Source organism: Frankia nepalensis (genome assembly GCF_016786325.1).
GTDB classification, from domain to species: Bacteria; Actinomycetota; Actinomycetes; order Frankiales; family Frankiaceae; genus Pseudofrankia; species Pseudofrankia nepalensis.
Map to the genome: position 1 here is coordinate 1 of NZ_JADWYU010000089.1, position 57,671 is coordinate 57,671.

The 57,671-nt window shown below is 72.2% G+C and carries 45 protein-coding genes and 2 pseudogenes (1 of these 47 running past the window's edge); 21 read left to right on the forward strand and 26 right to left on the reverse strand.

The window, feature by feature from the left end; genetic code table 11:
- Positions 1–142: pseudogene (locus tag I6A81_RS46090) on the forward strand (enoyl-CoA hydratase/isomerase family protein); the annotation flags it as partial.
- 70 nt (positions 143–212) lie between these two features.
- Positions 213–1,127 carry an enoyl-CoA hydratase/isomerase family protein gene (locus I6A81_RS05960; RefSeq protein WP_203001241.1) on the forward strand — a complete coding sequence of 305 codons (915 nt, stop codon included), beginning with the start codon at positions 213–215 and terminating at the stop codon, positions 1,125–1,127.
- A 111-nt stretch (positions 1,128–1,238) separates the two neighbouring features.
- Here the strand turns inward: I6A81_RS05960 and I6A81_RS05965 are convergent, their stop codons facing one another.
- Positions 1,239–2,075: a metallophosphoesterase family protein gene (locus I6A81_RS05965; protein WP_203001243.1), complete on the reverse strand. Its 837-nt coding sequence runs from the start codon at positions 2,073–2,075 to the stop codon at positions 1,239–1,241.
- Between the two features lie 140 nt (positions 2,076–2,215).
- Complete coding sequence (locus I6A81_RS05970) at positions 2,216–4,246, reverse strand: WD40 repeat domain-containing serine/threonine protein kinase (protein WP_203001245.1); 2,031 nt, start codon at positions 4,244–4,246, stop codon at positions 2,216–2,218.
- A 508-nt stretch (positions 4,247–4,754) separates the two neighbouring features.
- Between I6A81_RS05970 and I6A81_RS05975 the strand changes: the two genes are divergently transcribed.
- Positions 4,755–5,351: a DUF4333 domain-containing protein gene (locus I6A81_RS05975; RefSeq protein ID WP_203001247.1), complete on the forward strand. Its 597-nt coding sequence runs from the start codon at positions 4,755–4,757 to the stop codon at positions 5,349–5,351.
- Between the two features lie 330 nt (positions 5,352–5,681).
- On the opposite strand, the pseudogene I6A81_RS45445 reads toward I6A81_RS05975, so the two are convergent.
- A pseudogene (locus tag I6A81_RS45445) lies at positions 5,682–5,959 on the reverse strand (helix-turn-helix transcriptional regulator); the annotation flags it as partial.
- Between the two features lie 88 nt (positions 5,960–6,047).
- On the opposite strand from I6A81_RS45445, the gene I6A81_RS05985 reads away from it, so the two are divergent.
- Positions 6,048–7,181: an epoxide hydrolase family protein gene (locus tag I6A81_RS05985; protein WP_203001249.1), complete on the forward strand. Its 1,134-nt coding sequence runs from the start codon at positions 6,048–6,050 to the stop codon at positions 7,179–7,181.
- Between the two features lie 385 nt (positions 7,182–7,566).
- Positions 7,567–8,361, forward strand: coding sequence for a VOC family protein (locus I6A81_RS05990; protein ID WP_203001251.1), 795 nt, complete (start codon positions 7,567–7,569; stop codon positions 8,359–8,361).
- 784 nt (positions 8,362–9,145) lie between these two features.
- Here the strand turns inward: I6A81_RS05990 and I6A81_RS05995 are convergent.
- Positions 9,146–9,964 (reverse strand): enoyl-CoA hydratase, encoded by an 819-nt coding sequence (locus I6A81_RS05995; protein ID WP_203001253.1) that lies wholly within the window; start codon positions 9,962–9,964, stop codon positions 9,146–9,148.
- Between the two features lie 283 nt (positions 9,965–10,247).
- Positions 10,248–11,186: an acyl-CoA thioesterase gene (locus I6A81_RS06000; protein WP_238428529.1), complete on the reverse strand. Its 939-nt coding sequence runs from the start codon at positions 11,184–11,186 to the stop codon at positions 10,248–10,250.
- 553 nt (positions 11,187–11,739) lie between these two features.
- Here I6A81_RS06000 and I6A81_RS06005 point away from each other — a divergent pair.
- Complete coding sequence (locus I6A81_RS06005) at positions 11,740–14,457, forward strand: FHA domain-containing protein (protein WP_203001257.1); 2,718 nt, start codon at positions 11,740–11,742, stop codon at positions 14,455–14,457.
- 118 nt (positions 14,458–14,575) lie between these two features.
- Here the strand turns inward: I6A81_RS06005 and I6A81_RS06010 are convergent, their stop codons facing one another.
- The 7 genes from I6A81_RS06010 to I6A81_RS06040 form a co-directional block, all read right to left on the reverse strand.
- Positions 14,576–15,796 carry a CaiB/BaiF CoA transferase family protein gene (locus I6A81_RS06010; protein ID WP_203001259.1) on the reverse strand — a complete coding sequence of 407 codons (1,221 nt, stop codon included), beginning with the start codon at positions 15,794–15,796 and terminating at the stop codon, positions 14,576–14,578.
- A gap of 242 nt (positions 15,797–16,038) precedes the next feature.
- Positions 16,039–17,946: a TolB family protein gene (locus I6A81_RS06015; RefSeq protein WP_203001261.1), complete on the reverse strand. Its 1,908-nt coding sequence runs from the start codon at positions 17,944–17,946 to the stop codon at positions 16,039–16,041.
- A gap of 575 nt (positions 17,947–18,521) precedes the next feature.
- The gene (locus tag I6A81_RS06020) at positions 18,522–19,004 is read right to left on the reverse strand and encodes an SRPBCC family protein (RefSeq protein ID WP_203001263.1); all 483 of its coding nucleotides are present in this window, start codon (positions 19,002–19,004) and stop codon (positions 18,522–18,524) included.
- 77 nt (positions 19,005–19,081) lie between these two features.
- Positions 19,082–20,452: a flavin monoamine oxidase family protein gene (locus tag I6A81_RS06025; protein WP_407661253.1), complete on the reverse strand. Its 1,371-nt coding sequence runs from the start codon at positions 20,450–20,452 to the stop codon at positions 19,082–19,084.
- Positions 20,453–20,454: 2 nt separating this feature from the next.
- Positions 20,455–21,459, reverse strand: a complete 1,005-nt coding sequence (locus tag I6A81_RS06030; protein WP_203001267.1) for a carbohydrate kinase family protein — start codon at positions 21,457–21,459, stop codon at positions 20,455–20,457.
- Entirely contained in the window at positions 21,443–22,132 is a 690-nt protein-coding gene (locus I6A81_RS06035; protein WP_203001315.1) for a class II aldolase/adducin family protein, read from the reverse strand. The genes I6A81_RS06030 and I6A81_RS06035 overlap by 17 nt, the downstream gene beginning before the upstream one ends.
- A 29-nt stretch (positions 22,133–22,161) precedes the next feature.
- Entirely contained in the window at positions 22,162–24,444 is a 2,283-nt protein-coding gene (locus I6A81_RS06040; RefSeq protein ID WP_203001269.1) for an MFS transporter, read from the reverse strand.
- A gap of 286 nt (positions 24,445–24,730) precedes the next feature.
- Here I6A81_RS06040 and I6A81_RS06045 point away from each other — a divergent pair, with 286 nt between their 5' ends.
- Entirely contained in the window at positions 24,731–25,483 is a 753-nt protein-coding gene (locus I6A81_RS06045; protein ID WP_203001271.1) for a TetR/AcrR family transcriptional regulator, read from the forward strand.
- Positions 25,484–25,507: 24 nt separating this feature from the next.
- Here the strand turns inward: I6A81_RS06045 and I6A81_RS06050 are convergent, their stop codons facing one another.
- Positions 25,508–26,479 (reverse strand): AraC family transcriptional regulator, encoded by a 972-nt coding sequence (locus I6A81_RS06050; protein WP_203001273.1) that lies wholly within the window; start codon positions 26,477–26,479, stop codon positions 25,508–25,510.
- Between the two features lie 87 nt (positions 26,480–26,566).
- On the opposite strand from I6A81_RS06050, the gene I6A81_RS06055 reads away from it, so the two are divergent.
- The 3 genes from I6A81_RS06055 (at position 26,567) to I6A81_RS06065 (ending at position 29,263) form a co-directional block, all read left to right on the forward strand.
- Complete coding sequence (locus I6A81_RS06055; protein ID WP_203001275.1) at positions 26,567–27,532, forward strand: SDR family NAD(P)-dependent oxidoreductase; 966 nt, start codon at positions 26,567–26,569, stop codon at positions 27,530–27,532.
- Entirely contained in the window at positions 27,529–28,017 is a 489-nt protein-coding gene (locus I6A81_RS06060; protein ID WP_203001276.1) for a VOC family protein, read from the forward strand. Before I6A81_RS06055 ends, I6A81_RS06060 begins: the two co-directional genes overlap by 4 nt.
- Positions 28,018–28,423: 406 nt before the next feature.
- Positions 28,424–29,263, forward strand: a complete 840-nt coding sequence (locus I6A81_RS06065) for an IS5 family transposase (RefSeq protein WP_203001277.1) — start codon at positions 28,424–28,426, stop codon at positions 29,261–29,263.
- 188 nt (positions 29,264–29,451) lie between these two features.
- On the opposite strand, the gene I6A81_RS06070 is transcribed toward I6A81_RS06065, so the two are convergent.
- Positions 29,452–29,919 carry a hypothetical protein gene (locus I6A81_RS06070; RefSeq protein WP_203001278.1) on the reverse strand — a complete coding sequence of 156 codons (468 nt, stop codon included), beginning with the start codon at positions 29,917–29,919 and terminating at the stop codon, positions 29,452–29,454.
- A 788-nt stretch (positions 29,920–30,707) separates the two neighbouring features.
- On the reverse strand, positions 30,708–31,235 hold the full coding sequence (locus I6A81_RS06075; RefSeq protein WP_203001279.1) for a hypothetical protein: 528 nt from the start codon (positions 31,233–31,235) through the stop codon (positions 30,708–30,710).
- Positions 31,236–31,837: 602 nt separating this feature from the next.
- Here I6A81_RS06075 and I6A81_RS06080 point away from each other — a divergent pair.
- Positions 31,838–32,248 (forward strand): hypothetical protein, encoded by a 411-nt coding sequence (locus I6A81_RS06080; protein WP_203001280.1) that lies wholly within the window; start codon positions 31,838–31,840, stop codon positions 32,246–32,248.
- Between the two features lie 126 nt (positions 32,249–32,374).
- Here the strand turns inward: I6A81_RS06080 and I6A81_RS06085 are convergent, their stop codons facing one another.
- The 3 genes from I6A81_RS06085 to I6A81_RS06095 form a co-directional block, all read right to left on the reverse strand.
- Positions 32,375–32,812: a hypothetical protein gene (locus tag I6A81_RS06085; protein WP_203001281.1), complete on the reverse strand. Its 438-nt coding sequence runs from the start codon at positions 32,810–32,812 to the stop codon at positions 32,375–32,377.
- A gap of 702 nt (positions 32,813–33,514) precedes the next feature.
- Positions 33,515–34,057, reverse strand: coding sequence for a hypothetical protein (locus tag I6A81_RS06090; protein WP_203001283.1), 543 nt, complete (start codon positions 34,055–34,057; stop codon positions 33,515–33,517).
- Positions 34,058–34,425: 368 nt separating this feature from the next.
- Complete coding sequence (locus I6A81_RS06095) at positions 34,426–34,914, reverse strand: gamma-glutamylcyclotransferase family protein (RefSeq protein WP_203001285.1); 489 nt, start codon at positions 34,912–34,914, stop codon at positions 34,426–34,428.
- A 310-nt stretch (positions 34,915–35,224) separates the two neighbouring features.
- Here I6A81_RS06095 and I6A81_RS06100 point away from each other — a divergent pair, with 310 nt between their 5' ends.
- Together I6A81_RS06100 and I6A81_RS06105 are read left to right on the forward strand one after the other, a co-directional pair.
- On the forward strand, positions 35,225–36,535 hold the full coding sequence (locus I6A81_RS06100) for a sensor histidine kinase (RefSeq protein WP_203010121.1): 1,311 nt from the start codon (positions 35,225–35,227) through the stop codon (positions 36,533–36,535).
- Positions 36,532–37,215, forward strand: a complete 684-nt coding sequence (locus tag I6A81_RS06105; RefSeq protein WP_203001289.1) for a response regulator — start codon at positions 36,532–36,534, stop codon at positions 37,213–37,215. Before I6A81_RS06100 ends, I6A81_RS06105 begins: the two co-directional genes overlap by 4 nt.
- A gap of 28 nt (positions 37,216–37,243) precedes the next feature.
- Here the strand turns inward: I6A81_RS06105 and I6A81_RS06110 are convergent, their stop codons facing one another.
- Together I6A81_RS06110 and I6A81_RS06115 are read right to left on the reverse strand one after the other, a co-directional pair.
- Entirely contained in the window at positions 37,244–38,833 is a 1,590-nt protein-coding gene (locus I6A81_RS06110; protein ID WP_238428530.1) for an alpha/beta hydrolase domain-containing protein, read from the reverse strand.
- A gap of 63 nt (positions 38,834–38,896) precedes the next feature.
- Positions 38,897–39,949 (reverse strand): TIGR03617 family F420-dependent LLM class oxidoreductase, encoded by a 1,053-nt coding sequence (locus I6A81_RS06115; protein ID WP_203001291.1) that lies wholly within the window; start codon positions 39,947–39,949, stop codon positions 38,897–38,899.
- A 247-nt stretch (positions 39,950–40,196) separates the two neighbouring features.
- On the opposite strand from I6A81_RS06115, the gene I6A81_RS06120 reads away from it, so the two are divergent.
- Entirely contained in the window at positions 40,197–41,681 is a 1,485-nt protein-coding gene (locus tag I6A81_RS06120; protein ID WP_203001293.1) for an aldehyde dehydrogenase, read from the forward strand.
- A 362-nt stretch (positions 41,682–42,043) separates the two neighbouring features.
- The gene (locus I6A81_RS06125; RefSeq protein WP_203001319.1) at positions 42,044–42,814 is read left to right on the forward strand and encodes a TetR/AcrR family transcriptional regulator; all 771 of its coding nucleotides are present in this window, start codon (positions 42,044–42,046) and stop codon (positions 42,812–42,814) included.
- A 12-nt stretch (positions 42,815–42,826) separates the two neighbouring features.
- On the opposite strand, the gene I6A81_RS06130 is transcribed toward I6A81_RS06125, so the two are convergent.
- From I6A81_RS06130 to I6A81_RS06155, 6 genes are all read right to left on the reverse strand, one after another.
- Positions 42,827–43,498, reverse strand: a complete 672-nt coding sequence (locus I6A81_RS06130; RefSeq protein ID WP_203001295.1) for a TetR/AcrR family transcriptional regulator — start codon at positions 43,496–43,498, stop codon at positions 42,827–42,829.
- A 104-nt stretch (positions 43,499–43,602) separates the two neighbouring features.
- A complete protein-coding gene (locus I6A81_RS06135; protein WP_203001297.1) occupies positions 43,603–44,004 on the reverse strand; it encodes a nuclear transport factor 2 family protein in 402 nt (133 codons plus the stop codon).
- Between the two features lie 100 nt (positions 44,005–44,104).
- The gene (locus I6A81_RS06140; protein WP_203001299.1) at positions 44,105–45,334 is read right to left on the reverse strand and encodes a cytochrome P450; all 1,230 of its coding nucleotides are present in this window, start codon (positions 45,332–45,334) and stop codon (positions 44,105–44,107) included.
- Positions 45,335–45,488: 154 nt separating this feature from the next.
- Positions 45,489–46,787, reverse strand: coding sequence for an acyl-CoA dehydrogenase family protein (locus I6A81_RS06145; RefSeq protein ID WP_203001301.1), 1,299 nt, complete (start codon positions 46,785–46,787; stop codon positions 45,489–45,491).
- Positions 46,784–47,935: an acyl-CoA dehydrogenase family protein gene (locus I6A81_RS06150; RefSeq protein WP_203001303.1), complete on the reverse strand. Its 1,152-nt coding sequence runs from the start codon at positions 47,933–47,935 to the stop codon at positions 46,784–46,786. The genes I6A81_RS06145 and I6A81_RS06150 overlap by 4 nt, the downstream gene beginning before the upstream one ends.
- Positions 47,936–47,981: 46 nt before the next feature.
- A complete protein-coding gene (locus tag I6A81_RS06155; protein ID WP_238428532.1) occupies positions 47,982–49,208 on the reverse strand; it encodes an amidohydrolase family protein in 1,227 nt (408 codons plus the stop codon).
- Positions 49,209–49,517: 309 nt separating this feature from the next.
- On the opposite strand from I6A81_RS06155, the gene I6A81_RS06160 reads away from it, so the two are divergent.
- From I6A81_RS06160 to I6A81_RS06185, 6 genes are all read left to right on the forward strand, one after another.
- On the forward strand, positions 49,518–50,351 hold the full coding sequence (locus I6A81_RS06160; RefSeq protein WP_203001305.1) for an SDR family oxidoreductase: 834 nt from the start codon (positions 49,518–49,520) through the stop codon (positions 50,349–50,351).
- Between the two features lie 550 nt (positions 50,352–50,901).
- The gene (locus I6A81_RS06165) at positions 50,902–52,818 is read left to right on the forward strand and encodes a PhoX family protein (protein ID WP_307874494.1); all 1,917 of its coding nucleotides are present in this window, start codon (positions 50,902–50,904) and stop codon (positions 52,816–52,818) included.
- A gap of 188 nt (positions 52,819–53,006) precedes the next feature.
- The gene (locus I6A81_RS06170; RefSeq protein WP_203001307.1) at positions 53,007–54,389 is read left to right on the forward strand and encodes a hypothetical protein; all 1,383 of its coding nucleotides are present in this window, start codon (positions 53,007–53,009) and stop codon (positions 54,387–54,389) included.
- Positions 54,386–55,444, forward strand: coding sequence for a transporter substrate-binding domain-containing protein (locus I6A81_RS06175; protein WP_203001309.1), 1,059 nt, complete (start codon positions 54,386–54,388; stop codon positions 55,442–55,444). Before I6A81_RS06170 ends, I6A81_RS06175 begins: the two co-directional genes overlap by 4 nt.
- A 9-nt stretch (positions 55,445–55,453) precedes the next feature.
- Complete coding sequence (locus I6A81_RS06180; protein ID WP_203001311.1) at positions 55,454–56,785, forward strand: hypothetical protein; 1,332 nt, start codon at positions 55,454–55,456, stop codon at positions 56,783–56,785.
- On the forward strand, positions 56,782–57,671 hold the start of the coding sequence (locus I6A81_RS06185) for a serine/threonine-protein kinase (RefSeq protein WP_203001313.1). The gene runs 1,477 nt beyond the window's last position; only the first 890 of its 2,367 coding nucleotides appear in the window; it begins with the start codon at positions 56,782–56,784; its stop codon lies off the right edge, out of view. Before I6A81_RS06180 ends, I6A81_RS06185 begins: the two co-directional genes overlap by 4 nt.

The window sequence follows — 57,671 nt, forward strand, 5'->3', positions numbered from 1 at the left end:
ACTCAGCTACCTCTTCCACGCCTACGGCACCAACCTCAGCTTCGAAGACGGCGAGTACAACTTCGTCAAGACCCGCGCCCAACACGGCGTCAAGCGGGCGTTCGAGCTGCGCGACCTGCACTTCGAGATCCCCGAGCCGTGACCGGCGGCCGGCCCGCCCCCGCGCGGGCCGCCCTCCGGTCCCGGCCCAGCAGCAGAAAGTAAACATCTAGATGTCTACGAGCGAGGCGGCCGATACCGCGACCACCGCGGAGCCGGCAACGGCAGAGCAGGCGGCAGCAGAGCCGGCCACGGCGGCGGGGCCCGTCGAGATCACCGTGCGCGACGGCGTGCTGCGGATCCTCCTCAACCAGCCGGCGCGCCGCAACGCGCTCGACATGGCCGCCGTCGGCGTCCTCGTCGACGCCCTCGACGCCGCCTCCACCGACGACACGCTGCGGGCGGTCGTGCTCGAGGGCGCGGGCGGCCACTTCTGCTCGGGCGCCAACTGGGTGTCGTCGAACACGGGCGCCAAGGACGACGGCGCGAACGGCGCCGAGGCGCCGAAGCCCAGGACCAAGCCGCGGCCCGGCAGCGTGCAGCGGCGCACGCCCGTCCAGGCACACCGCCTCGTCCAACTCCTCATGGAGATCCAGCTGCCGGTGGTCTGCGTCGTGCGCGGCTGGGCCGCCGGGCTCGGCTTCCAGCTCGCGCTGGCCGCCGACGTCACGGTCGCCGCCGACGACGCGCGCTTCTGGGAGCCGTTCCTCGAACGCGGCTTCACCCCCGACAGCGGCGCCACCTGGCTGCTCCCCCGCCTCGTCGGCATCGCCCGCGCCCGCGACCTGCTGCTGCTCGGGCGCAAGCTCACCGGCGCCGAGGCCGCCGCCTGGGGACTGATCCACGCCAGCGCCCCCGCCGAGGAACTGGACGCCCTGGCCGCCGGGATCATCGAACAGCTCGCCACCGGCCCGACCGTCGCCATCGGCCTCGCCAAGCGGAGCATCAACCGCAACCTGGAGAACAGCTTCGCCCAGGCCCTGGAGAACGAGGCCCTGGCCCTGGAGCTCAGCTCCCGCACCGCCGACTTCCGTGAGGGCCTCGCCGCCTTCACCACCCGCCGCCCGCCCAGCTACACGGGCCGCTAGGCTCCCTCGCGGATCTTCGAGGGCCCCGGCCCGTCACCGCCCGAGGACCCCGGCCTGTCACCGCCGATCCCAGAAAGCTCCATGAAAACGCCCTGACCGTCTTCGTGGCCGTCAGCCGACGCGGACCGCTTCTGGAAGCTGGTAGACGGCGAACGGGGCTTTGATGACCGGCGCCGCGACGTTGCGGACCGCGGTGCCGGCGGGCGTCTCGCCCACCTCGGTCCCGTAGTGCGCGTGGCCGTGCAGGGCCAGCGCGACCCGGCGACGCCCGCCTGGGGCCAGCTCGCGCGTAGGGTCGCCCCCCGGCCGTTCGCCGGGCGTCCTGGTTCCCTGGGCGCCCGCTGGCCGGGGCGCCGCCCCGAACGCCTGCTCGCCGTCGATCGCCGCGCCGAGCAGGTAGCTGCCCAGGAACGGGTACAGCTCCAGCGGCTCACCCACGAGGGTTTCCCGGGTCGGCGCGTAGTGCAGGAGCGCCACCCGCAGGTCACTGTCGAGTTGACTCAGCGCATCTCGCAAGACCTGCGCCGTCGTCACCGCGTGCTCCGCGAACGCCTTCATCTCCCGCTCACCGTGCACGGCGGCCGTACAGCCGGCGAAACCGCCGCCGAATCCCTTCACGCCGGCGATCCCGACCTGTCCCGCGGCGGTGTCGACGACCGTCGACGTCCCTTCCAGCACGGTCACGCCCGCATCGGTCAACATCTCGCTGAACGCCGCCTCATGGCCGCGGTCGTAGTCGTGGTTACCGAGAACAGCGACCACTGGCAGGTCCAGCCCACCGAACAGCTCGCAGACCTCCTCGGCAGAACTGGTACCGCCATCCTCGGTCAGGTCGCCAGCGAGCAGAAGAACGTCGGCGACGTCAACCACGCGCTCATATACCGGCCGAAGGCGGGCCGCGGCCCCGGCGGTGACGTGCAAATCTCCGACTGCCGCGATTCGGACCATGGCCCGATCATCCCTGAATCTCGCCCACCGAGCGTCAGGTCGAGCGATCCTGCCCTGAGTGTCCTGGCAGCCCCCGGCGGCAGCCGGCCGGCGGAGGCCCGCTCAGCCCAGGCCCCACGACTCAGCCCAGGCCCCACAGCTCAGCCCAGGTCCCACAGCCGCACCGTGCGGTCGGCGCTGGCGCTGACCAGGGTGTCGCCGTCCGGCGAGAACGCCACCGAGCTCACGTGGTCGGTGTGGCCGGTCAGCTCGCCCATCGGCCGGGGCCTGGCCGGGTCGGCCACGTCCCACAGCCGCACCGAGTGATCGTCGCTGGCGCTGGCCAGTGTGTGGTTGTCCGGGGAGAACGCCAGCGAGACCACGACGTTGGTGTGACCGATCAGCTCACCGCGCTTGACGGGAGCGGACGGGTTGGTGATATCCCACAACTGCACCTTGTCGTCGTCACCGGCGCCCGCCAGGATTCGGCCATTCGGCGAGATCGCCACCGCGTACACCCAGCCGATGCGGCTGGTCAGCGGCTCACCCAGCGGCCGGATGTCCGTCCGGTCGGAAATGTCCCACAGCTGCACCGCCTGGTTGTAGCCGCTCGCCAGGATGTCGTCGTGCGGGGAGAAGGCCACCGACGCCGTCCAGCCGGGTTCGCTGGCCAGCAGGTGGGGGGCCGTCCGGTCGGTGACATCCCACAGCACCATCGCGTCTTCGCCACCGGCGCTGGCCAGCAGTTTCCCATCCGGGGAGTACGCCACGGCGTACATGGGGTCGGAATCACCGGTTAGCGACTCACCCAATGGGCGGAGCCTGGTCCGGTCGGTCACGTTCCACAACTGCACCGTCTTCCCACCGGCACTCGCCAGGGTGCGACTGTCCGGCGAGAACGCCACCTCCTCCACCTGGCCGACGGAGGCAGCCGGCTGTTCGGCGAGCCGGGTGGGCCTGGCCAGGTCGGTCACATCCCACAGGCGTATCGTGCCGGCGCCGTCGGCGCCGGCCAGGGTGTGCCCGTCCGGGGAGAAGGCCACCGACCACATGGCCGCCGGCACGGTCAGCGGAGAACCCAACAGGTGGGGGGTGGAATCCCCACCGCGGGTGGAGATGACGGCCACGACGGTGCCGGTCACGGCGAGCAGGACCGCCACGGCGGCGGAGACCAGGCGCCGGCGCCGCGGCCGGGGGCGCCCACGGTCGGACTCGTCAGGCCTCCCGCCGCCGGCCCCGGTTCGGGGCTGGTCCCCTGTCGAGAAGGTAGGACGCACGCCGCTGGCCGTGGCCGGCCAGGTAGAGACCAACGGCTGGTCGGCGGCCGCGCGGATCTCGTCGTCAAGCCGCAGCCGGATGCCGGCCCGGGCGGTCCAGCCGGGGCCGAACACCTGGGCCGCGGCACGGGCCAGGTCCAGGGCGAACACGTGGGCGGACGGCTGGCGAGCGGCCGGATCCTTGGCGAGGCTACGCATCACCACGTCGGCCAGCGGGGCGGGCACCCCGGCCGGCGGTGGCGGGACCACATGCAGATGATGATGAGCGAGCGCCGGGGCGGACAGCCCTGGACCGAACGGCGGCCTCCCGGCGAGCAGCTCGTACAGCATTATCCCCACGGCGTACAGGTCCGTGGCCGGACTCAGCCAGCCAGCGGCCAACTGTTCGGGGGCCATGTATCGCGGGGTGCCGACAACCGCGCTCGCGGCCGCCGCCGCCCCTTCCACGAGTTTCGCGATCCCGAAGTCCGCGACTTTCAGCAGCCCGGCGCCGTCGAACAGCATGTTGTCCGGTTTGATGTCGCGGTGCAGGACGCCCTGGGCATGGGCACAGCCCAGCGCGGCGGCCACCGCCAGCCCGACCGCGCATGCCCCCTCCGGGGACAGGCTCGCCCGGCGGCGGGTCAGCGTTCCGCCGCCCAGCAGCTCCATCACGATCAACTGCAGGTCTTCGACCACTACGGCGTCATAGACGCGGACGATGTGGGGATGGTCCAGGGCGGCGAGCAGCCGCGCCTCGCCGAGGCTGGTCGTCGCGGTCTCGTCCAGCTGGGCGAACAGAACCTTGATGGCCACGTCGCGGTGCAGCTCCCGGTGCCGGCCAGCCAGCACCACCCCGAACGCACCCCGGCCCAGCTGGGCGCCCAGCTCGTAACCGGGCAGCGCCGCGGCCACCCGCGCCTCGTCGAAAATCACGAGGTGAAAGCTGGTGCGCGCTGGCGACGGCGACCACCGTTCAGCATCCCGATTCCCCCCAGTTTGCGCCTAATCCGGGATTCTAGCGGCGCACGGCGCGACCGAGCTCACCCTCCCGCCGCCACATCCGGCAGAGACCGCCTCGTCTCCCTCGACCGCGCCGGAGGGGAACCGGCCCGGTCAGACCCGCCGCGATCTGGCCGAATCTCGGCGGTGCGTCCTATCGCCCGTCGAGGAGTCTGACGACGTGTTCGGCGGCCCCACGGGCCGAGGCGGGGTTCTGCCCAGCGACGAGGCGGCCGTCGACCGCCCGACTCACCGTCGGTCAGCTTCCGACCTGCGCGGATGTGTGTAGATTGGCCGAGATAGTCAGATTCTCTGGCCTGGCACGGTCCGCGCCACGGGGTCGCACGTTCCGTCGATGGTCACCATCATCTCGATGGTCTTCCGCGCGGTATGCGTCGGGCGCGAGTCGCCGTTGCCTAGCCGTTGGGGGAGGGAACCAGGCATGTCGTCCACCATCGATGTGACCGGTGAACGCCGGCATACGGCGCTCGACGCCGGCTGTCACCCGGCGCGCGGCGACCACCGGCGGCCATCGCCAGGGCGGACGCGGCGGGTCGGCGCGGCGGTCGCCGCGACGGCGGTGAGCGTCGTGATCGCGGTGAGCGGATGCTCGGCCGACGACGATGCCAACGAGCCCGCGGCTCAGGTGAGCCAGACGGCCGCCGGCACGACGCCCGCGGACGGTAGCGCCACGCCCGGGCCGGGTGCCGCGAGCGGCGGCCCGGCGCCGGCGACGGAATACACCAGCCCGGAGCCGGTGGCCGAAGGCACCGGCTCGGAACCGGTAACCGGAAACGGCGGCCCGACGACGGTGAGCGAAAGCGACCTCGAGAATCGGATCGTGGAGGAGTTCACCCGCAAGAGCGGCGAGCAGTTCTCCGCCGACTGCCCCGGCGACCTCGCCGCCGAGGTCGGCGCCGAGATGCGCTGCAACGCGTCGATCCGGGCGACCGGAAATTCCTACGACGTTGATGTGACCGTGGTCAGCGTGGCCGACGGCGCCGCCACCTTCAACATGTCGGCCACGCCCATCGGTTAGCCGGGCAGCCGGTCGGTAATCGCATCAGCCACCCAAATGCGGTCGCGATGCCCTTCGGTCGGGACCTGGTCGGCGCGCACAGGCCGGCCAGGTCCGCCCGAGCGCGAGCCGGCGCGCAGGACGACGCCACCCCCGTCGTTCGTCCCGTCCTCCGTCGTCACCATCGGCATCGGCCTCGACGCCTATTCCGGCGAACTGTGGATCGGTGAGGGTACGACTGGCGCGCGGACTTCGAGGTTCCTTGGACCGTCATTGAGATCGCGCTAGGCAGGCTTCGAGGGAACGCACGGCTGGAGCTACAGCGCCTGGTCGCGAAGGCGGACGAGCGCCAGCAGGCGCGGACGCGGTGCGCAGGCCCACGGCGACGGCGACCGCCTCCTCGTCGTCCAGCAACAGCGGCGGCATGGCCGCGCCCGCGGCAAGCCGGTAGCCGCCCGCCGCGCCCATCGTCGCCCGCGGCAGATATCCCAGTTCGCGCAGGCGATCGATATCGCGGCGGACGGTCCGAGGGCTGACCCCGAGACGCTCGGCCGTTCAGCCCCAGGCCAGTCGCGGCGAGCTTGCGGCAGGGACAGCAGACCGAGCAACCGTGCGGACCTGTCACTCATGGCCCCAGCATGCCTGGCCATATAGGACAGAAACCGACCTAGATGACCCCTACCGTCGATCCTGTCATCGCGACGAATCGGGAGAGACATGAGCACCGAGATCCGCCCATTCCAGATGGAGATCGCCGCTGCCGACCTGGACGACCTGAACGACCGGCTGGACCGCGCCAGGTGGCCCCGGCAGCTGCCCGGCGAGGGATGGAGCCTCGGCGTCCCCGTCGCCTACCTCCAAGAACTTGCCGGCTACTGGCGCAATATGTACGACTGGCGCCGACACGAGGCGCGATTGAACGCGTTTCCGCAGTTCATGACCGAGATCGACGGCCAGGACATCCATTTCCTGCACGTCCGCTCGGTCGAGCCCGGCGCTCTGCCGCTCATCCTCGTGCACGGCTGGCCGAACTCGTTCGTGGAGTTCGGCGATCTCATCGGCCGTCTCACCAGTCCTCGCGCGCATGGAGGTGACCCTGCCGAGGCATTTCACGTCGTCGTGCCGTCCGTGCCGGGCTTCGGGTTCTCCGCGCCGCCGGGTGGGACCGGATGGACCGCGGCGCGTGTGGCGCGGATCGGGGCGAAGCTGATGCGCCGACTCGGCTACGAGCGGTACGGCGCGCAGGGCGGCGATTTCGGAGCCTACGTCGCCCCGGAGATGGCCAAGGTGGCGCCGGACCATGTTGTGGGCGTCTACGTCGTTGGCGGTCTCGGCTTCCCCATCGAGAAGGATCTTCCGGAGATGACCGAAGCTGAGCGGGCGGCCTATACCCGGCTGATGGAACAGGACTGGATGAACGGTGTCGACCATCACGCGTTGTTGCGCGCGGCGCCGCAGACCTTCACGTACGGATGGCACGACTCACCAGTCGCGGCACTGGCCTGGATGACCCAGAAGTTCCACGAGTTCAACGCCTCAGGCCGGCCGCTGGAGCAGGTGATCGATCGGGACCTGTTCCTGACCAACGTGAGTCTCTACTGGTTCACCGGAACGTTCGGAACGTCGGCCTGGCCGTACTACGACAGCACCGGCTTCGGCTGGCCGGAAGGACAGACCGCCGCGCCGACCGGCGTCTACAGCGGACCGCCAGGCATCCGCCGGCTCGCCGAACGCCACAACATCATCCTTCACTGGCCGGAGAACAATCCGGCCGGCCACCACTTCATCGCCATGGACCAACCGGATCATCTCGCCGCTGACATCCGCGCGTTCTTCGCCAAGGTCCGCTGACCGCCACAGGCCGGCCGCGCCGCCTCGCCAACAGCGAAGGTGGCCAGCTGTCCGCGGCGAACCTCGTCGACGGAGTACAGCAGCGTTCGTCTGCGAGATTGCAACAAACGCAGCCCTCTCGCCTGGTCAAGGGCTACATTTGTGACTTCGTGCAGACGGCTGTGACCTGTGGGTTCACCACCGTCGGACGTTCAGTCGAGTCGACGCGTGGATCGCGGACCGCGCAGCACACTGCAGGTGGAGCCGCTCAGGGGCACGGCCACGAACGCTGAGAAGCCGCCTGGCGCCCTGATCACCGGCCACCCGGACGCCCGCCCGCATCGCGGCCCACGATCGGCGTGCTGGACACTTGTTCCCGCGGTTGGGGCGGACGGGAAGGCGTGGCATGAGTGGCGCGACGGCATCCGGGGCGGGAAGCCCGGTCGGTTTTCTGTGGATTCCGGCGGTCGACCTGTCCGCCGCCGCCGCGTTCTACCGGGACGTGTTCGGCTGGGAGGTCGACGAGCCTGGCCAGGGCGCGAGCGCGGTCGGCTTCCGCGCGCCGGGTCTCATCGGCCAGCTGACCACTGAGCTACCGGTCGGACCCGGCGGGCCGTTGCTGTGGCTCATGGCCGACGACCTCTATAGGGCGCTGCGCCTGGTCGAGCTGCGTGGCGGCCGGGTACTCGGGCAGCCGCGGCGGCAGGGCGGCGTCCGCTACCTCGTCCAGGTCAGTGACCCGGCCGGCAACCGGCTGGGCATCGCGGTGCCGGCCGGGTCGCCGCGGCCGCAGCCGCTGGTCGTCGCGCGTGACGTCGAGGCGTCCAGCCGCTGGTACCAGGAGTTGCTCGGACTGCGCTCCGACCACGGCGGCAAGGACTATGAGCGGCTCGTCACGGCCGACGGCATCCTCGTCCTGCAACTGCACCGCTGGGACGTCGACCACGGCCACGGCCAGCTCGCCGAGCCGGACCAGCCGTTCGGCAACGGCGCGGTGCTGTGGTTCGGTGACGTCGCCGACTTCGAGGGCGCCGTCGAACGGGCCGGGCGGCTCGGCGCGGCGGTGGTGCACCCGCCCATGCGCAACCCGCTCAGCGGCGAGGGCAACGGCCCGGCGCACCGCGAGATCTGGCTGAAGGATCCGGACGGCTACACCGTCGTGATCGCCAGCCCGGACGGCGAGGACCACGAGCCGAGCTGAGTGCCCATGCCGCCCCCGCATCGCCGCGCCCGCACCCGCGCCCGCACCCGCACCCGCACCCGCACCTTCGTAACCCCGCGTCGCCAGGGCTGCGCAACGCCAAACTCCTGGCCAGCGTCGCTGGATCTCAGATCGAGCAATCCGCCAGTCAGTGAACGGGCAGGTTGTCCGATCCCGGATGCTTGACATCTCGATCCCACCCGATGCTTGACAGCGGTCGTCAGTTGACCCGAGCGGGTGACGGCTTGTGCGCTCGTCTGCCGAACTGCAAGAAATGCGACCCTCAAGGGTGGATCAGACGATGGTGGCTGGCGCGGATCAGGGTTGCTTTTAAGGATGGTCAGGGGCCCTGGCAAGCCCGCCGGTCCCGCGGCCGGCCCACCGGCTCGCGGATCCGGGTGCGGCGAGCGTCGTGCCTGCCCGGCCCGCCGCTGTCGGTACCGCCCGGCGAGCCCTGCCGGCGAAACGATCTCCGCGTTCCGCTGCGCGCGGCACACCGACCCGAAGGGCACGGCCACCCTCGGGATGCGCCTGGCGGCCGCGGCGGTGACGACATCCGTTCCCGGTCTGATCTCCACCGGCGGCGCCCCGGGCGGCCCGCGGAGCGACCCGCCGGGGGCAGCGACCGGCCAGCGGCAGCGCTGACCGGCCCGATGATCGCGCGGAGCCGGCAGCGCGGAGCCAGCGTGATGGCCACGGCCGGACGAACCCGTCAGGGGACGCCGGCCCGCCGGCTCCCGCGAACACGCGACCGTCGGCCCGGCTCAGCGCCGCGCAGGTTCGGCTACTTCTTGATGGCGGTCTTCATGTCGTCGAGGAGGGTGAGGATGGGCAGGCCGGACTCGGACAGGGCGTGGCCGTGGCCGGTCTGGTGGATGTCGAAGACCGACTGGATGGCCGCGTAGAAACCCTGGACGTCGAGGGTCTGGTTGACCGCGCGCTTGGCCTGGCGCAGCGCGAACGGGTGCATCTGGGCGATCTGGGTGGCGAGCTCGCGCACAGCCGGGCGCAGCTCGTCGAGCGGGACGACCCGGTTGACCATGCCGACCTGCGCGGCCTCCTCAGCGGTCATCGCGCGACCGGTGAACAGGATCTCCTTGGCCTTGCGGGGGCCCATCTCCCAGGTGTGGCCGTGGTACTCGACACCCCCGATGCCCATCATCACCACCGGGTCGGAGAACTTCGCGTTGTCGGCCGCGACGATCAGGTCGCACGGCCAGGCCAGCAGCAGGCCACCGGAGATGCACACACCCTGCACGGCCGCGATCGACGGCTTGGGGATGTTGCGCCAGCGCAGCGTGTACTCCAGGAACCGCTTCGCCTCGGTCTCGTAGATCCCACCGAGGGTCCACTTCGGCCCCGCGCCGTTTCCGTTGCTGGCGGCCCGCGGGCCGACGCCCTTGATGTCGTGGCCGGCGGAGAAGTGCTTGCCGTTGGCCCGCAGGATGATGACCCGGACCTCCGGGTCGTCCGCGGCCCGCCGCCAGGCCTCGTCCAGGTCGTCGAGCAGTGCGGAGGTCTGGGCGTTGGCCGCCTCCGGCCGGTTGAGCGTGATCGTCGCGATCCGCTCGCTGACCTCGTACCCGATGAAGCTTGTGATCACAAAGATCTCCTCGAACCGTGCGGGGCCGCGCCGACCGCGTCCGATCCGGCGCCCCGCCAGGCGACTGCCTGACGCGCCGCCGGGCCGGGCGGCTCATGACGGCCGAGATATCTAGATGTTAATAACCAGGCTGGCCGGGGGCCAGCCCTCCGGGGGCGGCATCGTCCGCGGCATGGTCATCGGCGATTCAGTCGTCGATGACTCGATCATCGACGGCGACGGCGCCTTCGCCCGGCCGCCCGCGCCTTGCGCGCCGACCCGGGCCGAGCGGCACCGCCAGGGCTCAGTCGCGGCGGAACCACAGCGCGGCCGTCTGGCTTCCGACCCCGGCGAGCGAGCCGTCCGGGGACCAGAGCCGCACCGAGCCGTAGCCGTAGCCGCCGGACGCCTGCTCGGGGGTGCCGTCGACGAGTACCCATTCGCTGTCGGGCGCCGAGCCGACCCGGATCGTGTTGTCGAGGCTCGACCCGGAACCGCGCTGCCCGAGAGCGGCCATCACCATCGTCGGCACGGAGTCCGCCACCATCGGAAGAATCGCGGGACGGGTCGCCGGACGTCCGGGAAAACGCATCCAGAAACGCAGCCGCGGCCCCTTGCTGAACTCGCGCATCTCCACCATACCGAAGAACCCGGGCGCGACACCCGGCGGAATGGGCAGCACGCTCGGCCGGCATTCCTCGGGCGCCGGCACGACGGGCATGCCCGGCACGGTCCCGTCCGGGATCGCGGGATTCACGTCGCCGGACGCCCCCAGCCCGGCGAGCACGACCCGGCCGTCGACCGAGCCGGTGACCCGGACCTGCGACGTGCGCCGGCCCGCCGCCAGCACCTCGGCGACCAGGTCCAGGCGCTCGCCGCGCCTCGGCGAGCCCACGAACTGCGCGGTCGCCCAGCGCAGCGACCGCCCGGTCGCCGCCTCGACGAGCGCCCCGACCAGCGAGAGCCCGGTGCCGCCGTACATGCGTTGCAACTGGGTGAGATGGCGCTCCGCCATCACGACGCTGGCCCGCGTCACCGCGGGCCCGGGGCCCGCCTCCTCGGCGTCGCCCACCTCGAGGCCGAGCCACCGCTGGTCGGCAAGGCGCTGCCCGGCCTCGTCCTGATCGGTGCCGTCCGGCTCCGTGCCGCCCAGCCTCGCGCCCGCCGGCGCGGGATCGGTCACCGCCGGCTCGGCGCGCCCGGCCATCTCGGCGCGCCCGGGATCCACAGTCACCTCGGACATGGGGCCCGACGTTAGCATTTAATATCCAGACGTTTTGGTTATTGTGACCCGGTCGTCATCCGCCCGCGCGGCCGCCGGGCTGTTCAGCGTCGGGTCACGGGGTAGGCCGAGGACGCGCTCGGCGATCTGGTTACGGACGATCGCCGAGGTGCCACCCGCGACGGTCCGGTGCCGCCAGGCGAGCACGGTGCGACCGGCGTCGGCGCCGAGGCCCCCGACGCGGACCATCTGGGGGCCGGGGAGCTCGGGCGCGCACGCCCGCTCCTCCGCTCCCCCCACTCCCCCACGCGTCCGTGAGGGCCGCGCGCCCCGTTTCCGGACACCGGCGGGCGCGCGGGGCGTGTAACCGGCGTGTCGCACGTATGACAGGTCAGGGAAAACCCTGAAAGGGATGGTGTTCGCCCTCGCGACGCGCCAGCATAGGGGCCAGATCGGCGCGGGCCGACGGTGGGAAAGCGGGGGGAACCAGCGATGCCGAACAATTGTGGATTGCCCGTCGGCGGGAGCCGCCGGGCGCCAGGACGGCGTACCCGCTTCTCGGCCTCCTGAATCCATGAGCCTGACCATCAACGTCGGCGGGCGCTCCGTCGAGGTCCCCGCCGGACGGCCGTTCGTCGTCGGCCGCGCGGTGGCGTGCGACCTGGTCATTCCCGACGGCCGGGTGTCGCGACGGCACCTGCTGGTCGAGCCGGTCGAGGACGGCTGGGCCGTCGTCGACATCAGCAGCAACGGGACCTGGACCGCGGGCCGGCGGATGCACCGGGTGCGGGTCCGTCAGGAGACACGCCTCCAGCTCGGCGCGGTGGATGGCCCCGAGGTCGTGGTGGCCCTGACACCGGGGGCACCGACCACACCGACGGACCTGGGCGTGGTCGACCGGCCGGCGCAGGCGGCGCCCGCCGCCCGGGCGGGTGGCCCGTCGCCGCAGCGCGTCTCCGACAGCCCCGCGCCCGGCGCGCCACCGCACGGGTCGCCTGCCAGCCCGGCGGCACCGGGCCGGCAGGCCGCTCCCGCCGGCCGGCCCCAGCAGGACCCCGACGACCGGCCGAGCTGGCACTTCGACAACCCGGCCGGCCCGCCGACCGGCGGCCACCACGAGCGGCCCACGATGATCCCGGGCGGCCGGGAGCCCACGGGCCCGATGCTGCCGCCCGGCGAGCGGGAACAGCGGGCGGGCCAGCGTGACCCGGTCCGCACCCACCCGCTGAAGATGGGCCGGATGTCGATCGGGCGGGCACGCTCGAACGACATCGTCGTGGGTGACCTGCTGGCGTCCCGGGAGCACGCGGAGCTGCTCCTCGGCCGCGGCGGCGCCGAGATCGTCGACCTGGGGTCCCCGAACGGCACGTTCCTCAACGGCCAGCGCATCGACCGGGCCGTCCTCAACCCCGGCGACGTGATCGCGATCGGTCACCACGTCTTCAACGTGACCGAGCAGGCCCTCGTCGAGCGGGTGGACACCGGGGACGTCTCGTTCGAGGTGGACGGGCTGTCCGTGGACATCGGCACCGCCCGGCTGCTGCACGACGTGACGTTCTCGCTGCCGGGGCGGGCACTGCTGGCGGTGATCGGCCCGAGCGGCGCCGGCAAGTCGACGCTGCTCGGGGCGCTCACCGGCTTCCGGCCGGCGAACATCGGGACCGTGCGCTATGCCGGCCGGGACCTGTACGCGGAGTACGACGAGCTGCGCCGCCGGATCGGCTATGTGCCGCAGGACGACATCCTGCACACCGCGCTCACCGTCCGCCAGGCGCTCGAGTACGGCTCCAAGCTGCGCTTCCCGGCCGAGACGACCCTCGAGGAGCGGCGCAACCGCGTCAACGAGGTGCTCGTCGAGCTGAGCCTGACCAACCGGCCCGGCACCGGCGGCCGGCCGAACGGCCGGGCCATGGCCGCTGGCGCGGACTCGAACGAGCTGCGGTTCGTCGACGAGGACGAGGAGCCGGGCGCGCCGAGCGGCGGCGACCTGTCCGACCGGCAGGTGGCCCGGCTGTCCGGCGGGCAGCGCAAGCGCACCAGCGTCGCCCTCGAGCTGCTCACCCAGCCGACGCTGCTCTACCTGGACGAGCCGACCTCCGGCCTCGACCCGGGCCTGGACAAGGAGGTCATGGAGTCGCTGCGGCGGCTCGCCGACGGCGGCCGGACCGTCATCGTCGTCACCCACAGCGTCGCCCAGCTCAACCTGTGCGACTACCTGCTGGTGCTCGCCAAGGGCGGGCATGTGGCCTATTTCGGCCCGCCGCAGCACGCGCTGGAGTTCTTCGACGAGGCCGACTGGGCCGACGCCTTCCGCGTCCTGCAGACGACGAAGGGCGCGAAGAGGCTCGCCAGCCGGTTCCGGAGCTCGCCGTACTTCATCAAGGGCTCGGCGCCGATGGCGCGGCCGCAGCCGGCGCCGCTGGCCAGGATCCGGCAGCAGTCGGTGCTGTCGCAGCTGGTCACCCTGAGCCGCCGCTACCTGCGGGTCATCGTCTCCGACAAGTCCTATCTGCGGCTGCTCATCGCCTACCCGTTCGTGCTCGGGCTTATCCCGCTGACGATCAAGACGTCCGACAAGTTCAACCTGCCGCCGAACGGGCAGCCGAACCTGGACGCGTCGCGCGCGCTGCTCGTGGTGATCCTCATGGCCTGCTTCATGGGGATGTCCAACGCGGTGCGCGAGCTGGTCAAGGAACGGGAGATCTACCGCCGCGAACGCTCGATCGGCCTGTCCGTCATCGCCTACGTCGGCTCGAAGGTCGTCGTCCTGTCGCTGATCACCGCGCTGCAGGGCGCGGTCCTGGCGACCATCGGCCTGTGGGGCCGCTGGCCACCCGACGGGGTGCTGTTCGGCGCGCCCCTGGAGATGGTGCTCGCGGTGGCAGCGACGGCGGTCGCCGCCGCGATGGTGGGTCTGATCGTCTCCTCGGTGGTCGACAACGCCGACAAGACCATGCCGCCGCTGGTCGTGCTGACGGTCGCGAACCTGGTGTTCACCGGCGCACTGATGCCGATTGCCGGGGAGAAGGGGCTCGAACAGCTCGCCTGGCTGTTCCCCGGCCGGTGGGGCTACGCCTCGGCGGCGGCGGTCGGCGACATCAACGTGATCCAGATGAACGGCAGTCAGGCCAACCCGAAGTTCCCGCCCGACCCGATGTGGGAGCACACCGCGAGCGCCTACGCCGGCGGCCTCATCGGGTTGGCGGTCATCGCCACGGTCAGCCTGATCGCGACGGCCCTGCTGCTGCGCCGGCTGGACCCGCGGGCCAGCCGCGGCCGGCGCAAGGGCTGAGCGGCCGAGCCGCCGAGCGGCCGAGCGGCTGAGCGGCTGAGCGGCTGAACCGTCGAAGAGGACCGCGCGGCTACCCGACCACGCCGCCTTACGACCGCACGGCCGTACGACCGCGCCGTTACAGGACCGCGCCGCGCTCCTTCAGGTCGGTGATCTCCGGCCAGGTCAGGCCCAGCTCCAGCAGGACGTCCTCGGTGTGCTCGCCGTGCTCGGGCGCCCGGGCCGGCCGGCTCGGCCGGCCGTCGAACTGGGCCGGCGCGGTGACCATCGGCAGGCCGAACCCGGCGCCCATCTCGACGTCGGCGACGTAGCCGTTGGCGACGACCTGCGGGTCGTCGTGCGCCTCACGCGGCGTCTGCACCGGCGCCCACTCGCCCGCGAACGACGCCAGGGCTTCACTCCACCGCGCGAGCGTCCGGGTGGCGAAGACGGCGTCGAGCGCGTCGACGCAGGCCGCCGCGTTGCGGCGGCGGGCGTCCAGGTCCACGAACCGCGGGTCCTCGGCGAGCTCGGGACACCCGAGGGCGACGCACAGGTCGGGCCAGTACCGGTCCGGGGAGAGCATCATCAGCGCGACGAACCGGTCGTCGGCCGTCCGGTAGGTGAGCATCAGCGGGTTCCACGCCGCGTGCCGGTCGGTCCGGGCACCTGTGTGGCCCTCGGCGTCCAGCCGGGCGTTGACGACGTCCGGCTGCACCTGCCACAGCCCCGCCGCCAGCAGCGACGAGTCGATGACCGACGGCTCGCCCGTGGCCGCGCGCCGGTAGAGCGCCGTGCTGACCGCGCCGGCCAGGGCCAGGCCCGCGACGACGTCGCCGAAGGCGGGCCGTGGCGGCCCCGGCCACTGCCCCGCCGGCGTGTGCAGGTGCTGCATCCCGCTGCGCGCCCAGTAGGCGCCCGTGTCGTAGCCACCGCGGTTCGCGTCCGGCCCGCGGGCGCCGAACGCGGTGCCGCGGACGTAGATCACCGACGGCGCGTCGACGCGCACGTCGGCGACGTCGATCCGTAGCTTGCGGCGCGCGTCCGCCCGCAGGCTCGTCACGAACACGTCCGCGGCCCCCAGCAGCCGCCCGAGCAGCGCGCGCCCGTCCGGGTGCGCGAGGTCGATCCCGACCGACCGCTTCCCCCGGTTCGCGGACTGGAAGAACGGGTCGACCCCCCGGTAGACGTTGTGCAGCCCCACCGTCGTCAGCGCCCGGTAGGGGTCCCCGGTCACCGGATGCTCGACCTTGACCACCGTCGCGCCCCACTCGGCGAGCACGGCGCTCGCCATCGGCACGAACACGTGCGTGGCCACCTCCACCACCCGCACCCCGGCCAACGGCCCGGCCTCGGCCACGCCCACCCCCTCGTCCGCTCGTCCCGCCAGCCCGCCGGCCGCCCCGCCGCCGTGGGCGACACCCGTTCCTCAGATAAGTGACCGCTCATTAAATATCATCGACAGCACATCATTCAAGATCGTTTGATGCGTCGGCCGGCGCGTCAACGGCGTGGACAACGGCGTGCGTCGCCGGACGACGAAACGCCCGGCCACGGTCCAGCGGACCGGGCCGGGCGCCCTCGCGGGATGTTCGTGCCGGGCTACGTGCCGTTCGCCGGCTGCTTGTACTCCTTGCCGTTGATCGTGGTCGTCAGGGTGCCCGTGGCGTCGAAGATGTTGGTCATGACGTCGATGGTGAGGTGGAAGCCGTCGGGGCTGGTCTTCTTGGTGGCGGTCACCCCGCCACCGGTCCCGGTGAGGTCCGAGAACCAGTCGACCGTCGTCACCGTCAGGCTCGGGTTCCTGGCCGAGACCTTCTCGGTGCCGTCGATGACGTAGGTGCCGTCGTCGGTGAAGCCGTCGTAGGTGACGGCGATGGTCCCGATGGCGAACCCGTCCTCGGTGTAGGTGATCTCGACCGTGGCCGTGCCGCCCTTGGCTCCGGGCAGGGTGTAGGTGCCGGCGGGCGGATGCGGCCGGTCCGGCGGCGGGGTGCCGGGCACGTACTTCACGCCCCACGGGACCTCGTCCGAGATCGGCGCGACCTTGGGCGCCGGCGCCGGCTCACGACTGGTGAGCTTGGCGATCATCATCCGGACGCCGCGGCCACCCGGCTCCGTCGACTCCTCACAGGGCAGCGGGTTGGCGCCCCCGCACGCGGGCGGGAGGGCGAGCCGCTGCCAGTAGACGACCGCGGTCCCGTCAGGCGACCACTTCGGGTCGGCCATGCCGTTCCAGTTCGGGTCGTTGACGGCGCCGGGGCCGCCGTCGCCCGAGGCGTTGAGCCGCTGGCCGGAGTAGTCGCCGCAGTCGCCGTACCGGTCGATGAGAATCGGCTGGAAGAACCGCCGCTGGCCGTTGTTCCGGGTCGACGAGGTCACACTGGTCGTGATCAGGTCGGTGACCGGTGGGATGCCCCGCATGGCCGCGAGGAACATCTGCCGGTCACTGCCGCGGGTGTCCATCGCGACGGTCCAGTCGCCGTCCGGGGACAGGTCGATCGGGTCGACGTACTCCGGGTGCGCGGTGAGGCGGCGGACCTCGCCGGTCGTGAGGTCGGCCGCGAAGACGTCGATGTTCGACGACTCGGTCGGGCTCCCGATGTAGGTGACCTCCTTGCCGTCCTTCGAGAAGCCGCGCAGCTCGCCGACGGCGAGGGCGCCGGGGTTGACGCGCAGCTGGCCCGGGTTGGCCGGGTCGACCTCGACCGGCTGGGTGTCTTCGGGGTCGAACAGCCGGGTGACGTCGACCACGTCGTAGCGCGGCCCACGCGACTCGCCCGTCGTCGGCGCCGGGTTGAAGCTGAGCCGGCCCAGGTAGGCGAACTGGCCCAGCTTGCCGCCCGTGAGCGTGAAGCTGTTGAACCCGAGGTGGACGTCGTCGGGGTGGATCCGCAGCTCCCGCAGGTTCCCGCCCTTGCCCGAGTCGTCGGGGGTGTTCTGCCAACGGATCGGGTAGACGTGCGTCTGGTCCGGGGTGCAGGCGGCGTCCGCGATCGGGTGGGTCCCGCAGTCGACGATGTTGGTACCCACCAGCACCCGCTTGCCGTCGTTGAACGGCTGCGGGTAGTCCATCGGCTCGTTGCGGCCGGCCGCGTTCTGGTCCGGCACGCCGCAGGTGACGCACTTCCACGCGTCGCCGTTCGGGAACGTGGTGCCGTCCGTCTTCACGACGATCAGCTGACGGCCCGTGTAGCCGCTTCCCGGGTCGGGCGCGGCCGGGGCGCCCACGAACGTGACGACCGCGGTGACGGACGTGCCGTCCGGCAGGAAGCCGCCGGACTGCATGCTGGCGTCCCTGCCCACGCATCCGGTACCGCGGGGGTTGAGCTCCTTCGTGCACGCACCCGGGTCCTCGCTGGGCGCCACCGGCGGCAGCGGCAGCTCGCTGACCTCGACCGGCTCCGGCTCCGGCGGCGCGGGGACGCCCCCGGCCGCCGCCGACGCGGGCGCGTTCGGCGCGTCGTCGCCCGAATTGGAACATCCCACCAGGGCAAGGACGAGCGCCACCGCCAGCCCGGCGAATAACCAGCGCCCGCGGCGCGGTGCACCCTTTTCACCACGGTTTTCGGGGCGCCCGCGTTTCTTTCCCAGCTTCTCCGGTGGCAGTTTTTTCGACAGCACGTTTCTCGGTCTCACCCTTCCAGGCGGCAGGTCGCCGACGTGGCGAAATGCATGCAAGAACCCTGTCGACCGGCCGGTGCGCGGTCAATCAGCCATGTGCAGTATTCAGGTGGGCGGCCGTACTGCGAGGGCAGTAGTCCGGGGCCGGTGGTGACGGGCGCGACCCGCCGCCGCATCAGTACGAGCATGTCTCGCTGATACGTAGTAGCCCGGGTTCTCAGGGCGATGCCCTGGCCGAGGGCCCCGCCGAAGGCGGTGACAGGCCATGCGCGCCGGGGCGAGGCAAGGCAAGCCGACGTGCGGGAGCCTGTTCTGAGTGACACGGCCGCGCCGACTGCTCGCCCGCCGGGCGATGGCCGGCGCCGACTCGCCGACCGGCCGGCCATGGCCCGGCCCACGGCCATACCTTCAGCCAACCGTTGCGCCGGTCTCCGGCGCGATGCCCGCCGGCGTCGCCGTCCTCAGGCGGTTTCCGCCGGGCCCTCGGCGACGATCAGGTCCTCCAGGTTGCGCATCGAGGCCTGGAACGACCGGCGCAGGCCGGGGCGCTGGAGCCGGTCGATCAGCCGCCCGACCGGGCCGAGGCCCGGCCGGTAGCGGACCGTGTAGGTGAACCTCGTCCCCTCGCCGCCGTCGACCTGGACCGGCTCGAGCTCGAACACGTTGGTCATGTCGTGCATCGGGGCGAAACCGGTCCCGGTGTCGACCCGCCGGCGCGGCGGGTCGATCCGCTCGACGGTCCAGGTGGACCTGGTAGTCAGCGGCCCGACGGTCCGGTTGCGTTCCGAGTAGGTCCGGCCGACGGTCGCCGCGCCGTGGTGGTCGGTGACCTCGAGCACGCCGACGACCCATTCCGCGTACCGGTCGGTCGCGTCGATCACCTCCCACACCCGGGCGACGGGCACGGCGAGCACGGCGGTCTCGCTGACCTCGGTGAGTGGCACCTGGTCCTCCCCTGTTTTCTCGGCGTCCGGTCCGGCCGCCCCAGCCCTCGCGCCGTCAGCCCGCGGTCGGCCGGCGGTCAGTCGGCGGCGGCCAGGACCGCGCGCGCGGTGTCCCGTCCCGAGCGCACCGCGCCGTCCATGTAGCCGTTCCAGTAGTCGGCGTGCTCGGCCCCGGCGAAGTGGACCCGGCCGAACGGCCGGTCGCGCCACGGCCCCAGCGCGGTCAGCACGCCCGGCGCGGCGGCGGCGGTCGGGCCGCCCAGCGTCCACGGCTCGGCCGTCCAGTCCTGCTCGAAGTACTCCCGGGGCCGCAGGGCACGGCGCCCGGCGACCTGGGCGAAGGCGCGCAGCACGGCGCCCCGGCGGTGCCGGGCCGGGCGGCCGGCCCAGGCCCGCCACTGCCGGCCGCCGAGGAAGCCCATCAGCACCCCTGGGCCGTCGCCGGGGGGCGAGTTGTCGAACATCGAGCAGACCGTCGACCCGGCGCGGAAGACGCCCTGCCCGTTCAGGCCGTCCGCCCGCCAGAACGGCTCGTCGTAGACGGCCTCGCACTTCGCCAGCGCCCCGAAGGCGAGCCGGCCGAACAGCGCCTCCTGCTGGGGCGGCAGCCGGGGCGACCAGCTGACCCGGGCGGCGAGCACCGGCGGCACGGCGAGCACCACGTGCCTCGCCGTCCAGGCGCCGGCGTCGGACCGGACGGTCACCGACCGGCCGTCCTGCTCGACGGCGCGGACCGGCGCGCCGAGCACCACCCGCCCGTCGAGCCGCCGCGCCAGCCGCACGGCGAGCAGCTGCGAGCCGCCGTGGAAGCGGAGCTCCTGGGCGCCGCCGGCGACGGCGATCCCCCGGTCGATCGTGCCCGGGGTGTGCTCGTCCCCCATGCCGGCGATGTAGTGCAGGCTGAACAGCAGCGACGCCTCGGCCGCCGTCGCGCCGTAGGCGGAGCCCAGGAAGACGTCGACCAGGTCGAGGCCGCCGGTGCCGGCCGTGACGCGCCGCAGCCAGGTGGCGAAGGTCGTCCCGTCCCAGCGCCGCGCGTGCCGCGCCGTCCACGGCTCCTCGAGGGGGATCGTCCGGGCGAGCCGGTTCATCCGGGCCATCGCGAGCCCCAGGCCGGGCAGCGCCAGCGGGTCCGGCGGGATGTCGCCGCCGAACCGCCGGGCCCGGCCGCCGTGGACGTAGACGCTGTCGCCCGCCGCGTAGGTCGGGAACGTCGCGACCCCGAGCTCGGCGGCGAGGCCGAGCACCTGGTTCTGGGTCGGCCCGACGAACTGCCCGCCGGCCTCGGCCACCAGCCCGTCGCCGAGGTCGTGGTTGACGAGCCGCCCGCCGACCCGGTCTCGGGCCTCGAGCACGACGACGTCGCGGCCGGCGGTGACCAGCGCGTCCGCCGCGGTCAGGCCGGCGAGCCCGGCGCCGACCACGACGACGTCGGCCGCCCGCGACACGCTCACGGCCGGCCCGGCGCCGGCCCGGTCGGCACGGGCGCGAGCGCCACGGTGGGCGCGGTCGCGGCGAACTCCAGGACGGCGGCCAGGTCGAACTCGCCGTGGTCGGTGCCGAGTCCGCCCGCGGTGAACGCGGCGCTGGCGCAGCCGATCACGGCCGCCTGCCGCGGTGGCCGGCCGAGCGCGAGGGCCCGCAGGAAGCCGGCGGAGAACGAGTCACCGCACCCGGAGGTGTCGACCACCTCGACCGCGAACGCCGGGACGTGGTCCACGCTGTCGGCGGTCACCACCGTCGCGCCGGCGGCGCCCGCGGTGGCGACCACGCAGCCGGCGCCCCGGGCCAGCAGCGCCCGGCAGGCGTCGACGAGGGTGGCCTCGCCGGTCCAGCCGAGCACCTGTTCGTCGTTGGGCAGCAGGTAGTCGACGTGCGGCAGCGCGTCGGCGATCCACTCGAGCATGCCGGGATCGGCGGGCGCGATCGAGTCGAGCGAGGTCGTCACGCCGTGCTCCCGGGCGAAGGCGAGGATCCGCCCGGCCGCCTCGCCTCCCATGAACTCCGGCCCGCCCAGGTGCAGGTGGGTCGCGGCGGCGATGGCGTCCCACGGAGCGTCGTCCGGCCCGTACGTGCCGTTGGCGCCGATCACGTGGAACGCGGGCCGCGAGCCGTCGGGGCGGATCGGCAGCACGCTGGCGGAGGTCTGCGCGCCGGCACGCCGCACGATCAGCGAGGTGTCCACCCCGCCGCGGCCGAGCAGGGCGAGCAGTTGGTCGCCGATCGCGTCCGTGCCGACGGCGCCGGCGCCGCGGACGGTCGCGCCCAGCTTGGCGAGCACCAGCGCGGTCCCTCCGGCGGGGCCGGCCGCCGACACGCGGATCTGCTCGACGAGCTGCCCGTCCTGCCCGGCGGGGATCTCCTCGACCGGGCGCACCAGCGTGTCGAGCACGTGCGCGCCGAGCGCCACGACGGTCATGGCCGCCTCGCCGGTCGGGTCAGTCGTCGACGTCATGGCGCGCTGGCTCCTCGGGGGTCGCGGGATGGGTACTGCCGTAGGCGCGGCGGGTGGCGGCGGCCACGACCGCCTGCTGGGCCTCGGCGTCCAGCGCCCTCGGGGTGCCGATGGACGCCGCTCGCCAGTAGAGCTCGCAGGCCCATTCGAGCAGCTCGGTCTGCTCGACGGCGCCGCCCAGGGAGCCGGCGTGGGTGAGCGCGCCGTGGTTGGCCATCAGCGCCGCCGCCCGGCCGTCGAGCGCCGCCAGGACCGCCTCGGCCAGCTCCGGCGTGCCGAACGTGGCGTAGGGCGCGACCCGGACGGTGCCGCCGAGCAGCAGCATCTGGTAGTGCACGCACGGCAGCTCGTCGACGACCAGCCCGACGGCGGTGGCCATCGGCGCGTGGGTGTGCACGACCGCGCCCGCGCCGTACCGGCGGTAGACGCCCAGGTGCAGGCCGAGCTCGGAGGTCGGCGCGAGGGTGCCGCCGACCACCCGCCCGTCGAGGTCGACCACGCTGACCTGGTCGGCCGTCAGCTCCTCGAACCGGGCGCCGGTCGCCGTCACCGCGACCAGCTCCCCCACCCGGACGCTGACGTTGCCCGCCGTGCCGAGGACCAGGCGACGGGCCGCGAGCAGCCGGCAGGCTTGCGCGACCTCGGCGCGCGCCGCCTCGAGCGCCGGCGGCATCGCCGGGTCCGGCCGCTGCCGCGACACGGCTACCGCTCCGCCCGCGGCGGTGGCGCGGCGGGCGGCGGGTCTCCGGAGGGCTCGGCGGCGGACGGCTCGTCGGCCGGCGGTTCCTGGACTGGCGGTTCCTGGACGACCGGGGCCTGGGCCGCCGGGACCCGCACCGCTGGAGCCAGGACCGTCGGGACCGCCGTGGGCGTGGGCGGGGCGGCGGCGATCTGGGCGATCGCGGCGTCGACCGCCGCCCGGTGCTCGGCGGCGACGCGGCGCGCGGTGCGCGGTCGCCACGCCCCGGCCATCAGGAAGATCATCGGGATGAACACGACCTCGCCCGCGACCGCGATCCAGAAGTAGGTCTGCCACTGCCCTGGCGAGTCGTCGACGGCCTTCGCCACCTCCGGGCCGCTGGCCTCCAGGTAGCGCAGGACCCCCTGTACGACCGGGTCCTGCAGCGGGGTGCCGTACTCGTCGAGGAACGCGAGGTCGGCCTCGGGCACCTCCGACAGCGCCGTCAGGTCGTCGGCGGCGCGCAGCACCGCCTCGCCGTCGGTGAGCAGGAAGGCCAGGTCGTCGGCGGGCATCGCCAGCAGGGCGTCGAGGCGGGCCGGTGCCTGTCCCGCGGGGATGCCCAGGCCCGCGGCGATCTGCTCGGTGGCCTCGGCGCGCGCCGCCGGGTCGCCCGGCGCGGCCGCCAGCGCGGCCCGGGTGTCCGGGTTCAGCGTTCGCGCCGTCGCGGTCGCCTCGGCGTTGGCCTCGCCGAGCAGCACGGCGCGGATCACCTCGTCGACGGTGCGCCCGGACAGCTCGCTGACCGCGGTGGCCTGCACCGTCAGGTCGTCCGGGCGCGCGGTGAGCGCCTCCTGGGTGGCGGGGCTGAGCGTGGCCGCGGTGGCGAGCTCCGCCTCGTAGCGCGTCGCCAGCGACTGGACCCTGGTGACGATCTCGGGGTCGGCGGCGACGGCCTTCACGACGGCGTTCTGCCTGGCGTCCAGCCGCGGGTCGGCCCCGTCCACGATCGCCTGCACCGTGGGGCCGTCCTGCACGAGCGGGGTCACGGTGGTCACGACGTACGGGAGCAGGAACGTCGAGAGGGTCACGACGACCCGGATCGTCAGTCCCCACAGGGCGAGGCCGGTGGCGGTGAGCGCCGGGTTGCGGCGCTCGACCGTCTCCGTGAAGCCGGCCATCCAGGGCGCGAACGCGAGGCCCAGCGACAGCGCCAGCGGGACGAGGATCGCGACGAACGTGTAGTAGCTGGTGTCCGGTTGCCCGGTCCGGTCGATCAGCAGAAGCGTGCTGACGATCGCGCCGACGGCCCCGACGAGCATGAACGGCTTGCGGACACCGAGCCGGTCCGAGAACAGGCCGATGAGGATCAGCGCGGCGGTCTGGGCGCCCCACATCCAGTTCCCGAGCGCGTTGGCCTGCGAGGTGCTGAAGCCGAAGACGGTCTGGAAGAAGATCGGGAAGAAGCCGACCGCGACGAAGTAAATGAAGAGGAAGAGGCTGATCGCGACGGCGGACCCGACGATGTCCAGGCGCAGCATCTGGCGGAACGGCCGGCGCAGCGCCGCGTCGACGTCGAGCCCTCGCGCCCTGGCCTCGACGAGGGCACGGTCGCGCTCGCTGACCATCACCTGGTCGCGCAGCGCCGGCGCCAGCTCACGCAGGAACAGCAGCGCGACGACGAACACGCCGAGGCCCGCGAGGCCGGCGATCAGGTACTGGTCCTGCCAGTTCTCGATGTCGTCGGCGGTGTTGCTCACCACGGCGCTGGTGACCAGGCTGCCGGCGACCGGGCCCACCGTCCAGAACCCCATCGCGGTGGCGCGCCCGACCTGAGGGCTGAAGTCGCGGACGAGCGCCGCGGTCGCGACGAGCACGGTGCCCTCGAACGCGCCGAGCAGGGTGTAGCAGACCCCGACCGCCCAGGCGGACTCGGCGACGGGGAAACCGAGCACGCAGACCAGGGCGCACAGCAGCACGCCCACGGTCACGACGTTCGCCCGCCCGTAGCGGTCGCAGACCCCGGCGGCGAGCGAGGTGAGCGCGCTCGCCAGCGCGGACACCACGTTGATGTTGACGAAGAACCGGAACGACATGCCGGTGCTCTGGAGCACCTGCTCGCTGACTCCGCTGATCAGGTAGTACTGGTAGTAGAACAAGATCGTCGTGAGCACGGCGATCGACAGGTAGGCCACGCGCGCCCGGGGACCGGGCAGATGGGCCAGCTCTCGCCGCCACAGGCGGCTGACCCCGGGCGACAGTCCCTCGGAGCGCGGTGACTGGTCCGCGTGCGTGGCTGTGCTCATCGCGCGTCCTGTCGCTGGTGGGTGTCCCGGGCGTGGCCCCGCCCGCATGATCCGCCGACAGTAACGTGAAACTGATTCATCTTCAAGTATGGTGATCGAAGCGGCCGGAGAAGCCCGAGAGCCGTGGCGCCCCGTCCGCGCCCCTCGGCCCTCGGCCCTCGGCCTTCAGCCCTCGGCCCCGGCGCGGTTTCGGGCACAGTGGCGTCACGGCCGTGACGAGGCGGACGGCGACGCGACGGGGGCCACCTGGTCGCGGCGCCGGATGCCGACAGGATGCGAGGTGGCGATGACGGCACCGAACGGCGCGGCGATGGCGCGGCTCACCGCGCTACGCACGACGCCACGGCAGGAACGGGGCCGGGCGAAGCTCGCCCGGATCATCGCCGCCGCCGACCAGATCATGGCGGCCGAGGGCGCGGACGCGGTGACGACGACGCGCCTCGCGGCCGACGCGGGAGTCTCCGTCGGCACCGTCTACCGCTACCTGCCGCACCGGGGCGCCGTCATCGAGGCGCTCGCCCAGCACTATCTCGGCCTGCTCGAGGAGCAGCTCGAGTCGCTGATCGACGCCTTCGAGGCCGGCGCGTGGGGGCAGGACGATCTGGCCGGCGACGCCGTGGACGCCTTCGCCGAGTTCTACCGGACCCACCCCGGGTTCCGTGCGCTGTGGTTCGGCCGGCACCTGACGGCCGAGACCCGGGAACTCGACCGCGCCCACAAGCACACCATGGCCAGCCGGCTCGCCGTGCTCGTCGCGCACGGAACCGGCCTCGACGGCGACCAGCTGCCACGGGTCAGCCAGGTGATGCAGTTGGCGACCGACGCGGTCATCCAGGAGGCGTTCCGGGTCGACCCGGACGGCGACGAGGCGTTGCTGCGGCAGCTCAAGACCATGATCCGTGGCTATGTCGCGGCACTCGCCGCGGCGCCTCCCTCGTCGTCGGCGGCGGCGATCCGCGGGGTGCAGCCGGAGCCCGCGGGCTCGGACCCCGACGCCCGGCCCGTTCCGCGCGGCGGCCGGATGCCCGGCGAGCCTTAGCCCTCGCCCCTCAAGGATGGACGATCATGGAAACGTCGTGGCGCGTCGGTATGCGCCCGGCGCGCTTCCGGTCGCGCGCTTGAAGGCGGCGGCGAACGCCACGTCGGACTGGTATCCCACCTGGGCGGCGATCGCGGCCAGCGTCGCGTCGTGGCCGCGGAGCAGCGTCTTCGCCCGCTGCATCCGTAGTGACTGCAGGTAGTGCATGACGGGCTCACCGACGCGGCCAGTGAACCGGGCGGCGAAGGCGGCCCGAGACAGGCCCGCCGCGCGGGCGAGGCTGGCGACGGTCCACGGGCGGGCCAGATCATGGTGCATGGCCGCGAGCGCCGGAGCGAGGTAGGGGTCTCGCAGACCCGTCAGCCAGCCCGGATGGGTGGTCGTGTCGCCGTGATGGCGCAGGGCGCGGGTGAGCAGGGCATCGGACAGCCGGGCCATGACGAGATCGCTGCCGGGGCCGCCGTGGAATGCCTCGGTGCGCAGCAGGTCGACGAAGGGACCAAGCCACGCGGCGGCGCCGGAGACGTGGAGGAGCCGGGGCAGGCCGCGCAGGGCGGGATGATCGAACTCGCCGATGACGAACGCGCCGCAGACGACCACGGCGTCGACCTCCGGGCCGCCGGCGCGCAGGCGGCCGTCCGGTGCGCGCATCGCGAGGTCGAAACCGGAGACCGTCGGCACCCGCGCGCCCGCGCCGGGGGAACGCAGCAGGTGCGCGTCACCGCGCGGGAGGATGACGAGATCGCCTGCGGTGAGCTGTTCGACGGTCCCGTCGGCGAGTTCGAGTTCGCACTGGCCGCGGTCGATGATGTGCACGCCGCGCAGCCCAGGCTGGTCGAAGCCGATCCGGTACGGCTCGCCGAGTTCGAGCCAGCGGTACGCGGCGCTTTCGAAACGCAGCTCGCGCAGCACCGAGCTCAGGACGTCCACGGGCACCAGCCGCTCGTCGATCTCCGGTGGGCGCGAGACGAACGATGTATTTTCCCGGACGTCCACCCATGGATGGTCTCAGGCGCGGTCCCTACTGTCGATCTCGGGCGAGCGATCCACGCCGCCGGGACGACCCGCTCGAAGGGACTTGGCATGCACGGATCTGGGATCGCGCCCAGCCGGCGGACCGCGCTGGTGACGGGAGGAACCGGTGGCATCGGCCGTGCCGTCGCGGTGGAGTTGGCGCGGCGCGGGGATCGGGTACTGATCGTCGGCCGTGACCCCGGCCGGGGTGACGCGGTCCTGGCCGCGCTGGAGGACGCTGGTCCAGGCGGGGGGCACGCGCTGGTGAGGGCCGACCTCGCGCTGCTGCGGGAGACCGCGCGGGCGGCCGACGAGGTCACCGGCCTGACCGACCGCCTCGACGCGGTCGTCCTGTGCGCGGGTGTGCTGGCAGCCGTCGCCGAATGGACCGACGAGAACCTGGAACGCGGCCTCGCGCTGAACTACCTGAGCCGATACCTGATGGTGCGGCGCCTGCTACCGCAGCTCATCGCGGCGCCCTCCGGGCGGGTGGTGCTGGTGGCCAACGCCGGCAAGTACCGGGACACCCTCGACCTGGACGACCCGCACCTGCGACGGGGGAGAAACCGTGGGCTGCACGTCTCCGGCCGCACCCAGTTCGCCAACGACCTGTTCGCGGTGGAGCTGGCCGAACGGGTGCGGGACAGCCGGATCGAGGTCACCTGCGTCTTCCCTGGGCTGGTCGCCACCGATGTGTTCCGCAACGCCCGCGGCCTGCCCCGCTCCGTGCGGGCTCCCGCCGTCGCGGCCCAGCGACTGATCGCCGCGGCGCCGGCGACCTCGGCGCGGACACCGGCGTTCCTGGCCCACGACCCCGCCGCCACCGGCGTCAGCGGCGCCTTCTACGGACCACGGCGCCGCCGGCGGCGCGTCCCCGGCCGGGTGTCACGGCCGGACCGCCGCGCCGCGCTGTGGTCGGTCAGCGAGGACCTGGTCCGGCCGTGGCTTCCCGACGCCCGCCCCGCGGGAGTGGCCGCCGGGCCGCCTCCCCCGGCAGACCGCCAGCCCGCGGCGGCGGAGACGAGGAACGCATGAGCACCACATCCGCCGGGATCATTGGGCTCGACCGGATCGCCCAGGTCAAGCTGCCCGTCAGCGACCTCGCCGGGAGCGTGGCGTGGTACTGCCGACTACTCGACCTGCGGCTGTGGGTCGAGATCGTCGAGGACGGCGTGCCGCGCGGCGCCGGGCTGATCGACCCCCAGGGCCGGTTCAACATCGCCCTGCGAGACCGCGCCGCCTGCGCCAGCCAGCCCGACCTGAACGGCTTCGACGTCGTCGCCTTCCTGCCCGGCTCCCGGTCGGTGCTGCACGACATGGTCGCCCGCTGTGCCCGGCTCGGCATCGGCCACGGCGGAATCCAGGACACCCCGGCCGGGGCGCTGCTGGACATACCCGACCCGGACGGCACCGTCCTGCGCTTCTACCACTTCACCGACCCCACCGACGGGTTCACCGGCGTCGAATTCCGCGACGGCAAGCACGTCGGCAACTACGACATTCCACGGCTGCGACGCTGACGGCGCCGGCCCGGCTCCCGGCCACCCTCGGGCCCGGCGCATCGAAACGACGGATCGGCGGCAGCGACATACCGTGGCCGCCAGCAGGGGGCTGGAGGATCGGGCCAGGAATTGGCGTTAAGGCGCGCGAGGACAGCGGCGCGTCATGGGGACCTCCTTGGGATGGCCTGCCGAGGCTTAGGCCCGTCTGGTCGTTCCTCGCTACCCCTGGTTGCCGCCAGGATTCCGGTTGGCAGTCACGTCCGTGAACGGGTCAGTGACCATGGGAGCACCGGACCGGGTCGTTCCGCGCTGGTTCGAACACTCAAGATTTACCACGGCTCTTAAACTGCAGTAGAGGATGTCTGAGAAGGGTCAGGCTGGGTAGCTCGACGGATGCGTGACGCCTCGGTTCGGGAGGCTGGTGATGGTCGAGCGACGGCGGTATCCGACGGATCTGTCCGATGCCGAATGGGAGTTGATCGCTCCGCTGATTCCTGGTCCCAGGCCGGGTGGTCGGCCGCCGGCGCATGAGCGTCGGGAGATCGTGAATGCGTTGGCGTACTGGATACGGGCGGGGTGTGCGTGGCGGTTGTTGCCGCATGACCTGCCGCCCTGGCAGACGGTGTACCACTACTGGCGGTGCTGGCGGATCGAGGGCCGTTGGGAGCAGATCCTGGCCCGGCTACGGGAACGCGACCGTGTCGGGGGCGGCCGGGACCCGACTCCGACGGCGGGTGTCCTGGACAGTCAGAGTGTGCGCGCCACCGACCGGGGTGGGCTGCACGGCTACGACGGCGGCAAGAAAGTCCCTGGTATCAAGCGTCATCTGCTTGTCGACACCGGCGGGACCGTGCTGGTGGCCTGCGTCAGCCCGGCCAACGTGGACGACCGGGCGGCGGCGATGGTGGTGCTGTCCCGGGCCTGTGACCTCTTCATTCGGTTGCGGCAGGTGTGGGCTGATCAGGGCTACCGCGGCCATTTCCGCGACTGGGCCAACGACGCGGTCGGTATCGATGTCCAGGTTGTCGCCCGCCGTGACGGCGGATTCCGCCATACCTGGGCCAAGGTCGGGGCACCTGCGCCGGAGGTGCCGGCGTTCGCGGTGGTGCCTCGCCGGTGGGTGATCGAGCGCACGTTCGCGTGGCTGGGGAAATACCGCCGCCTGTCCAAGGACTACGAATACCTGGCCGCCACCGCCGAGAACGCCATCTACCTGGCAATGATCATGATCCTTCTACGCCGCCTCACCGGTACGCCACCCTGACCCTTCTCAGACATCCTCTATGGGATCCGGCTCACGGCCGTCACGCAGCGTTCGTCTGCCCAGTCGACCCGTGGTCGAGAGGGACCGGGCGCGCTGTCAACACAGGCCTGCCGGCGTCCGCGGTGCTTGCCTGCTTCCGTATGCTAGCCGCCGTCCATCGGGTGCTACGGCCAGGCATGACGGGGCGGCTAGATATGCGCCATCACCTGTCGGACGGGATGCCCGATCTCTGCGGCGATGGCGGCCAGCTCGCCTTCCGTGAGCCAACTCCGGCCCGGGTTCCAGATCTCGATCTCGAAGCGGGCGAACCCGCACGGCCAGTCGTAATGGAGATCCGCGAGCGAACTCTGACGGCCGCAGCAAGGAAGGACCGCCGACAGGTCGTTGAAGCCATCCTCGTACCGGTCGTCGAGAAGAGCACGCCACCAGTCGGTGTCGACCTCGTTCTCGCAACGCGGGCAGGTGATGCGTTCCAGGTTCGCCCCGCAGTCCACCAGCGCGACGGACTCGTGCCACGTCAGGCTGACCTCGGGCTCGATGGAGTCCGGGTTCCATGGGACCAGCGTCGTCACCAACCCGCGAGCCCGCTCGGCCTGGGATGCTTCCGGCTGCCACCAGGGGTCCGTCGGGATCACGGACAGGACGTCGTCGCTCACGGACTCCACCAAGAGGGTGATCGGGGCTGTCATCAAGGCCCCAGACGATAATGGCCCGCGGCTCCGAGAGTCACAGGTCACCGTGGGAGGCAGGAGCAGGGACTAACCGTCGATCCTGCGCCTTTCAGGTATAGCCAGCGCGCGGCAGTCGGGAACAGCTTCCGTCCACCGACGTCCACGCCGTTGCCGCCAGGTCGCCACTGCCCGAGCAGCCAACGCATGGCGATGCACGGGCATCAGATCCGTAGTTTGATCTGGATCATCGGGGACGTCCACAGCGGTCCGCCGGTGCAGGTCGTCGACCTGGGCAGCTCCATCGCGGTCCACAGCCGTCCGCAAGCGTCCATCGGCTCGCCTGTCACTTTGGCTGTCAGCGTCAGCTCGGCGACCTCACGCCGCGCTGGTGACTGACGTTTGGGTGGCTTGGGGACGCCGCGGCACGAGGCGGTGGCGTCCCCCGGACTCGGCCCGACTCGAACGGGCTGCCACCCTCTCCTGGTCGTGGGTGCGGTCATCCGGAGCCTCCGCACCTTGAGCGAGGACGACCAGAGCGTAAGGCATGACAGCGGTCTGATCGACCAGGAAATCATGAGGAGAGGGCGAGCCGTCCACCGACGTCCGCCACGGTCCACGCTGTCGGCCCGCCCAGAGGTCCGATACCGTCGGTGTCCACGCTCGTCCGCCGCTGTCCACGGACTCGGGTACACCCTTGGGTACAGCGATCTCGACCGGTCCGTCCCAGGTGCCAAAACGCTACGGGACCGGGTGCCCATGCCTCTGGGTAATCCTCATCGACAGAGTGCCACGATCGTGCGCTCGAAATCCGGGAACTCCCGCGAGGCCTGCTCGATGACGGCCGCCGCTGTCTGACGCGCACCAGCCGCAAACCGCTCGGCGATCTCGATCAGTTCGGCATTCGGGCGAGACGGCCGGTCGCGCCGAAATGGATCGATGGCTTCCCATGGCCCGAGGCCATCCGCCAGCAGCCAGAGAAAGCCGGCCAGGTCGCGCGCCACGACCCCGGTCTCACCTTCCGAGCCGAGGAAGACGATGGGCTGATCTACGAGGGTCGTGACAGGGCGTGCCTGCCAGAAGGCCGCCAGTCCACCCGTCCCGTCCTGTCCGAAGGGCCGGAACCGTTCACCTGACACCTCGTGGTTTCCGGTCCAGGCTCGAAACCAGTCCGTAGTTTCCTGGGCAGGCATGAACTCTAGGTAGGGTTCGAAGTCGACGCCGTCGCCGTCCGCATAGTCAAACTCCACCTGCGCCACGGCACGGAGCGCGGCAGGCAGCGACCGATCATCTTCGTCCGTCATAGGCCGCAACCTACTGGCTGGCCCCTGGGCCCCGGCGGCACCTCGGCACCTGGAGCCCGTCGAGATGGGCGGATGGCAAGACGGACGCAGGTTGACGGCACATGTGTGATCCGGAGCCGGTACCCTCGCGGCCGGTTCCGAACGTCGTCGCCGTCCGCGAGCGAGACCACGCGGGGGATCATGAGAGCCTCAGCGCCTCGTTCACTGACGTCCGCAGACGTCCACCGACGCTGGTCACAGGCTCGCCCTTATCCGCCAAGCTCCACCTGCGTCACCGCGATCCGTGCGCTTGGCTGCCATCGTGGCTGCCGGCGACCACAGCGCTGTTACCCCTCATGACCCGGCTCGAACGGACTGGCCCGTTCTACAACGGCCCAAGTTGGGGTCGACCCTGCGACCGGCAGCGAAGGCGACTTCGCGGACGCCTTCACAGTCCGCGCTCGACGGCCCACTGCCTCGCTGCTACGGGTCACCTGGGCTGGGCGGCCAGCCGACGGTCGCAACAACTGTTGGTACATTCGGTTTCCACCGTCACCGATGCGGACTTGCGGGCACTTCGAGGAGGGATCTCGCTGGACGCCGATGTGTGGGCCGAGAGAATCATGAATCTGCTCGTTGGCGTGAGATTTCTTTCGGTCGGCAGAGCGCTGGACCTTGTCATTTTCTCCTTCGCGCCGAAGGATGGACCGCCGGAGAGCGTCCGCCTTCACGTGAAGTGCCCTTGCAGGATCAGGCATCGAGAATGGTTGCTACTTGGAGCCGGAGACCTCGCCTACTTCAATGCTGACCAGCAGACTCTTTTTGACAGGAGAGCTGCCAAGCTGAACGAGATCCTAGACTGTCACCAAGTCGAGGTTGAGGGCGTCAAGTGCGGTCCAGCAGGATCGCTGGCTCTTGACTTTGCCGACGAGTTCAAGATCGAAGCCTTCCCATATTCGTCAAAAAAGGTTGAGGCGTGGCGGGTCCTGAGGGTCGGCGGTGAGCACCTTGGCTATCCAGAGGATCTAATCTGAGCTTGATCTCAGTACAGCGACAATGTGAATCCGACGATATCTGAAGCGATTGACCGTATGGAAGCGCCTGTGGCACGGCCCACGTCTGCGGGCTTGGCTGTACAGATGGATGTACGGTCCACGGCATCAGGGTGAGTCTCCTACGGCCGCCAGAATGCAGCCCCTCGAAGTTTTCTCCAAGACTCGCACCCCTTTCTGGAGATCATTCAGCAGCGTGTCGGACAGGAGACCCAGATCAGCCGAATCGCCTTCGGCGAAAGTCAGGTAGGCCCGGATCTCAAAATTTTCGGACGCGATGGCCAGCGGGCGATTCTCAAACCGCATGTCGATGATCCATGCAGTCCTCTGCGCTTGACCGAGATGCGGATAGCCCATGACCGTCGCGAGCATGTAGTGAACAATCTGCGACGGTGGAAAATCCGGCGGGTCAAGCCCGAGTCGGACAGCCGAACCCTCTGCGCCATCGCCGGAGGGTGCAGAAAAGCGTTTGAGGGCGTGCTTCAGTCGGCCCCGGATCTCGGCAGTAATGACGAACGGAGGAAGATCGATAAGGCCTGCCGACACGAGTGTCCTCCCAGGATCCATACCGAACCCAACGTACGCCGCCCTGGCGGACGTCTGTACAAGCGGTCGGCCACGCCAGCCCGGAGGGCGCCAATGATCAACACGCAGCCGTCGAGAGGTATCGACGGCACTGCCGACCGTTGCCTTGCAAAGTCGGTCGTCCCTGTCCACCGCCGTGTGCGCACGTCCGCAGCGATGGCCTGGCTCGGACGACGGTTCCGTCATTGTCCGGCGAGATCCGCCGGAGTCCGTCGGCTGGGCTACACGCTTGGCTACACGATGTGCCTTGAGCGGGACTGCCGATGATATCCCGTTCGTGGGCAGGTGAGACGCTATTCGCCAGCCTGAGCGGTCATTCCGCTCGTACGTAGACCGCGAGATGGCTGCCATCAGACGGCGACGGTGTACAGAACGTAACCAGCAGGCTCGGGCAGTCACCTCTACCTGCGGCTACGAGGTTGACGGTAGGCGGGCCGGCGTGACGTGCGCGCACGGTACACAAACAAGACCGACTATGTGTCACGACGCGGAGAACACGCCCGGCACCGAGTGCGTGATGGTGGCCGCCCCGGCGAGATGGGGCGGCCACCACCCTCTTCCACACACCGATCCGGAAGCCGGGAAGGAGTCCGTGGGGCAGAACGGCCCCGGTGCCGCGCTCCTGGACGGCCCCAGGGGACTGACGACCGCCACGGGCATACATCAGAGATCAGGAAGCGACCGGGAGATCCCTGGGTAGTACCCCTCTTCAAGTCGGAACAGGTACGTCCGGAGATCCACGGCCAGCCCGCTGGATATGTATGCGGAGAAATCCCGCAGTCCCTCAGCGGCTTCCTGCTCCGCTGGGATGTCGCTGGACGACCACTCGGGCAGCAGCACTGCCAGGTACTCCGTCACCCGTGCACGGTCATGCCACCATTCGCGAACGGCCCCAGGTGTCCACCGTCTGTCGCCGTCGCAGGCGTAGCCGCAGTAAGGATCGTTCTGCGCTGCCTCCACCAGGCTCTGGACCTCGGTAGCAGTCGCCGGTTGGCGATACACATACTCACTGAGGTACTCGCCGCCATAGAGCACATGACGCGGCGCGTGCAGGCGGCCTGTCCAGCAGTTGTCGGCGATGCCGGTGTAGAAGGGCCCAGGAACGTTCAACCAGAGCCGGTCCTCCCAACGCCCGCCGAAGGATGCCTCGGGCTCACCGTCTGGGAGCGCCGCGATCGGATCCCAGAACAGCTCTTCGTCGGTCACGTGCGCAGGATAGACCCGACAGGACCGAGTGCGCGGGAAACGATCTCCCATCTCGAACCTTTCCACTGGCCAGCGACTTCCATCCGTGGCCGCAGACGCGGACATGAGAGAACGTGCCTCACGTGACAGGCAGAGCCATCAGCCATCCACCGGCAAGTTGACTTGATACTTCGGGTCCAGCGTTGGTGGCCCTGAGAGCCACGGCGGCGGACGCGACGCGCCGGCGAGCAGGCCCGCCAGGGCCGCGCGCAGCCGCCGCGCGGCGCGGTCTTTGACTGCGGGTTCTTGAATCTCCAAACCGAACAATTCGGCAGCCGACGGGCCTGGTCGCTGGTCGTGGGCCTTGTCACGGCGGCGGCGCCGATCCGCTACCGGGCCTGTTCGTAGCGCTTTCGCCAAGCGGCGCAGCGCTCGACGTAGGCCGTGAGGTGCTCGCGGGCGAAGACGTCCGGGCTCCACGCGGCCTGGTGGGCGAGTTCGGGTGTGTCGGTGCAGGTGTAGGCCCAGCCGTGGCCGCCGTCGGTGAGAGTGAGGCGGTCGAGGGTGTAGATGTCGGCTTCGAAGGCGTCGAGGGTGTCCCACTCGGCCGGAGTGAGATCGGTCAGCAGGTGACCCGGTGCCGCGGTGTGCGGGTCGGGGATGACCGCGGGATAGACGCGCTCGGGCAGGGTGACGACGCGCCATCCAAGTGCGCTGGCGGGGACTCGGGTGGGGTCGCGGTCGATGAGGACGTGCAGGACCTCAGGGAAGCGGAGGCTTCCGTAGACGAACAGCGGCGCCGGGTCCGCCGATACGGGGGCCAGCCGGCCAGAGGTCGGTGAGGTCGTTCGGGGTGAGGGGCTGGAGGTAGGCGGCATGGAGGACCTTTCCCACAGCGTCGGCGTTGTCAGCAAGGGAGACGAACCAGTCGATGCCCGCGGGGTAGGCCCACAGGCAGCCGCATAGTTGGGCGTCGGTGCTTCGGTCGGTGAGGGATGTCGCCGATTGCCCCGTTGGTCCAGAAGGGGACACGGGCACGGGCGTGGTCGGTGCGGTCGGCCACGCTTCCACCGGAGTTGATCACGCGGTGCAGCTCGGCGCGGACGAGGTGGCGCGGGCCCGCGGCCGATGTCTGGCCTCCGCGGGCCGCCGCGCGGCATGCTCGCCTCCGTGAACAGGAGCGTGCCCATGCCCACCGCCTGGCGGCGATCAGCGCCGCGCCGCCATCCGCTCGGCGACGCGGCCGTGGCGGTGGCGCTGTTCGCGGTCACCGTCGCCGGCAGCCGGGTCCAGGGGCCGCACACGACCGACACCCGGGTCTGGCTGCCCGTGGCCGTGGCGCTGGCGGGCGGGGCATGCGCCGTCCTGCCGCTGCGTCGCCGTCACCCGTGGGCCGTCGCCGCCGTGGCCAGCGCGGCGACGCTGGCTCTGGCGGCGCTGGGCGCCTTACTCACCCCCATGGTGCTCGCGCCACTGCTGGCCGCGCTGTTCTGGCTCACCTCGGCCGCCAGGGCCCGTCGTGCCGTGGTGTTCGCCGGCGCCGTCGCCGCCCTGCTCACCGCGGCGGCGACCGCCGCCGGGCCACCCGAGCGGCCTTGGTTCCTGGAGACCATCACGCCGCTGTCCTGGCTGGTCATGTCGGTGATCCTCGGCGCGTGGGCGCGGTCCCGGCGCGCATACCTGCTCGCCGAGCGGGCCCGCGCCGAGTTGGCCGAGCGCACCCGCGAGCAGGAGGCGCGCGTCCGCGTCGCGGCGGAGCGCGCCCGGATCGCCCGTGAGCTGCACGACGCCGTCGCCCACCATCTGGCGCTGGCGAACGCGCAGGCGGGCACCGCCGCGCACCTGATGCGGACCCAGCCCGAACAGGCCCAGGTGATCCTGACCGAGCTGAACCGCAGCACGTCGGCGGCCCTGCGCGACCTGAAGGCCGCGGTAGGCGTGCTGCGCCAGCCCGACGATCCCGACGCGCCGCTGGAACCGGCGCCTGGCCTCGCGCGGCTGGACGAGCTGACCTCCTCCTGCGCCTCGGCCGGGCTCGCCGTCACGGTCAGCACCGAGGGCAGCCCGCGGCCGCTGTCCTCGAGCGTCGACCTGGCGGCCTACCGGGTCGTCCAGGAGGCGCTCACCAACGTCACCAAGCATGCCGCGACCCCGTCGGCCCACGTCCGGCTCGCCTATGCGCCCGGCGGGCTGACCATCACCGTGACCGACGGGCCCGGCCTCCCGGCCCACCAGCGCCAGTCCAGGACGTCGGGGGCCGTCGCGTCGGGGACCTTCGCGTCGACTTCCGGCGCGACGGCGGCCTTCGCGACGGCGAAGGCCGCCACCGGGCCCGCGCTGGCCGCCGACGGCGCCACGGGCTTCGGCCTCGTCGGCCTGCGCGAGCGGGCCCGGTCGGTCGGCGGCCGGCTCGTCGCGGGTCATCGCCCGCACGGCGGCTTCCAGGTGATGGCCGAGCTGCCCCTGCCACCCGCCGACGAGCCGGAGCCGGCGCGATGACCATCCGGGTGCTGCTCGCCGACGACCAGCCGCTGCTGACGGCCACCTTCCGCCTGCTGATCGACTCCCAGCCCGACCTGGAGGTGGTCGCCGAGGCGGCCGACGGCCAGCGGGCCGTCGAGCTGACCCGCCGGCACCGTCCCGACGTCGTCGTGCTCGACATCCGGATGCCGCGCATGGACGGCCTCGCCGCCACCGAGGCGATCGGCGCCGACCCGGAGCTGTCCCTGACCCGGGTGCTCATCCTGACCACGTTCGAGACCGACGAGTACGTGGCAAGGGCGCTGCGCGCGGGCGCCAGCGGGTTCGTCGGCAAGGACGTCAGCGCCGACGGCCTGCTCGCGGCGATCCGGACCGTCGCCGGCGGCGAGGCGCTCCTGTCCCCCACCGCGACCCAGGCGCTGATCGCCCGCTTCCTCGCCACCCCGGAGCCGGCGGAGCGCCCCGAGCTGTCCGGGCTCCTCGCCGGTCTCACCACTCGTGAGCGGGAGATCGTGGCGCTGGTCGCGCGGGGGCATCCCAACGGCGAGATCGCCCAGTTGCTCACGATCAGCCCGCTGACGGTCCGCACCCACATCCAGCGGGCGATGGCGAAGCTGCGGGCCCGCGACCGGGCGCAGCTCGTCGTGATCGCCTATCAGTCCGGTCTGGTCCGCCCGACGACGCCGGCGGACCGGTAACGGCTCACCGCCACCGGTCCACCGACCGTCAGCCCTGGACGGCCGCGGGCTGGGCGTAGGCGGCGAGGGCGGCGCGGTCCTCGGCGAGGACGAAGCCCGCCGTGATCGTCGCGGCGGTCGCGGCGTCGTAGCGGCGCTGGTAGTCATCCCGGGACGGGTAGAGCGCGGCGAGCCGGTCGGCGCCGAACGGCTTCGTCGAGCCGAGCAGCAGGCAGATGACGGCCGGGTTGGGCCCTGGGACGCCGGACAGCGCCGCGACCGGGACCTCGACCGGCGGCGTGCGGACGCCGCCGAGCGCGATGCCGTCGGCGTCGCGCCGGATCGTGGGCGCCGCGGTCGTGTCCACCTCGAGGCGCGGCGCGGTGGGCGGCGCGGTGCCGGTCTGGACCCAGGTCACGAGCGCGCGCAGCGCCGCCTTCGCGACGACGTGCATCGGGCCGTCGTTGATCGGCAGGCCGCAGTCCATCTGGGCCGCGTTCGGGCCGACCAGGTGCGCGTCGGCGTGCGCGGTGCCGGCGACCTCCCAGGACCGGAAGCGGTCGCCGTCGTCCTGGCGGGCCTCGAAGGAGTTGAGAATGCCGGTCACGTCGTTCTCGGCCTGGATGTTGACGATCGGGGCGTCCTGGTCGGTGCGGAGGATGACCGGGGCGTTGGCCAGCGAGCCGGCGAGGTCCGCGTACTCGCCCGGCTTGGCGAGCGGCAGGCCGGCCTTGCCGCGGCTGTGCACGAAGAAGCCGTCGAACTGTCGGGTCAGCGGCTGCACCCCGTTGAAGTAGGTGACGAGCGCGGCGGCCGACTGCGACTCGCCAGCCGCGAGCAGCAGCGCCGGCTCCCGGCCGCCGACGGCCTCGCCGGCGCGGACCGCCCGGGCGACCTGGGTGTAGATGTCGAACGCGAAGGCGTCGCCGGGATGGTCCAGCGAGCCGTAGCGGGCCGGGTCCAGCGCCCGCAGGCCCTTGCCCGCGCGGCCCTCGCCGCCCGGGGCCTCCACCCGCACCGGACCGCCCATCACGCCGATCTGCTGCGCCGACACGCCCACCCAGGCGTGGCCCTGCCGCACGATCTCCTCGTTCACGCTGGTCCACTCGGGATCCGCGTCGACGCCGCCGCTGACGTTCAGCCACTCGAGAACGACCGTGCCGCTGAACCTGGCCTCGTCGGCCGGCCGGCGGACCAGCACCCGGGTCACGTAGGCGGCGGTCGCGTCCTGCGCGAACGTCCAGCGGCCGTCGCCGGTGAGCTCGCCGTCGACGCGGTAGGACGTCGCGGTCCCGGCCGCCGCGTACTCCTGTTCGACGTACCCCTGGGCGTCCACGTTCGCCGGGGTCGGCGCGCCGACGAACACGCCGTCGCCGCCGGACAGCGGGGAGAACGTGGCGGCCGGCCCGTCGACCGGCGAGGCGGTCCGGGTCACGGCCGTGGGGGTGGTCGCCGCCGCCGTCGGGGACGGCGCCGCGGAAGGCTCGTCGTCGCTGGAGCAGGCGGCGGTGAAGCCCAGCGTCGCGACGCACGCGAGCACGCCCGCCGCGCGGAACAGCTCAGGTAAGCGGAGCAGCCGGGGTAAGCGGTGAGTCTCAGCGTTCTCGCTGGTCTGTCGCTCGGTTCGGAACGCGGCCATCGTTGCCTCCTGATCCCGGCGATGACCGATGGTCCCGCCTGACCCCACCGTGCCGAACCAGTTCTAGCGACTCGCCCCGCTGGCCGCATCCGTTCCGCTCCCCGTGGCCGCGGCGCGGAGGGCGGCGGTGAAGTCGGCGAGGAGGTCGTCGCCGGCCTGGTAGCCGGGAAAGTAGGCGCAGACCCGGTCGCAGTGGCCGTAGCGGGCGACGATCTCGGCGGCGACCTCGTCGGGGGTGCCGTAGACGGCGAGGGTGCGCAGCATGTCGTCGCTGATCAGCTTGGTCATCGCCGCCCACTCGCCGCGCTTGGACAGCGCGTTGAGCTCCGGTTGCAGGTCGCCCCAGCCCTCGACGTCGAGAACCGGACGGTACGACGGGGTGGAGCCGTAGAACGCGAGCAGCGAGGTGGCCGCCCGCGCCGCCGCCAGCTCCCGGTCGTCCCGGCCGACGGCGACGATCACCTCGGCCGTCAGCTCGAGGTCCGACCGGGAACGGCCGGCGATCGCCAGCCCCGCCTCGATCGCGGGCATGGTGCGGGTGCGCATGTGCCGGTCGCTGTTGAACGGCATGACGAGGATGCCGTCGGCGACCTCGGCGGCCATCTGGTTCATCCGCGGGCCGAGCGCGCCCACTAGCACCTTCGGGGGGCCGTACGGGTTCGGGCCCGGGTTGAAGGTCGGGATCATCAGCGTGTGGGTGGTGTACTCGCCGCGGAAGTCGAGCCGGGTGCCGTTCTGCCAGCTGTCCAGGATCGCCTTGGTGGCCAGCACCCATTCGCGCATCTGGGCGACCGGCTTCCCCCAGCGGGCGCCGAACCGCTTCTCGATGTGCGCCCGGATCTGCGTGCCGAGCCCGAGCCGGAACCGGCCCTTCGAGAGCAGCTGCAGATCATGGGCGGCATGCGCCAGGTGCATGGGGCTGCGCGGGAACGCGAGCGCGACGTTCGTCATCAGGTCGAGCGAGCACACCGGCGCCGCCGCGACCAGCGGGAAGAAGGCGTCGTGGGAGTTCTCGAAGGTGAACACCCCGTCGACGCCGACCTTCTCCAGCGCCCGGGCCCGGTCCGCGGCCTCGACCACCGAGTTCGCCAGCATCACGTCGATCTTTAGCGGCATGAGCGCCACGGTCGCATCGGGCATCCCGCGCCCGCAACCGGTCTCGGGGCCGCGAGGTTGAGACCGGTCGCGAGCCGCCCGCCGGCGGCCGCGGAGTCGCCGGCGGCGGGCACGGGGCGCGAGCGTTGCGCCAGCGGACGGGCCGTGTAACGCTGCTATACAGCTCACGGCGTGCCGGGTAGCGGTATTCGGTCGCGCCGGTGACGCCGCTCGGCGTCACCTTCTCGATCTCGCGGAGGCTTCCGTCATGTCCTTAGTGCCGCCGGCGGCTGCCGCCTCCACCGGTTCGACCATCGTCAAGGACCGGCTGTTCATCGGCGGGGAATGGCTGTCTCCGGCAAGCGGCCGCACGATCAAGGTGATCTCGCCGCACACGGAGGAGGTCATCGCGACCGTCCCGGAGGCGGATGGGACCGACATCGACCGCGCGGTCGCCGCCGCCCGGGCCGCGTTCGAGGACGGCCCGTGGCCGCGCACCTCGCCGGCCGAGCGGGCCGCGGTGATCCGGGCGGTCAGCGCCGGGATCCAGGCCCGCATGCAGGAGTTCTCCGACACGGTGACCGCCGAGATGGGCGCGCCGTCGACCTTCGCGCTGTTCGGCAACACCCTGGCGGCGACGACCGTGCTGGACGGCTACGCCGAACTGCTCGACACGTTCCGGTTCGAGGAGGAGCGCGCCGGCATACTGGGGCCGGTCCTGGTCACGAAGGCGCCGGTCGGGGTGTGCGCCGGCATCGTGCCGTGGAACGTGCCGCTGTTCCTCATCGCGATGAAGATCGGCGCGAGCCTCGCCTCCGGGTCGACGATGGTCATCAAGTCGGCGCCCGAGACGCCGCTGACCGGCTACCTGCTCGCCGAGGTGCTGGAGTCCGTTGGCCTGCCACCGGGCGTCATCAACATCATCACCGCCGACCGGGAGAACAGCGAGCTGCTGGTACGCCACCCCGGCCTGGACAAGGTCTCGTTCACGGGCAGCACCGCCGTCGGCCGCCGGATCGGCGCGATCTGTGGTGAGCAGCTCAAGCGCTGCACGCTGGAGCTCGGCGGCAAGTCGGCGGCGATCCTCCTCGACGACGCCGACCTCGGCGCGGCGCTGCCGGCGCTGCTGTCGGCCGCGTTCCTCAACACGGGCCAGGTCTGCGCCGCCCAGACCCGGGTGCTCGCGCCTCGTTCCCGCTACCAGGAGGTCGTCGACGGCCTGGCCGACCTGGTCGGCGGCGCGAAGGTCGGCGACCCGGCCGATCCCGAGACCCTGGTCGGCCCGCTCGTGGCCGCCCGCCAGCGGGACCGCGTCGAGGGCCTCATCCACGCGGGCGTCGACGAGGGCGCCCGGCTGGTGCGCGGCGGCGGGCGGCCGGCCGCGCTGGACCGGGGCTGGTACGTCGAGCCGACGCTGTTCGCCGACGTCGACAACCGCATGCGCATCGCCCAGGAGGAGATCTTCGGCCCCGTCCTGTCGGTCATCCCCTTCGACGGCGAGGACGAGGCGGTCCGCATCGCCAACGACTCGGCCTACGGCCTGTCCGGGTCGGTCTGGACCGGCGACCCCGCCCACGGCGCCGCCGTCGGCCGGCGGGTCCGCACCGGCGTCCTCGCGGTCAACTCCGGCACGGTGGTCGACCCGAAGAACCCGTTCGGCGGCTTCAAGCAGTCCGGGATCGGCCGCGAGCTCGGCCCCGAGGGCCTCGAGGCCTATCTGGAGACCCAGAGCATCGTCCTGCCCAAGGGCTGACGGGTCCCGGCGCGGCGGCGTCCCTCCGGGAAGGCCCTGCCGCCCTCCAGGAAGATCTTTGCCTCCAGGAGGGCGGCCAGGGCCGATCCCGTCCGGCGACCGCCTCTTCTCCTGGACCGCGCGACGATCCGCCGCCAGGAGCTGGCCGCCCAACGGCGCGCCCGGCACGCCTCGACGCTGGGCGTTTGCCCAACGCGCGCTCCGCCCGGGTGGCATCATCTGTCCGCAGTTGGCCGCGAGCGTCCTGACGCACGATCTTGACATTGACGTCGATCTCGACGAGCGCAAGATTCGCGCTGCGCGCTACGGCGCCGACGAAGATAGACAACTGTCGCGAACTTGGTTGTCAAGGAGGATCTTGCGTGTCTGAACGGACCGCACGCGTCGAGGCGCGGATCGCGCTTCCCAACGCCAGTCGCGGACGGCAGGCGGACGGCGGGGCCCGGCCGCGCGGCACCGCGCGCACGAGGCGCGGCCAGCAGACCCGCGAGCAGCTGCTCGACGCCGCCCGGGTGGTGTTCGAACGGGACGGCTTCTTACACGCGCGGGTCGCCGACATCTGCGACCAGGCCGGCACCTCGCACGGCTCGTTCTACACCTACTTCGTCTCCAAGGAAGAGGTCTTCCGCGAGATCGTCGACTCGGTGGAACTCGACCTGCTCACCGTCGAGCGCGCCGCCGTGGACGCCGATCCCGTCGAACGCATCCGCGCCGCCAACCGGCACTACCTGCATGTTTATGCCGCCAACGCCGGCATCATGCGAGTCATCCATCAAGTCGCGACGATGGACGTGGATGTGTGGCGCGTCCGGTCGCAACGCCAGAACGCCTTCGCGCAGACCATCGAACGCCGCATTCGCCAGTTGCAGCAGGCTGGCATCGCCGACCCGGCCGTGAACGCCACCTATGCGGCCCAGGCGCTCGGCGGCATGGTCGCGCACTTCGCCGAGTTGCTGTTCAACTCGCGCGACCCGGTCACCATGGACGCCGAGACGGCGACCGAGGAGCTCACCCGGCTGTGGCGGGGCGCCCTGGGGATCCGCGACCAGAGCCGACCCGACGGGGCCGAGACCGAGATCGGGGCCGAGATCAAGGCCGACGTCGACCAGGTTGAGCTCGGCCAGGCCAGCTGAGCCGTCGACGCGCTAGCGGAGGCCGCTCTCGGCCATCGGAAGATGACGGGCGCCGGCGAGCATCAGCGCGGCCCGCTCGCGCAGCACCGCGGAGAGATCCACGGGAGGCTCCGCGGGGTCGGCCAGCGCCCAGTCGCGGATCGCGTCCATGACCAGCGAGGACAGCATGAGGGCCAGCGAGCGCGCGGTGACGGACATGGGAAGGTCGCCGGTCTCCTGGGCCCGGGCGAACACGATCGAGAACGCGTGATCGAACCCGAACCGCTCCTCCTCGTCCGGCTGGACGCAGACGCTGCCCGAGTTCTGGGCCCGCAGCATCCGGCGCACCGCCGTCCGAGGAGCCTTCTCCACCCGCCGGCCGATCCGCGCCATCAGCTCGGACAACGCGGCGTCGACCGTGCGGTTCGCCTCGAGCTCGCGCAACGCGTCCTCGTAGATGACCCGCGCGGTCAGCCAGCCGGCCTCGAGCAGGATGTCTTCCTTGCGGGCGAAGTGGAAGTAGAAGGTGGCCTTCGAGATCCCGGCGCGGGCGGCGATCTCCTCCGCCGTCGTCTCGTCGATGCCGGTCTCGTACCCGCGCTGTGCCCACAGCTCCAGCGCGGCCCGGACGATGCCCCGGCGGGTGTCGCGCGAGCGTTCCTGCACGAGCAGCGACCGCTTCGGCCCCGAGCGTCGTTCGGCCACGCCACGCTCCTCACCTACGCCGCCGGAGATCCGAAAAGCCGAGCCTAGCCCAGCTCGTCCCCGTCAGGAACCACTCCAACATCCGCCAAGGCCACGCCGAGACCTCATCGGTCAGGACGGTCGGACAGCCCGTCGGCGGTCTCGAACTGGCACCGGCACGCGGCGATGCGCCAACCGTCGGGCGTGCGGACCAGGTCATCGGTATAGAAGGCGCTACGGATGTCGTCGCTGCCCCGGATCAGGAAGACCAGGTTGCGCCGGACGCTGGCCCGGTCGGGGCCGACCATCTCGATGCGGGGCAGGCCGCCGAGATGGGTTCCCCTCGGGGCCGCGGTGAGCATCTTGCGCAGCTTGTCGTGCCCCTCGAACACCCGGCCGTACACCTCGTAGCGAGCGTCCGGGGTGAACAGCGCGACCCAGCCCTCGACGTCGTCCAGATCCATCGTCAGGCAGTAGTCGGCGTACAGCGCGCTGATCGCCACGTGATCCGCGGGAGAAGGAAGCACCACACACTCCTGCCAGGGCAGTCAGTATTCGATAGCCGCCGATAGCGCGAGCGTCCGCGGCCGAGGAGGGTCACCGCCGGGCCGCGGCACGCGGAGCGGGTCAGGCCATCTTGAAACGGATGGGGAGTTTCTTCGGGCCGCCGACGAAGAGGGTCTCCATGTACTCGACGGGACCGGCCAGCTCGATCTCGCGGATGCGCGGCACCAGCTCGGCGTACAGGGCCCGGCCCTCGAGCCGGGCCAGATGGGTGCCGAGGCAGTAGTGCGCGCCGAACCCGAAGGCGACGTGCCGGTTGGGGCTGCGGCCGACGTCGAACCGGTCGGGGTGCTCGAAGACGTCCTCGTCCCGGTTCGCCGAGGGATAGGACAGCAGCACCGACTCGCCCTTGGCGATCGGCACCCCGCGCACGGACGTGTCCGCGGTGGCGGTGCGCATGAACTGCTTGACCGGCGAGACCCAGCGGATCATCTCCTCGAACGCCGTCGGGACGAGGCCCGGGTCGTCGGCGAGCCGCCGCCACTGGTCGGGGTACTGCAGCAGGGCGTGCAGCCCGCCGGCCAGCGCCGAGCTGGTGGTGTCGTGGCCGGCGGTCGCGATCAGCACGTAGTAGCCGATCGCCTCCAGCTCACCGATCAGCTCGCCGCGCGGCGTGGCGTTCGCGATGACCGACGCCAGGTCGTCGGTCGGGTTCGCGCGGCGGTCGGTGATCAGTTTCTGGAAGTAGTTGAAGAAGTCCAGCATCGTCTCCATGAACGCGCTGTTCTCGGTGTTGCGCGCGAGATCGGCGTCGTTCGCCCCGAACAGCTCCTGGGTCAGCTTGAGCATGCGCGGGAAATCCTCCTCGGGCAGCCCGAGGAGCGACATGATCACGTAGAGCGGGTAGTTGGCGGCGATGTCCTGGAAGAAGTCGCACTCGCCGCCGAACTCGGCCAGCTGGTCGACGTAGCGCTTCGCGAGCTCCGCGATCCGGTCGGCGAGCTTGCGGACGCCCGCCGGCTTGAACCAGTCCGCGCTGATGTGCCGGTAAACCGGATGGTCGGGCGCGTCCATCTGCACCAGCGCCCGGATCGGGATGTCCTCTGGCGCGCCCTCCCGCTGCGAGCGCGGGCCGAGCGCGGGGCGCGGGGCGTTGATCCACAGCTGCGAGTCCCTGGCGATCTCCATGACGTCGTCATGCCTGGTGATCGCCCAGAACGGCAGGAAGCGCGGATGATCGACGCGATGGACCGGCGACTCGCGGCGCAGCACCGCCGTGGCGGCGTAGAACCGCTCGTTGTCGGCATACGCCCGCGGGTCGGTGAAGACACCCGCCGCCTCGTCGACGTTCATGAGGACTCTCCGCTGCTCTGGCCGGTCCGGCCGGCGCCGGTCACATGGTGGCGGACCCCGCCGGCGCGGGCGCCTTCTCGCGGGAAACGCGTGTACTCCGGGCTGCCGGAGCACCCGGAGTACGACGCGACCGAACAGATCACGGGCCGGGCGGTCAGCCCCGGGCCGCGGCGCCGCCGGCCGACCCGCTGCGCACCTCACGGAACGGCACGCCCCGGTCGAGGGCCAGCTCCCGCGGCATCCCGAGCACCCGCTCGGCGATCGCGTTGCGGGCCATCTCGGTGGTGCCGCCGCCGACACACGCGACCTGGCGGGTCAGGTAGTTCACCCCCCGCGCGCCGACGGCCTCGTCGTCGTCCGCCCAGGCCGCGGCGTCGGCGCCGGCCAGCTCGTACCCGATCGTCGTCAGCCGGGTGCTGACGACACCCTGCATGAGCCGGCTGAGCGAGACGAGCTGGTCGGAGCCCTTGCGCCCGGCGATCGTCGCCTGGACGCGCCGGTCGAGCTCGCGCTGCGCGGCCTTCAGGACATGCGCCTCGCCGACGAGCTCGCGCGCCCCCGGGTCGTCGAGCCGGCCGGCCACCTCGGCCAGCTCCAGCAGGCTCGCGCCGCCCTCCCCGTACGACTCGTGCCCGCCCGAGGCGACCGCCGGGCGCAGGGTGAGCGGCGAGGAGTGGATGCTGCGCTCGTGGAACAGCCACCGGGTCGCGACGGTCCAGCCGTCGTCGACGGCGCCGATCCGGTCGCTGTCCGGCACGACGACGTCGGTCAGGAACTCCTGGCAGAACTCCTTGCTGCCGTTGAGCATCTCGATCCGGGAGATCTCGATGCCCGGCTGGTGGATCGGCAGCATGAAGACCGAGAGGCCGCGGTGCTTGGGCACGTCCCAGTTGGTCCTGGCCAGGCACAGCCCCCAGTCCGACCACCAGGCGCCGGTCGTCCAGATCTTCGAGCCGTTGAGCACCCAGTCGTCGCCCTGGCGCACCGCGCTGGTGCGTGACCCGGCCAGGTCCGAGCCCGCGCCCGGCTCGGACAGGAACTGCATCCACAGCTCGTCGCCACGCAGGATCGCCGGGATGTGCGCGAGTTTCTGCTCGTGCGTGCCGAACTCCAGCAGCACGGCCGCGCACGGCACGATGGTCGGGATCTGGAACCGGAACGGGTAGCGGTAGCCGGCCAGCTCCTTGTTGAACGCGTCCGCGTGCGCCTGCGTCAGGCCCTGGCCGCCGTACTCGGTCGGGAAGCAGAGGCCGGCGAAACCGCCGTCCCACAGCAGCCGCTGCAGCCGGCGTTCCTCGGCGACCTCGGCGAGCTCCTCCTCGTCGGGCAGGGTCGTCAGGCCCCGCCGGTAGCCGGGGCCCGCGAGCGGCATGTTCTCCCGCAGCCAGCGCCGCGCCCGCAGCCGGAACTCCTCGACCGGTTCGATGTCGACCGGCTTCACGTCCGCGCTCATGCCTCCGCCTTCCGCTCGTCGCGCCGCCGTTCGACCAGGTCCGCGAGCCGCAGCCGGTGGTCCCGGGGGGTCCCCAGCAGCGCGGCGCCGACCGCGACCCGGCGCAGGTAGAGGTGCAGGTCGTGCTCGAAGGTCAGGCCGATGCCGCCGTGCAGCTGCACGCAGTCCTGGCACAGCTCGGGGCCGTAGTGCCCGACGTAGGCCTTCGCGACGCTGGCCAGCTCGCCCGCCCTGGCCGGCTCGTCGCGGGCCGCGACCGCCGCCGCGTCCGCGAGCGCGTGGCTGGCCTCCAGCCACATCTTCATGTCCGCGAACCGGTGCTTGAGGGCCTGGTAGGACGCCAGCGGCCGGCCGAAGGAGTACCGGTCGTTCGCCCAGGCGACGGTCAGCTCGAAGGCCTTGTCGAGCGCCCCGACCATCTCGGCCGTCTGGATGACCAGCGCTTCGACCAGCTGGCGCTCCACCTCGGCCGCCGCGCCGCCCGGCTCCCCGACGACGGCCGCCGCCGGCAGCCGCACGGCGTCGAACGCGACCCGGGCGAACCTGCGGGTCACGTCGAGCGTCTTCAGCGGCGTGACGGTGACGCCCGCGCTCGCCGCCGGCACCAGCAGCTGGACCAGCCCGTCGCCGGACCGCGCCGTCACCAGGAAAAGGTCCGCCTGCGCGCCGTGCTCCACCGGCGACTTCACCCCGGAGAGCACCCAGTCGCCGCCCGCGGGCTCGGCGACCGCCTCGATGCCCCCGAAGCCGCCCTTCGGCCGCGGCTCGCTCCAGCACCAGGCGGCCACCGACTCGCCGGCGCACAGCGCGCCGAGCGTCTCGGCCACCGCGTCGCCGCCCGCCCGCGACAGCGCCCCCGCCACGACGTTCGTCGTCAGCAGCGGCCCCGGCGCGGCGGCCCGGCCGAACTCGTGCGCGACCAGCGCCAGGTCGCCGAGCCCGTCGTCGCTGACGCTGCCGCCGCCGTGCTCCTCGGCGACCAGCAGCGAGGTCCAGCCGAGCTCCGCGCCCGTGGACCAGTAGCCCGGCTCGTAGCCGTCCGGGTCGTCCCGCAGCTTGCGCAGCACCGCCGTCGGCACCACGTCCGCCAGGTAGCGGCGGGTGGTGTCGAGGAGGAGCTCCTGGTCGGCCGTCAGGTCCAGCTTCATCCGATCCCCGCTCCGTGTGAGCCGTAGGTGAGTGCCGGTAGCGGAGCTACAGGACCTTCTCGGCCGGGTCGATTCCCATGATCGAGGCGAGGTTGGCGCCCATGACCTTGCGCTGCTCGTCGGCGGTCAGGCTGTCGAGCTCGTCGATGAACGTCACCGGGTCGAACAGGCCCTCCGGGTGCGGGTAGTCCGAGCCGAACACGACGTTGTCGGCGCCGATCACCTTCACCAGGCCGACCACGTCCTCCTCGTGGAACGGGTGGACGTAGATGCAGCGGCGCCAGGCCTCCATCGGGTCCTCGTCGAACAGCGACGGGTCACGCTGGTAGAGCTTCTCCAGCTGCGTCACCAGCGGGCGGACCCAGGAGCTGCCGTTCTCGACCGGCAGGAACCGCAGGCCGGGGAACCGGGTGGTCAGGCCGTGCCCGATGATCGAGGCGACCACGTCCTTGATGATGCGGTGCTCGCTCATCACGAGCGTGGCGAACGCGGTCCGCTTGTTCTTGAACGGCAGGAACTCCGCCTTCGCGCCCTCCCAGTCGTTCAGGTAGCGCTGGAAGCCGTCGTCGGAGGCGTGCATGCCGACGACGACCCCGGCCTCCTCGACCCGCTTCCAGAACGGGTCGAACTCCGGCAGCGCGAACGACCGGCGCTGGCCGCCGTAGCCGGGCACGGGCGCCGGGCGGACCAGGATCGCGCGCGCCCCGCGCTCGATCACCCAGTCCAGCTCGCGCAGCGCCTCGTCGACGATCGGCAGCGTGATGATCGGCGTCGGGAAGATCCGGTTCTCGTAGTCGAACGTCCAGTGCTCGTGCATCCACTGGTTGAGGGCCCGCACGACCACGACGGTGGCCTCCGGGTCGTCGGCGAGCCGCTCCTCGAGCAGGCTCGCCAGCGTCGGCCACATCATCGCCCGGTCGATGCTGAGCTCGTTCATAAGCTCGAGCCGGTCCGCCGGGTTGAAGTAGGCGGGAACCGACGGCACGTACCTCGGCGGCGGCGCGACCTTGATGTCGCCGGCCTTGGTCTTCGACGACGGGTTCTTCAGCCGGAACTCCAGCTCCTGGGCTCCGGGCGGCGCGACGACGTTGAAGGTCGGGTTCGGGATGTACTCGCTGATCTGCCCGCGCAGGGCGATCTTCGTCCGGTTGCCGACCTGGACGTACTTCACCAGCCCGCTGTAGTCCGCCGGCAGGTACTTGGTGAACGCGTCGGTGGTCTCGTACATGTGGTTGTCCGCGTCGAAGACGGGAAACTCGATCTTTCGCGACAAGACGCCCTCCCAGGACTACCAACATCACCCGACCTCGCCAACCTAGCCCAAGAAGTCAGACGTCGTCTAGTTTTTGCCGGCCGCCCCGGTCCGGCCCGGTCCCGCCGACGAGGCCCGACCCCGAACCGGGCACCGCCTGGGCCGATCCCCGGCCGAGCGGAGCCGGCTCGGACGTCCCCGCCAAGCAGCGCAAACAGCGCGGATGGGGCGGCAAGGAGGTAAGGAGGAACTGTTGAGTTCGGCCGAGGACGAGCGCGGCCGAGAGCGGGCGGGCCCCGCCGACGGCCGCGTGGCGAAGGATGGGATCGGATGACGACTGTGGGGATCGTGACCGGGGCCGGCCGCGGGATGGGGCTGGCCTGCGCGAAGCGGCTCGCCGACCAGGTGGACGCGCTGCTGCTCGTCGACCTGGACGAGGCGACGGCGGCCGCCGCCGCCACTGACCTGGCCGCCGCCGGGCACCGGGCCGCCGTCGAGGCGTTAGTCCTCGACATCACCGACGCCGACGGCCTCGCCCGGCTCGCGGCGCGCGTCGGCGAGCTCGGCACGCTGCGCGCGGTCGCGCACGCGGCCGGCATCTCGCCGACCATGGCCGACTGGCGGCGCATCTTCACCGTCGACCTCGTCGGCACCGCCCTGCTGACCGAGGCGCTGCGCCCGCTGTTCACCGCCGGCACCGCGCTGGTCTGCTTCGCGTCGATGGCCGGGACCTTCACCGGCGCCGGGCCCTACCCGGTCGACCCGGTGCTGGACGACCCCCTCGCCCCGGACTTCCTCGACCGCGTCCAGGAGGCGCTCGGCCAGGGCGTCGAGGACACCGGGGTGGCCTACTCCTTCGCCAAGCGCGGCGTGCAGCGGTTCGCCCAGCGGGAGGCGGTGCGGGTCGGCCCGCTGGGCGCCCGCGTGGTCTCCCTGTCCCCCGGCATCATCGACACCCCGCAGGGCCGCCAGGAGGCGGCCGAGCACGAGGCGATGGCCACCATGGTGAAGGCGAGCGCGCTCGGCCGGGAGGGGCGCGACGACGAGATCGCCGCCGTGGTCGCCTTCCTGCTGTCCGACGAGGCCAGCTTCGTCACCGGCGTCGACATCCTGGTCGACGGCGGCGCGGTCGCCGCGCTGCGCGGCCCAGCCAGCCAGAAGTAGGCCGGGCAGGAGGAGGTCGCCGACCCCGTCCCGCGGCAGCTCGACGACGGACAGCTCGACCGCGGACAACGCTGATCGCCCGTGTCAGGCGCGGCCGGCCGGCGACCCAACGAGCGCGTCCGGCGCACCGGTCGAATCCACGCCGCTTCCCGTTGATCTACACCGGATTCCGCCGATCGCCGATCCGTCGGGCGGCATTCCCGCCGCGTCAGGCAGAAGGCACGGCGCCGCTCATGACTTGTGGTGATTCCAGCTCATGATCCCAGCGGCCGCGGCGCCGAATATGGCGTCTTTCGGCACCACGGCCGCTGGGATCATGGACACGACGACCACAGGCCATGACCCGCGGGCAGGAACACGGCCGCGGCGAGTCGACCGAGACGCTGGAAGCGGGTTCCCGCGGGAGTGAAACCCAGCGTGGCCGGACGATACCCGCGTTGTGAGAAAGTTCGGACCCGGTTCACCCGCTGTTCGCGAACAGGAGACCCGCTGCCCCGTGGGGCTGGCTAACGTCGCGCTGCGTTTTCCGGAAGACGTGCCTGGAGGAATTGTGCGCGACGCCGACACCGGCTCGAACCCCACCGATAATCCCGCGCTCTCCGATCTGATTGCCACCCGGATCAGCCGTCGCTCGCTGCTTGGCGGCGGCGCGGCGATGGCGGCGGTCGGGTTGCTCGGCGTGTCCAACGCCACCCCCGCCGGCGCCAGCACCGGCGCCCGGGGCACGGGCGAGCTGATCGAGTTCACCGAGGTGCCCGTCAGCTCGGCCGACACCCTCGTCGTCCCCGAGGGCTACGTCGCGCAGGTGCTCATCCCCTGGGGCACGCCGCTGTCCACCAGCGGCCCCGCCTGGAAGAAGGACGCCTCGAACACCGCCGAGGAGCAGGCCGTCCAGATCGGCATGCACCACGACGGCATGAAGTACTTCCCGCTCAAGAGCGGCGCCAGCGGCAGCAGCAAGGGCCTGCTGGTCCTCAACCACGAGTACGTGGACCCGATCATGCTCACCCCGGACGGCGCCACGCCGATGACCCCGGAGAAGGTCGCCAAGGGGCTGGCCGCGCACGGCGTCACCGTGATCGAGATCCGCGAGAAGAAGGGCGTGTGGGCCCCGGCCGACTCGGAGTACAACCGGCGGATCACCGGCACCACGCCGGTCACGTTCTCCGGCCCGGTCGGCCCCGACCACCCGGCGCTCGCGGCCAACAACCCGCCGATGGGCACGCTGAACAACTGCGCCAACGGGTTCACCCCGTGGAACACCTACCTGACGTGCGAGGAGAACTGGAACGGCACCTTCGGCACGACCAGCACCACCTGGACGCCATCCGCGACGGAGCGCCGCTACGGCATCACGGCCGCCGGGTTCAACTACAACTGGCACCTCGTCGACCCGCGCTTCGACGTCGCCGTGAACCCGAAGGAGCTCAACCGCTTCGGCTGGGTCGTCGAGATCGACCCCTTCGACCCCGAGTCCACCCCGGTGAAGCGGACCGCGCTCGGCCGCATCAAGCACGAGAGCGCGACCTTCACCGAGGGCAGCCAGGGCCGGGCCGTCATCTACACCGGTGACGACGAGAACGGCGACTACTTCTACAAGTTCGTCGGCTCGGACTCGTGGCGCCAGTTGCGCCAGCAGCGCAAGAGCCCGCTCGACCACGGCACCCTCTACGTCGCCAAGTTCGCCAATGACGGGTCCGGCACCTGGGTGCCGCTGGTGTTCGGCCAGGGCGCGCTCACCGCGGCGAACGGGTGGACCGACCAGGCCGACGTGCTGCTGCGCACCCGCGAGGCTGCGGACGCGGTCGGCGCCACCAAGCTCGACCGGCCCGAGTGGGTCACGGTGCACCCGGAGACCGGCGAGGTCTACGTCACCCTCACCAACGGCACCCAGGGCGCGACCACAGGGCCCGACTCCCCCAACCCGCGCCCGAACAACATCTACGGCCACATCCTGCGGATCTCGGAGGCCGGCGGCGACAACGGGGCGCTGACCTTCGAGTGGGACATCGCCTTCTTCGCCGGCGACCCGGGCTACCTGCCGGAGGGCGCGCTCGTGCCGCCCGGCCAGACCCTGTTCGGCTCGCCCGACGGCCTGTACTTCGACCGGGACGGCCGGCTGTGGATCGAGACCGACATCTCGAACAGCTCGCAGAACCTCGCGTCGCGCAAGTACGACCGGATCGGCAACAACGCGCTGCTCGCCGCCGACCCGGCGACCGGCGTGGTCCGCCGCTTCCTGACCGGGCCGCGCGGCAGCGAGATCACCGGCATCACCCAGACCCCGGACAGCTGCAACCTGTTCGTCAACATCCAGCACCCGGGTGAGACCACCACCGCGTGGGGCACGCCGACGCCGGCGAACCCGCGCGTGGTCAGCAACTGGCCGGACTTCGACCCGGCCGGCCGACCCCGCCCGGCCACCGTCGTCATCCGCAAGAAGGACGGCGGCAAGATCGGCACCTGACCGGTCCCGGATCGTCGCGGGCACCAGCCGGCGGCTGCCGAGGCCGGGCCCCACCTGGGGGTCCGGCCCCGGCGGCCGACGCGTTCGCGGCGGGGGCGAGCCGGCGCGCCGGCAGGGCCGGAGCGGGCGTGTCAGCTAATTGTCAGGCTACGAGGCGTTCCATCCCCGACACAGTATGATCACGGACCGTGAGCCCGGTCACCGCTCCGGTCGCGCCGGTACCTGCCCACTCGCGGTGGGCGTCGGCGGCCGTGAGCGCCGCCCCGGGTGGGCCGGGCATCCGCGGGTGGGCCAGCCTCCCCCGGGAGGCGGTGGCTCTGCTGCGCTCCGGGGCGCGCACCACCCCCGGCCTGCTGCGGATCGCGGCGGTGGCGCTGACCGCGCTCATCACGCTGTTCTGGGCCGCGGCCCTCGCCTCGACGCTCGTCCGCCAGAGCGCCGTCGACGCGGTGCGTGACCGGGCCGGGCCGTCGTTCGTCGCCGCCCAGCGCCTGCACGCCGACCTGTCGGCGGCGGACGCGACCGTGGCGATCGCCTACCTGGCCGGCACGATCGAGCCGGCCGAGCGACGCCAGGCCTACGACAGCAGCATCGAGGAGGCCGGCAGGGAGCTGGCCGCCCTCACCCGGGCCGGCGGCGGGGACGAGGCCCGTGCCGCCCTGGAAACGGTGGTCACGAGGCTGCCCGTCTACACCGGTTGGGTGGAGCAGGCGCGCGCCAACAACCGGCAGGGCCACGTCGTCGGCGCGGCCTACCTGTGGAAGGCGTCGAAGCTCATGCGGGAGGAGATCCTGCCCGCTGTCGAGACGTTCGCCGCGATCAACGCGGACCGGATCGACGACGGCTACCGCCGCGGCACCCACTGGTCACAGCCGACGGCCGTCGCGGTTCTCGGCGCCGCCACCCTGGCCGCGCTGGCCGGCGCGCAGTGGCTGCTGTTCAGGCGGGCCAACCGGGTGCTGAACCCGTGGCTGCTCACGGCGACGCTGCTGATGGCCGCGAGCCTCGTCGTCACGCTGGCCGTCTTCTCCGCCGAGCGGGCCCGGCTCGTCGAGGCTCGTGACCAGGGGTTCGTCCCGATGGCCGAGGTCGGCCAGGCCCGGGTGCTCGGCCTGCGCGTGTGGGGCGACCACAGCCTGTCCCTGATCGCCCGTGGCGACAGCTCCGCCCTGGACGCGGACGCGGCGGCCACGACCGAGCGGCTGGGCAAGGAGGTCCTTCCGGCGGTCGCGGCGCTTGCCGGCCCGGACCAGGAGACCAGAACGGTCCTGCGCCCCGCCTGGGTGACGTACGAGGGGCTCAGCGGCCAGGCATACCGACTGGTCACCGAGACCGCCGGCAGGTTCCCGGACGCGGTCGCGATCACCGTCGGGGACGGCGCCGTCGCCTTCGAGCGGTACGACGCCGCCGCCGCGGCGGCGTTCGAGAGCAGCGCGCTGCGGTTCGGCGAGGGGCTCGCGGCCGCCGACGGCCGCCTGCCGGGCCTCGCCGTCGCCGTCAGCGTGCTGGCGGCCGCCGGGGTGGCGCTGATGGCCATCGGCCTGTGGCGCCGGATCGAGGAGTACCGATGACATGGCCGGGGAGCCCGCGCGCTCCCCTGCCGGTCACCGCCCGGCTCACGCTCGCCGGCCTGGCCATGGCCGTGGCCGCTGGCTGCGCCACGCTGTCCAGCCCGCTGCCGGCCGCGGGCCGGCCCGCCGCGCTGGCCACGTCCCCGGCCCCGGCGCCGGCCACCGCCCGGGGGCCCGACGACTGCGGCGACCCGACGATCAGCGAGCGGCCACCGGCGGTCATGCCCCCGCCGGGCGCCATGCCGGCCGGCACCCTCATGGACAGGATCCACCAGCGTGGGTCCATCACCGTCGGCGTGCTCGCCGACGTGCCGCCGTTCGGCTACATCGAGCGGACCGTCGACGAGCACGGCCAGGGCGTCTCCGCGTTCCAGGGCTTCGACGTCGACCTCGCCAAGGAGATCGCGAAGTCGATCTTCGGGCCGGACGGCGCCGACGAGACACACCTGAAGTTCCGCGCCGTCACCTACGCGGAACGCATCCCGGTGATCCAGGACGGCGACGTGGACATCGTCGTGGCCACGATGACAACGAACTGCGCGCGGCGCGCCGCCGTCGACTTCTCGGTGCCCTACTACGACGCGGTCGCGACGGTGCTCGTCCTGAAGGACTCGCCGTACACCGGCATGAAGGACCTGGGTGGCCGGAAGGTGTGCGCGCCGTTGGGCACGACCTCGCTGGAGCACGTCGAGGACCACCCCGCGGGCCCGGTACAGGTCGGGCTGCCCACCGTCGCCGACTGCCTGGTGGCGCTGCAGCACCACGAGGTGGAGGCCATCTCGACCGACGACGTCATCCTGGTCGGCCTGGCGCAGCAGGACCCGCAGACCCGGGTCCTCGTCGACGACCTCCTGCCGGGCGACGCGGACCACGAGCTGATCGCGGTGGGCGTCGGCAAGGACCACCCCGAGATGACCGGCTTCGTCAACGGGGTGCTCGCGCGGATCGTGGCGGACGGCACCTGGGAGCGGCTCGTGCGCCACCACCTGTGGGACTACCTCGCCGCCTTCGCGCCCGAGTTCCCGCGGCCGCCGCTGCCGCGCTACCGGGACTGAGGCGGGGCCATGGCCATGGGGGCGCTGTCCGCGCTGGACGCGACGCTGGCACTGCTGCGCTCGGGGGCGGCACGGCTGGCCGGCGCGCTGCTGGAGCTCGACACCGACGGAAACCGGGCGCTGCTCGACCCGGCCGCGCGCACCGGCGAGACGGCCGGCCGGGCCAGGGCGGTGCGGGCCCGGCTCGACTGGCTGTGGGAACGGCACCGGCTGCTGTCGGACGTCGTCACCCGGGCCGAGGCGCTGCGCGGCGACAAGCCCTGGCTCGGCCCGCGCCGGATCGGCGAGCTGGAGGCGTTGCTGCACCGGGCATCGGTGCCGCGCCAGCCACCACCGCCGCCGACACCGACACCCGACGGCCCTGGGGCGGGCGCGGCGAGCGCGCCCGGCGGGGACGCCGCCGGCCCGCCGGGCGCCTCGCCGCCGCCCGGCGTCGCGATCTACCCGGAGGACCTGCTGCTCGGGACCGCCGAGACCGTGGAGGCGGCGCGGGCCGACGTGGCGGCGGTCATCGCCGCCTGGACGCGGACCGCCGGCGAGCTCGCCGCCGCCGAGCGGCGGCTGGCCGAACTCGCCGCGACCGCGGCGGGGATCGGGCTGCCCGACCTGCCCGAGCTCGCGGCCGCCAGGGCGGCGGTGCGCACCCTGGCCCGCGCCGCCGCGGCCGACCCGATGTCGGTGCCGACGGCGGACGTGACCGCCGCCACCGCGGCGGTCGACGCGGCCGACACGGCGCTGGCCGTGCTCGCCCGGGCCCGCGTCTCGCTCGACGACGACCTGCGCGCGGCGGGCGAAACACTGGCCGAGATCGTCGACCTGGCCGCGCGGGCCGAGCGCGCCGCCCGCCGCGCCGTCGAACGGGTCACCGGCGCCCGGGCGGCGATGGTCGACCTGGACGACGGCTGGTTCGACCACCCGAGCCGGGGACTGCGCCCCTGGCTCGACCGGCTGGTGGCGGCCGCGGCGGCCGGCGACTGGCAGCTCGCGGCCCGCGGGCTGCGCGGGTGGCACGAGTCCGCCGCGACGGCCCGCGCCGCCGCGGCACGGGCCGTGACGACCAACGCCGCCCCCCTGCGCCGGCGCGACGAGCTGCGCGGGCTGCTCGGGGCGCTGCGCGCCAAGGCGACGGCGGACGCCCTCGCGGGGGTGCCCGAACTGGAGACGCTCTACGGCCAGGCCCACGACGCGCTCTACGTCGCGCCGAGCGACCTCGACCACGCCGCTCGGCTCGTCCAGGACTACGCGCGCGGCGTGACCACCGGCCGGGCGCCCGCGGGCGCCCCGCCCGTGGCGGCGCGGGACGCCCGAGCGAGGGCCGAGCAGGAAAGGGAACAGGCATGACGGTCATCCGCTGCCCCGAGAACGACGGCGGCACCATCGAGGACGGCTACTGCGACGTCTGCGGCCTCGCCTACGTGCCGCCCGCCGTGCCCGCCCAGGCCGCCGTGCCCGCCGGCCCGTCAGCCCCGGCCCCGGCGCGGGTGCCAGCCCCGGCGCCGGCCAGCGCGCGCCGGGGCCCGAACGGCTGCGCGGACCCGGAGTGCGGCGGCCACGTCGTCGACGGCTACTGCGACACCTGCGGGCTGTCGGCCACGGCGTCGCTGGCGCCCGCCGCGCCCGCGGCGCCGGGCGGGAGCACCGCCGGGAGCTCCGGCTCGTCGGGGGGCGGCCGGACCGGGCGCAGGTCGCGGCCGACGCGCACCCGGCTCGGCGAGGGGCTCGTCCAGGTGCCGGAGATGCCGGCGCCCGACCCCACCACGATGCTGATGGTGGACCCGGCGGTCCCCGAAGGCCATCGGTACTGTCCCAACCCGACCTGCCGGCAGCCGGTGGGACGCAGCCGCGGCGACCGTCCCGGCCGGGTCACCGGCTTCTGCGGGGTCTGCCGGACGTCGTTCGACTTCACCCCGCCGCTCAAGGCCGGCGACGAGGCCGGCGCCTACGAGATCGTGGGCGCCCTCGCGCACGGCGGCCAGGGCTGGGTCTACCTGGCGAAGGACAGCAAGGTCGAGAAACGCCGGGTCGTGCTCAAGGGGATCCTCGACAGCGAGGACGCGGACAACCGCGCCGCCGCCATCGCCGAGCGCCGGTTCCTCGCCGCCGTCGACCACTCCTCGATCGTCAAGATCTTCGCGTTCGTGGAGCACGCCGGGGCCGGCTACATCGTGATGGAGTACGTCGGCGGAACGTCGCTGCGCGAGCTGCTCAAGCGCCGCCGCGACGGGAA

What these genes read in the sequence shown, in the direction of transcription:
- I6A81_RS05990 (WP_203001251.1), top strand. Translation starts at nt 7,567, where the DNA reads ATGAGTGGCGCGACGGCATCCGGGGCGGGAAGCCCGGTCGGTTTTCTG.
- I6A81_RS05965 (WP_203001243.1), bottom strand. Translation starts at nt 2,075, where the DNA reads ATGGTCCGAATCGCGGCAGTCGGAGATTTGCACGTCACCGCCGGGGCC.
- I6A81_RS06180 (WP_203001311.1), top strand. Translation starts at nt 55,454, where the DNA reads ATGGCCATGGGGGCGCTGTCCGCGCTGGACGCGACGCTGGCACTGCTG.
- I6A81_RS06140 (WP_203001299.1), bottom strand. Translation starts at nt 45,334, where the DNA reads ATGAACGTCGACGAGGCGGCGGGTGTCTTCACCGACCCGCGGGCGTAT.
- I6A81_RS06120 (WP_203001293.1), top strand. Translation starts at nt 40,197, where the DNA reads ATGTCCTTAGTGCCGCCGGCGGCTGCCGCCTCCACCGGTTCGACCATC.
- I6A81_RS06175 (WP_203001309.1), top strand. Translation starts at nt 54,386, where the DNA reads ATGACATGGCCGGGGAGCCCGCGCGCTCCCCTGCCGGTCACCGCCCGG.
- I6A81_RS06095 (WP_203001285.1), bottom strand. Translation starts at nt 34,914, where the DNA reads ATGCCGCCTACCTCCAGCCCCTCACCCCGAACGACCTCACCGACCTCT.
- I6A81_RS06150 (WP_203001303.1), bottom strand. Translation starts at nt 47,935, where the DNA reads ATGAAGCTGGACCTGACGGCCGACCAGGAGCTCCTCCTCGACACCACC.
- I6A81_RS06145 (WP_203001301.1), bottom strand. Translation starts at nt 46,787, where the DNA reads ATGAGCGCGGACGTGAAGCCGGTCGACATCGAACCGGTCGAGGAGTTC.
- I6A81_RS06060 (WP_203001276.1), top strand. Translation starts at nt 27,529, where the DNA reads ATGAGCACCACATCCGCCGGGATCATTGGGCTCGACCGGATCGCCCAG.
- I6A81_RS05985 (WP_203001249.1), top strand. Translation starts at nt 6,048, where the DNA reads ATGAGCACCGAGATCCGCCCATTCCAGATGGAGATCGCCGCTGCCGAC.
- I6A81_RS06110 (WP_238428530.1), bottom strand. Translation starts at nt 38,833, where the DNA reads ATGGCCGCGTTCCGAACCGAGCGACAGACCAGCGAGAACGCTGAGACT.
- I6A81_RS06100 (WP_203010121.1), top strand. Translation starts at nt 35,225, where the DNA reads ATGCCCACCGCCTGGCGGCGATCAGCGCCGCGCCGCCATCCGCTCGGC.
- I6A81_RS06000 (WP_238428529.1), bottom strand. Translation starts at nt 11,186, where the DNA reads ATGTCCGAGGTGACTGTGGATCCCGGGCGCGCCGAGATGGCCGGGCGC.
- I6A81_RS06055 (WP_203001275.1), top strand. Translation starts at nt 26,567, where the DNA reads ATGCACGGATCTGGGATCGCGCCCAGCCGGCGGACCGCGCTGGTGACG.
- I6A81_RS06045 (WP_203001271.1), top strand. Translation starts at nt 24,731, where the DNA reads ATGACGGCACCGAACGGCGCGGCGATGGCGCGGCTCACCGCGCTACGC.
- I6A81_RS06040 (WP_203001269.1), bottom strand. Translation starts at nt 24,444, where the DNA reads ATGAGCACAGCCACGCACGCGGACCAGTCACCGCGCTCCGAGGGACTG.
- I6A81_RS05960 (WP_203001241.1), top strand. Translation starts at nt 213, where the DNA reads ATGTCTACGAGCGAGGCGGCCGATACCGCGACCACCGCGGAGCCGGCA.
- I6A81_RS06080 (WP_203001280.1), top strand. Translation starts at nt 31,838, where the DNA reads ATGAATCTGCTCGTTGGCGTGAGATTTCTTTCGGTCGGCAGAGCGCTG.
- I6A81_RS05975 (WP_203001247.1), top strand. Translation starts at nt 4,755, where the DNA reads ATGTCGTCCACCATCGATGTGACCGGTGAACGCCGGCATACGGCGCTC.
- I6A81_RS06160 (WP_203001305.1), top strand. Translation starts at nt 49,518, where the DNA reads ATGACGACTGTGGGGATCGTGACCGGGGCCGGCCGCGGGATGGGGCTG.
- I6A81_RS06115 (WP_203001291.1), bottom strand. Translation starts at nt 39,949, where the DNA reads ATGCCGCTAAAGATCGACGTGATGCTGGCGAACTCGGTGGTCGAGGCC.
- I6A81_RS06065 (WP_203001277.1), top strand. Translation starts at nt 28,424, where the DNA reads ATGGTCGAGCGACGGCGGTATCCGACGGATCTGTCCGATGCCGAATGG.
- I6A81_RS06105 (WP_203001289.1), top strand. Translation starts at nt 36,532, where the DNA reads ATGACCATCCGGGTGCTGCTCGCCGACGACCAGCCGCTGCTGACGGCC.
- I6A81_RS06035 (WP_203001315.1), bottom strand. Translation starts at nt 22,132, where the DNA reads ATGCCGCCGGCGCTCGAGGCGGCGCGCGCCGAGGTCGCGCAAGCCTGC.
- I6A81_RS06075 (WP_203001279.1), bottom strand. Translation starts at nt 31,235, where the DNA reads ATGACGGACGAAGATGATCGGTCGCTGCCTGCCGCGCTCCGTGCCGTG.
- I6A81_RS06030 (WP_203001267.1), bottom strand. Translation starts at nt 21,459, where the DNA reads ATGACGTCGACGACTGACCCGACCGGCGAGGCGGCCATGACCGTCGTG.
- I6A81_RS06005 (WP_203001257.1), top strand. Translation starts at nt 11,740, where the DNA reads ATGAGCCTGACCATCAACGTCGGCGGGCGCTCCGTCGAGGTCCCCGCC.